52 protein-coding genes, 1 tRNA gene and 1 pseudogene (2 of these 54 cut by a window edge) are annotated in these 56,375 nt (G+C 69.4%); 32 read left to right on the top strand and 22 right to left on the bottom strand.

The window, feature by feature from the left end:
• Positions 1-823, bottom strand: partial view of a LysR family transcriptional regulator gene (locus RSP_RS16435; RefSeq protein ID WP_002723694.1) — the 5' portion only. It extends 74 nt beyond the left edge of the window; the window shows 823 of its 897 coding nt (coding positions 1-823); it begins with the start codon at positions 821-823; the stop codon falls past the left edge of the window.
• A 181-nt stretch (positions 824-1,004) separates the two neighbouring features.
• Here RSP_RS16435 and RSP_RS16430 point away from each other — a divergent pair, with 181 nt between their 5' ends.
• The 13 genes from RSP_RS16430 (at position 1,005) to RSP_RS16370 (ending at position 12,936) form a co-directional block, all read left to right on the top strand.
• Complete coding sequence (locus tag RSP_RS16430) at positions 1,005-2,657, top strand: thiamine pyrophosphate-binding protein (protein ID WP_011339087.1); 1,653 nt, start codon at positions 1,005-1,007, stop codon at positions 2,655-2,657.
• Between the two features lie 50 nt (positions 2,658-2,707).
• Positions 2,708-3,484, top strand: coding sequence for an ABC transporter ATP-binding protein (locus RSP_RS16425; protein ID WP_002723689.1), 777 nt, complete (start codon positions 2,708-2,710; stop codon positions 3,482-3,484).
• Positions 3,477-4,388, top strand: a complete 912-nt coding sequence (locus RSP_RS16420; protein WP_011339085.1) for an ABC transporter permease — start codon at positions 3,477-3,479, stop codon at positions 4,386-4,388. Before RSP_RS16425 ends, RSP_RS16420 begins: the two co-directional genes overlap by 8 nt.
• Before the next feature lie 148 nt (positions 4,389-4,536).
• Positions 4,537-5,544, top strand: coding sequence for an ABC transporter substrate-binding protein (locus tag RSP_RS16415; RefSeq protein ID WP_011339084.1), 1,008 nt, complete (start codon positions 4,537-4,539; stop codon positions 5,542-5,544).
• Complete coding sequence (locus RSP_RS16410; RefSeq protein ID WP_011339083.1) at positions 5,544-6,536, top strand: ABC transporter substrate-binding protein; 993 nt, start codon at positions 5,544-5,546, stop codon at positions 6,534-6,536. The genes RSP_RS16415 and RSP_RS16410 overlap by 1 nt, the downstream gene beginning before the upstream one ends.
• Positions 6,537-6,813: 277 nt before the next feature.
• On the top strand, positions 6,814-7,542 hold the full coding sequence (locus RSP_RS16405; protein WP_002723682.1) for a succinate dehydrogenase/fumarate reductase iron-sulfur subunit: 729 nt from the start codon (positions 6,814-6,816) through the stop codon (positions 7,540-7,542).
• A gap of 3 nt (positions 7,543-7,545) precedes the next feature.
• Positions 7,546-7,881 (top strand): succinate dehydrogenase, encoded by a 336-nt coding sequence (locus RSP_RS16400; RefSeq protein ID WP_002723680.1) that lies wholly within the window; start codon positions 7,546-7,548, stop codon positions 7,879-7,881.
• A complete protein-coding gene (sdhC, locus tag RSP_RS16395) occupies positions 7,878-8,222 on the top strand; it encodes a succinate dehydrogenase, cytochrome b556 subunit (protein WP_011339082.1) in 345 nt (114 codons plus the stop codon). Before RSP_RS16400 ends, sdhC begins: the two co-directional genes overlap by 4 nt.
• A gap of 1 nt (position 8,223) precedes the next feature.
• Entirely contained in the window at positions 8,224-9,987 is a 1,764-nt protein-coding gene (locus RSP_RS16390) for an L-aspartate oxidase (RefSeq protein WP_011339081.1), read from the top strand.
• Positions 9,984-10,946, top strand: coding sequence for a fumarate hydratase (locus RSP_RS16385; RefSeq protein WP_011339080.1), 963 nt, complete (start codon positions 9,984-9,986; stop codon positions 10,944-10,946). The genes RSP_RS16390 and RSP_RS16385 overlap by 4 nt, the downstream gene beginning before the upstream one ends.
• Positions 10,910-11,590 carry a fumarate hydratase C-terminal domain-containing protein gene (locus RSP_RS16380; protein WP_011339079.1) on the top strand — a complete coding sequence of 227 codons (681 nt, stop codon included), beginning with the start codon at positions 10,910-10,912 and terminating at the stop codon, positions 11,588-11,590. Before RSP_RS16385 ends, RSP_RS16380 begins: the two co-directional genes overlap by 37 nt.
• Positions 11,587-12,585 (top strand): YeiH family protein, encoded by a 999-nt coding sequence (locus tag RSP_RS16375; RefSeq protein WP_011339078.1) that lies wholly within the window; start codon positions 11,587-11,589, stop codon positions 12,583-12,585. Before RSP_RS16380 ends, RSP_RS16375 begins: the two co-directional genes overlap by 4 nt.
• A gap of 9 nt (positions 12,586-12,594) precedes the next feature.
• On the top strand, positions 12,595-12,936 hold the full coding sequence (locus RSP_RS16370; RefSeq protein WP_002723669.1) for an NIPSNAP family protein: 342 nt from the start codon (positions 12,595-12,597) through the stop codon (positions 12,934-12,936).
• Between the two features lie 64 nt (positions 12,937-13,000).
• Here RSP_RS16370 and RSP_RS16365 read toward each other — a convergent pair whose 3' ends face one another.
• The 3 genes from RSP_RS16365 to RSP_RS16355 form a co-directional block, all read right to left on the bottom strand.
• On the bottom strand, positions 13,001-14,731 hold the full coding sequence (locus RSP_RS16365; RefSeq protein ID WP_011339077.1) for a cation acetate symporter: 1,731 nt from the start codon (positions 14,729-14,731) through the stop codon (positions 13,001-13,003).
• Positions 14,728-15,036 (bottom strand): DUF485 domain-containing protein, encoded by a 309-nt coding sequence (locus RSP_RS16360; protein ID WP_011339076.1) that lies wholly within the window; start codon positions 15,034-15,036, stop codon positions 14,728-14,730. Before RSP_RS16360 ends, RSP_RS16365 begins: the two co-directional genes overlap by 4 nt.
• 649 nt (positions 15,037-15,685) lie before the next feature.
• A complete protein-coding gene (locus tag RSP_RS16355; protein ID WP_011339075.1) occupies positions 15,686-16,267 on the bottom strand; it encodes a hypothetical protein in 582 nt (193 codons plus the stop codon).
• A 295-nt stretch (positions 16,268-16,562) separates the two neighbouring features.
• Between RSP_RS16355 and RSP_RS22670 the strand changes: the two genes are divergently transcribed.
• A complete protein-coding gene (locus tag RSP_RS22670) occupies positions 16,563-16,811 on the top strand; it encodes a DUF2243 domain-containing protein (RefSeq protein ID WP_235896956.1) in 249 nt (82 codons plus the stop codon).
• 342 nt (positions 16,812-17,153) lie between these two features.
• Here RSP_RS22670 and RSP_RS16345 read toward each other — a convergent pair whose 3' ends face one another.
• The gene (locus RSP_RS16345) at positions 17,154-17,993 is read right to left on the bottom strand and encodes an SMP-30/gluconolactonase/LRE family protein (protein WP_011339073.1); all 840 of its coding nucleotides are present in this window, start codon (positions 17,991-17,993) and stop codon (positions 17,154-17,156) included.
• A gap of 659 nt (positions 17,994-18,652) precedes the next feature.
• Here RSP_RS16345 and RSP_RS16340 point away from each other — a divergent pair.
• Both RSP_RS16340 and RSP_RS16335 read left to right on the top strand, forming a co-directional pair.
• Positions 18,653-20,257 carry an FAD-NAD(P)-binding protein gene (locus RSP_RS16340; protein ID WP_011339072.1) on the top strand — a complete coding sequence of 535 codons (1,605 nt, stop codon included), beginning with the start codon at positions 18,653-18,655 and terminating at the stop codon, positions 20,255-20,257.
• Between the two features lie 625 nt (positions 20,258-20,882).
• Positions 20,883-23,246 (top strand): nucleoside hydrolase-like domain-containing protein, encoded by a 2,364-nt coding sequence (locus RSP_RS16335; RefSeq protein ID WP_011339071.1) that lies wholly within the window; start codon positions 20,883-20,885, stop codon positions 23,244-23,246.
• Positions 23,247-23,677: 431 nt separating this feature from the next.
• Here the strand turns inward: RSP_RS16335 and RSP_RS16330 are convergent, their stop codons facing one another.
• From RSP_RS16330 to RSP_RS16295, 8 genes are read right to left on the bottom strand one after another with little or no spacing between them, the layout of a single operon-like run.
• Positions 23,678-25,567: a vWA domain-containing protein gene (locus RSP_RS16330; protein WP_227590661.1), complete on the bottom strand. Its 1,890-nt coding sequence runs from the start codon at positions 25,565-25,567 to the stop codon at positions 23,678-23,680.
• A gap of 2 nt (positions 25,568-25,569) precedes the next feature.
• Entirely contained in the window at positions 25,570-26,844 is a 1,275-nt protein-coding gene (locus RSP_RS16325) for a serine/threonine-protein kinase (protein WP_023004198.1), read from the bottom strand.
• Between the two features lie 16 nt (positions 26,845-26,860).
• Positions 26,861-27,124 (bottom strand): hypothetical protein, encoded by a 264-nt coding sequence (locus tag RSP_RS16320; protein WP_002723655.1) that lies wholly within the window; start codon positions 27,122-27,124, stop codon positions 26,861-26,863.
• 18 nt (positions 27,125-27,142) lie between these two features.
• Positions 27,143-28,759, bottom strand: a complete 1,617-nt coding sequence (locus RSP_RS16315) for a formylglycine-generating enzyme family protein (protein WP_011339068.1) — start codon at positions 28,757-28,759, stop codon at positions 27,143-27,145.
• The gene (locus RSP_RS16310; protein ID WP_011339067.1) at positions 28,752-29,942 is read right to left on the bottom strand and encodes an ABC transporter permease family protein; all 1,191 of its coding nucleotides are present in this window, start codon (positions 29,940-29,942) and stop codon (positions 28,752-28,754) included. The genes RSP_RS16315 and RSP_RS16310 overlap by 8 nt, the downstream gene beginning before the upstream one ends.
• Positions 29,942-30,661: an ATP-binding cassette domain-containing protein gene (locus RSP_RS16305; RefSeq protein ID WP_011339066.1), complete on the bottom strand. Its 720-nt coding sequence runs from the start codon at positions 30,659-30,661 to the stop codon at positions 29,942-29,944. Before RSP_RS16305 ends, RSP_RS16310 begins: the two co-directional genes overlap by 1 nt.
• The gene (locus RSP_RS16300) at positions 30,658-31,872 is read right to left on the bottom strand and encodes a trypsin-like peptidase domain-containing protein (protein ID WP_011339065.1); all 1,215 of its coding nucleotides are present in this window, start codon (positions 31,870-31,872) and stop codon (positions 30,658-30,660) included. The genes RSP_RS16305 and RSP_RS16300 overlap by 4 nt, the downstream gene beginning before the upstream one ends.
• Positions 31,869-32,990, bottom strand: a complete 1,122-nt coding sequence (locus tag RSP_RS16295) for a serine/threonine-protein kinase (RefSeq protein ID WP_011339064.1) — start codon at positions 32,988-32,990, stop codon at positions 31,869-31,871. Before RSP_RS16295 ends, RSP_RS16300 begins: the two co-directional genes overlap by 4 nt.
• 627 nt (positions 32,991-33,617) lie before the next feature.
• Between RSP_RS16295 and RSP_RS16290 the strand changes: the two genes are divergently transcribed.
• Positions 33,618-34,526, top strand: coding sequence for a hypothetical protein (locus RSP_RS16290; RefSeq protein ID WP_011339063.1), 909 nt, complete (start codon positions 33,618-33,620; stop codon positions 34,524-34,526).
• Between the two features lie 302 nt (positions 34,527-34,828).
• Here the strand turns inward: RSP_RS16290 and RSP_RS16285 are convergent, their stop codons facing one another.
• Genes RSP_RS16285 through RSP_RS16270 form a run of 4 tightly spaced genes read right to left on the bottom strand, consistent with a single transcriptional unit; the run spans position 34,829 to position 37,627 of the window.
• Complete coding sequence (locus tag RSP_RS16285) at positions 34,829-35,260, bottom strand: arsenate reductase family protein (protein ID WP_011339062.1); 432 nt, start codon at positions 35,258-35,260, stop codon at positions 34,829-34,831.
• A complete protein-coding gene (arsB, locus tag RSP_RS16280; protein WP_011339061.1) occupies positions 35,257-36,309 on the bottom strand; it encodes an ACR3 family arsenite efflux transporter in 1,053 nt (350 codons plus the stop codon). Before arsB ends, RSP_RS16285 begins: the two co-directional genes overlap by 4 nt.
• A gap of 35 nt (positions 36,310-36,344) precedes the next feature.
• Complete coding sequence (locus RSP_RS16275; protein WP_011339060.1) at positions 36,345-36,677, bottom strand: ArsR/SmtB family transcription factor; 333 nt, start codon at positions 36,675-36,677, stop codon at positions 36,345-36,347.
• Between the two features lie 53 nt (positions 36,678-36,730).
• Positions 36,731-37,627, bottom strand: a complete 897-nt coding sequence (locus RSP_RS16270) for a LysR family transcriptional regulator (protein WP_011339059.1) — start codon at positions 37,625-37,627, stop codon at positions 36,731-36,733.
• A 267-nt stretch (positions 37,628-37,894) separates the two neighbouring features.
• On the opposite strand from RSP_RS16270, the gene ygiD reads away from it, so the two are divergent.
• From ygiD to RSP_RS16240, 6 genes are all read left to right on the top strand, one after another.
• Complete coding sequence (gene ygiD / locus RSP_RS16265) at positions 37,895-38,725, top strand: 4,5-DOPA-extradiol-dioxygenase (protein WP_017140327.1); 831 nt, start codon at positions 37,895-37,897, stop codon at positions 38,723-38,725.
• A 10-nt stretch (positions 38,726-38,735) separates the two neighbouring features.
• A complete protein-coding gene (locus RSP_RS16260; protein ID WP_011339057.1) occupies positions 38,736-39,710 on the top strand; it encodes a glutathione S-transferase family protein in 975 nt (324 codons plus the stop codon).
• 118 nt (positions 39,711-39,828) lie between these two features.
• On the top strand, positions 39,829-40,134 hold the full coding sequence (locus RSP_RS16255; RefSeq protein WP_011339056.1) for a hypothetical protein: 306 nt from the start codon (positions 39,829-39,831) through the stop codon (positions 40,132-40,134).
• Between the two features lie 82 nt (positions 40,135-40,216).
• Positions 40,217-40,666, top strand: a complete 450-nt coding sequence (locus tag RSP_RS16250) for a DoxX family protein (RefSeq protein ID WP_011339055.1) — start codon at positions 40,217-40,219, stop codon at positions 40,664-40,666.
• Between the two features lie 454 nt (positions 40,667-41,120).
• A complete protein-coding gene (locus RSP_RS16245; RefSeq protein ID WP_017140326.1) occupies positions 41,121-41,708 on the top strand; it encodes an RBBP9/YdeN family alpha/beta hydrolase in 588 nt (195 codons plus the stop codon).
• 27 nt (positions 41,709-41,735) lie between these two features.
• Complete coding sequence (locus RSP_RS16240) at positions 41,736-43,145, top strand: FAD/NAD(P)-binding protein (RefSeq protein ID WP_011339053.1); 1,410 nt, start codon at positions 41,736-41,738, stop codon at positions 43,143-43,145.
• A gap of 72 nt (positions 43,146-43,217) precedes the next feature.
• On the opposite strand, the gene RSP_RS16235 is transcribed toward RSP_RS16240, so the two are convergent.
• Positions 43,218-43,901 (bottom strand): metal-binding protein ZinT, encoded by a 684-nt coding sequence (locus RSP_RS16235; RefSeq protein WP_011339052.1) that lies wholly within the window; start codon positions 43,899-43,901, stop codon positions 43,218-43,220.
• A gap of 524 nt (positions 43,902-44,425) precedes the next feature.
• A tRNA-Gly gene (locus RSP_RS16230) sits at positions 44,426-44,499 on the bottom strand.
• A gap of 180 nt (positions 44,500-44,679) precedes the next feature.
• Between RSP_RS16230 and RSP_RS16225 the strand changes: the two genes are divergently transcribed.
• The 4 genes from RSP_RS16225 (at position 44,680) to RSP_RS16210 (ending at position 49,155) form a co-directional block, all read left to right on the top strand.
• The gene (locus tag RSP_RS16225) at positions 44,680-45,846 is read left to right on the top strand and encodes an AI-2E family transporter (protein ID WP_002723610.1); all 1,167 of its coding nucleotides are present in this window, start codon (positions 44,680-44,682) and stop codon (positions 45,844-45,846) included.
• A gap of 57 nt (positions 45,847-45,903) precedes the next feature.
• Positions 45,904-46,158 carry a GlsB/YeaQ/YmgE family stress response membrane protein gene (locus RSP_RS16220; protein ID WP_009561306.1) on the top strand — a complete coding sequence of 85 codons (255 nt, stop codon included), beginning with the start codon at positions 45,904-45,906 and terminating at the stop codon, positions 46,156-46,158.
• Positions 46,159-46,286: 128 nt separating this feature from the next.
• The gene (locus tag RSP_RS16215) at positions 46,287-47,366 is read left to right on the top strand and encodes a zinc-binding metallopeptidase family protein (RefSeq protein WP_011339051.1); all 1,080 of its coding nucleotides are present in this window, start codon (positions 46,287-46,289) and stop codon (positions 47,364-47,366) included.
• A 238-nt stretch (positions 47,367-47,604) separates the two neighbouring features.
• The gene (locus RSP_RS16210; RefSeq protein ID WP_371863455.1) at positions 47,605-49,155 is read left to right on the top strand and encodes a D-amino acid dehydrogenase; all 1,551 of its coding nucleotides are present in this window, start codon (positions 47,605-47,607) and stop codon (positions 49,153-49,155) included.
• A gap of 128 nt (positions 49,156-49,283) precedes the next feature.
• Here the strand turns inward: RSP_RS16210 and RSP_RS16205 are convergent, their stop codons facing one another.
• The 3 genes from RSP_RS16205 to RSP_RS16195 are packed head-to-tail and all read right to left on the bottom strand — an operon-like array spanning position 49,284 to position 51,157.
• The gene (locus RSP_RS16205) at positions 49,284-49,760 is read right to left on the bottom strand and encodes a VOC family protein (RefSeq protein WP_011339049.1); all 477 of its coding nucleotides are present in this window, start codon (positions 49,758-49,760) and stop codon (positions 49,284-49,286) included.
• Between the two features lie 10 nt (positions 49,761-49,770).
• Positions 49,771-50,469: a glutathione S-transferase family protein gene (locus tag RSP_RS16200; protein WP_011339048.1), complete on the bottom strand. Its 699-nt coding sequence runs from the start codon at positions 50,467-50,469 to the stop codon at positions 49,771-49,773.
• 31 nt (positions 50,470-50,500) lie between these two features.
• Complete coding sequence (locus RSP_RS16195; RefSeq protein ID WP_011339047.1) at positions 50,501-51,157, bottom strand: glutathione S-transferase family protein; 657 nt, start codon at positions 51,155-51,157, stop codon at positions 50,501-50,503.
• Between the two features lie 86 nt (positions 51,158-51,243).
• On the opposite strand from RSP_RS16195, the gene RSP_RS16190 reads away from it, so the two are divergent.
• The 5 genes and pseudogenes from RSP_RS16190 to RSP_RS16170 form a co-directional block, all read left to right on the top strand.
• A complete protein-coding gene (locus tag RSP_RS16190) occupies positions 51,244-51,708 on the top strand; it encodes a MarR family winged helix-turn-helix transcriptional regulator (protein ID WP_011339046.1) in 465 nt (154 codons plus the stop codon).
• Positions 51,709-51,860: 152 nt separating this feature from the next.
• The gene (locus RSP_RS16185) at positions 51,861-53,549 is read left to right on the top strand and encodes a methyl-accepting chemotaxis protein (protein WP_011339045.1); all 1,689 of its coding nucleotides are present in this window, start codon (positions 51,861-51,863) and stop codon (positions 53,547-53,549) included.
• Positions 53,550-54,001: 452 nt separating this feature from the next.
• Complete coding sequence (locus RSP_RS16180; RefSeq protein ID WP_002723596.1) at positions 54,002-54,274, top strand: metal/formaldehyde-sensitive transcriptional repressor; 273 nt, start codon at positions 54,002-54,004, stop codon at positions 54,272-54,274.
• Between the two features lie 7 nt (positions 54,275-54,281).
• A pseudogene (gene dmeF / locus RSP_RS16175) lies at positions 54,282-55,233 on the top strand (CDF family Co(II)/Ni(II) efflux transporter DmeF).
• Between the two features lie 152 nt (positions 55,234-55,385).
• Positions 55,386-56,375, top strand: the 5' portion of a protein-coding gene (locus RSP_RS16170) for a PAS domain-containing protein (RefSeq protein WP_011339043.1). Its footprint extends 1,197 nt past the window's final position; 990 of the gene's 2,187 nt are visible here — the first part of the coding sequence; it begins with the start codon at positions 55,386-55,388; the stop codon falls past the right edge of the window.

The raw sequence follows: 56,375 nt of genomic DNA, 5'->3' as shown, positions 1-56,375 counted from the left end.
GCGGGCGCGCATTGTCGGCCCGGCTGCTGAGGCCGAGCTGGCGTCGGAGCCCGCCCGCGTCGAGCGGGATGTGCTTGAGCGGCAGAGGGTTGATGTGATCGACACAGGGACGCGGCGCGATGGAGACGCCGAGGTTCGCCAGCACCATGCTCGAGATCGTCTCGAGGCTCTCGAGCTCCATGCTCTCGCGCACCTCGATCCGGCGCTGCTGGAGCCAGGCCTCGATCAGCCCGCCCACCACCGCTTGCCGCGAGAAGCGGATGAAGGGCTGCGTGGCCAGCAGTTCCAGCGGGTCGTCGCTCGCCGTGTCGTGCGAGGCCAGAAGCTCGAGCGGCTCGTCGGCCACATGGTTCCAGACCATCCGCCGCGGCACCACATGGGGCCGCGTGAGCACCGCCGCATCGAGCGAGCCGCGCTCGACCTGCTGGAGGAGGTTCGTGGTCAGCCCCGGCACGATGGTCACGCTGAGCGCCGGAAAGTCGCGCTTGAGCAGCGTCACCGCGACCGGGATGAGCCCGATCAGCGTGGTGGGCACGGCGCCGAGCCGGATCGTGCCCTCGACGCTGCCCTCTCCCGTCACCGCGAGCGCGAGCCCGTCGTAGGCCGCCACCACGTCGCGCGCGCGGCTGACGAAGGCCTGCCCCAGAGGCGTCAGTTCGGGGCTGCGCCGCGAGCGGTCGAAGAGGCGGATGCCGAAATCCTCTTCCAGCTTCTGCATCTGCTGGCTGACCGCGGCATGGGTCAGGAACACCGACTCCGCCGCCGCGCTGAAGGTCCCGTGCTCGCTGACCGCGATCAGCGTGCGGAGCATCCGGATCGACATCCGCCCCTCTCTTTCGTCAGATTTTCTTACATCACATGTCAGCTTTTATTTGTTTTTATTAGATTAGCTTTCGATTAGCCTGTCAATGGGAACAGGTGGAGCCTCGCCGAACCGCTCCGCCCCCTTCGTTCGAGACCAGATCGCGGCCGATGGCCGTGCACCAGCCGGAGGCATGATCCCGATGAACGACCGCCGCCCCTTCCTGCTTCGCGGAGCGGATCTTCTCGTCTCCACGCTGGTCGATTGCGGGGTGACCCGGATCTTCAGCCTGTCGGGCAACCAGATCATGCCGCTCTACGACGCCTGTCTGGGCTCCGGGATCGAGATCGTCCATGTGCGTCACGAGGCGGCCGCCGTTTTCATGGCCGAGGGCTGGGCGCAGCTTACGGGCGAAGTGGGCGTGGCGCTGGTCACGGCGGGCCCGGGGGCTGCCAATGCGGTGGGGCCGCTGATGAGCGCGCGCCAGTCCGAGACGCCGCTGCTGCTCCTTAGCGGGGACTCGCCCCGGGCGCAGGACGGGATGGGGGCGTTCCAGACCCTCGATCAGGTGGCCGCGACCGCGCCCTTCACCAAACATTCCGCGCGCGTGGGCTCGGTGCCGACGCTGGCGCACGAGCTCAGGGCGGCGCTGACGCTGGCCCGGGCGGGGCGGCCGGGGCCGGTGCATCTGGCGCTGCCGCAGGATCTTCTGACCCAGCGCGCCGAGGGTGTGCCGAGCAGCAGCCGGACCGCAGCCGCCACGGTGCCGGCCAGCGAGCGCGAGACCGCGAGGCTCGCGGCCGAGATCGCGGAAGCGCGCCGCCCGCTGATCGTGACGAGCGGCCTCTTCAGCCCGACCCGCGGCGGCGATCTGGCCCGCAGGCTCGGTCAGAGGCTCGCCGTTCCGGTCGTGGCGCTGGAGAGCCCGCGCGGCCTGCGCGATCCGGCCCAGCCCGGCCTGCGGCAGCGGATGGCCGAGGCGGATCTCGTGATCTCGCTCGGCAAGTCCGTCGATTACATGCTCGACTTCGGTCGGGCCACCTCCGCGGACTGCGGCTGGATCGTGGTCGAGCCCGAGGACGGGGCGGGCGAAGAGGCCGTCCGCAACCTCGGCCCGAAGCTGCGCCGCCTGATCGCGGCTGATCCGCGGGCGCTGGCGCAGGGGCTGGCGGACCTGCCCGAGGCCGGCTGCGACGCGGCGCGCCGCGACTGGTGCGCCCGCTTCGGACGGCGGCCCGCGCCGCCCGCACCGGATGAGACGCCGGGGCCGATCGATTCCGGGCTGCTCTGCGCCACCCTGTCCGACGTTCTGGGCGCGGACGGGGGCGAGACGATCCTCGTCTCGGACGGCGGCGAGTTCGGCCAGTGGGCGCAGGCCCTCGTGCAGGCCGACCGACGGCTCATCAACGGGCCCGCAGGCGGGATCGGCGGGGCGCTCGGGCATGCGGTGGCGGCAAGCCTCGCCTGCCCCGAGGCCCGTATCGCGGTCGCCAGCGGGGATGGCAGCATCGGCTTTCATCTGGCAGAACTCGAGACGGCGGTGCGCGCGGGCGCGGCCTTCGTGGTGGTGATCGGCAACGACCGCCGCTGGAATGCCGAGCATCTGCTGCAGCTTCGCGAATTCGGCCCCGACCGCGTCCATGGATGCGAGCTTTCGGGCGCCCGTTACGATCTGGTCGCCGCGGCCCTCGGGGGCACGGGCGCCCATGTGACATGCCGGTCCGAGCTTCGGGGCGCCCTGCGGCGCGCCTTCGCCGCCGGCGGAGTGGTTCTGGTGAATGTGGAGATCGAGGGCCGCGCAGCCCCTTCCGGAGAGGAGCCGGAAGCGGCGGAGACGGCGCAGCCCGACGGATGATGGCCAGGGGTGCGCGCTTCGGCGCGCCGGCCGAGCAAACGGGAGGAAACATGACACACAGCGAGCCCTTGCTGTCGGTCCGGGGGGTCACGATCCAGTACAAGACCCCTCAGCATCTGATCACGGCCACCTATCGGGTCGATTTCGACGTGCATCAGGGGGATCGCTTCATCCTTCTCGGGCCGTCGGGCTGCGGCAAGTCCACGCTGCAGAAGGCGGTGGGCGGCTATATCACGCCCTGCGAGGGCGAGATCCGGCTGAAGGGCCAGAAGGTCAAGGAGCCCGGCCCCGACCGGATGATGGTGTTTCAGGAGTTCGACCAGCTTCTGCCGTGGAAGACGGTGAAGCAGAACGTGGCCTTCGCGCTTCAGACCGCGAAACGGCTCTCGCGTGCCGAGGCCGAAGAGCGGGCGATGCATTACGTCTGCAAGGTCGGCCTCGAGAAATTCGCCAACAGCCATCCCCACATGCTGTCGGGCGGCATGAAGCAGCGCGTGGCCATCGCGCGCGGCATGGCGATGGAGCCCGACATCCTGCTGATGGACGAGCCCTTCGCCGCCCTCGATGCGCTCACACGGCGGCGGATGCAGGACGAGCTGCTGGCCCTCTGGGAGGAGACGCATTTCACCGTCCTCTTCGTCACCCACTCGATCGCCGAGGCGATCAAGATCGGCAACCGCATCCTGCTGCTCTCGCCCCACCCCGGCCGGGTGAAGGCCGAGATCAACAGCACCACCGACCCCATCGAGGCGGCGCGGCTGGAGAAGCGCATCCACGAGATGCTGTTCGTGAACGAGCCGGACGAGGAGGAGGCCGAGCATGCTTAATATGACCGCGACCATGCCGCGCGACGCGGGCCCCGCCACGCCCGTCCGGGCCGAGATCTACCACGACGACCGCGCCCCCACCTCGGAGGACGAGATCAGCGTCATTCAGGCGCGGCTGACCTGGGCCGAGGCGCTCTACAACGTGCCGGTGCTGCGCAAGGGGCTGATCCTCGTCGTCCTCGCCCTCGCCTGGGAGATCTACGGGCGCACGCTGAACAACGACCTGCTGTTCCCCTCCTTCTCGCAGACCATCGCGGCGCTCTGGGACAGCGTGCTGAACGGCGGACTGCTGATGCGGGCGCTCGCCTCGCTCAAGGTGCTGGTGACGGGCTATGCGGTGGGGATCCTGCTGGCCGCGGTGCTGACGGCGCTGGCCATCGCCTCGCGGATCGGGCGGGACTTCCTCGAGATCATGACCTCGATGTTCAACCCCCTGCCCGCCATCGCCCTTCTGCCGCTGGCGCTGATCTGGTTCGGGCTGGGCAACATGAGCCTCGTCTTCGTGCTGGTCCATTCGGTGACCTGGGCCATCGCGCTCAACACCCATTCGGGCTTCCTCGGCGTGAGCCGGACCCTGAAGATGGTGGGGCGCAACTACGGGCTGAAGGGATGGGGCTTCATCACCAAGATCCTGATCCCGGCGGCCTTCCCGAGCATCCTGACCGGCCTCAAGATCGGCTGGGCCTTCGCCTGGCGGACGCTGATCGCGGCCGAGCTCGTCTTCGGCGTGAGTTCGGGCTCGGGCGGTCTCGGCTGGTTCATCTTCGAGAACAAGAACCTGCTCGAGATCTCGAACGTCTTCGCCGGCCTTCTCACGGTCATCATCATCGGCCTCGTGGTCGAGAACCTGATCTTCGCCACTATCGAGAAGCGCACGATCCAGCGCTGGGGGGTGCAGCACTGACAGGGCGCCGGGGCGGGGAGGCCCCGGCACCCGTCCCTGCCACGGCCGCATCCGCAGGCCCGCAGGGACGGCGCGCGCGCAAGGGACCGGCCGCAGGGCCGGGCCCGGCCAGCAAAGCCGCGAAACGGCGGCACAGGGAGGACCATCCATGAAGATCCACAAGACACTGACGCCTTGGGCGGCGGCGCTTCTGCTCGCCTCGACGGCCTGGCCCGCGCTGGCCGAGGTCTCGACGGTGCGCTTGGCCAAGCAGTTCGGCATCGGTTACCTGCCGCTCACGCTGGTCGAGGAGCTGGACCTGCTCGAGAAGCACGCGGCCGCCTCGGGCCACGAGATCACGACCGAATGGCTGCGCTTCACCGGCGGCTCGGGGATGAACGAGGCGCTGCTGTCGGGCAACCTCGATCTGGCGGCGGGCGGCACGGGGCCGCTCTTCACCATCTGGGCCCGCACGCGCGAGAACCTGAAGATCAAGGGCGTGGCGGCGCTGGCCTCGATGCCGCTGCATCTGATGACCTCGAACCCCGAGGTGAAGTCGCTGGCCGACTTCAGCCAGGGCGACAAGATCGCCCTGCCCGCCGTCAAGACCTCGATCCAGGCCGTGACGCTGCAGATGGCCTCCAAACAGGCCTTCGGACCGGACAAGGCCACCGCGATGGATGCCTTCACCGTTTCGATGGGCCATCCCGACGCGCAGCTCGCGCTGACCGGCGGGCAGTCCGAAGTGACGGCGCATTTCGGCTCGCCGCCGTTCCAGAACCTCGAGGCCAAGGTCGAGGGCATCCACAAGGTGCTCGACAGCTACGACGTGCTCGGCGGCTCACACACCTTCACCGTCGTCTGGGCGGCCGACAAGTTCATCTCCGAGAACCCCGAGATCACCAAGGCCTTCATGGCGGCGCTCGAGGAGAGCATGGAGCTGATCAGCACCAACCCCGAGAAGGCGGCCGAGATCTGGATGGCGGCCGAGCGCAGCCCTCTGAGCCGGGAAGAGGTCGTGGCGCTGATCCGGGACGAGCAGACCGTCTGGACCACCACGCCGGAGCGGACCCTGCCCTACGTCGAGTTCCTGAGCGAGTCCGGCCTCATCAAGACCTCGGCCGAGGACTGGAGCGAGATCTTCTTCGACACGATGTCGGGCAAGGAGGGAAGCTGATGACCATGGATCTGCGCACCGGACTGGCCGCCCTCGCGCTCGCGGCGGGGCTTGCCCTGCCGGCCGCCCCGGCCCTCGCCGAAATGTCCGAGATCACCATCGCGCGCCAGCCGAGCATCGGGCACCTGCCGCTGATGATCATGCAGGAGCGGCGGCTGATCGAGACGATGGCCGAGGCCGAGGGGCTGGGCGAGGTGAAGGTGAATTACGCCACCTTCGCCGGCGGCTCGAACATGAACGACGCGCTTCTGTCGAACACGATCCAGTTCGCCGCGGGCGGCGTGCCGCCGCTGATCCTGCTCTGGTCGAAGACGGCCGGAACCTCGAACGAGGTGAAGGGCGTGGCGGCGATGAACTCGATGCCGCTCCTGATGAACGTCAACCGCGAGGACATCCGCTCGATCGAGGATTTCAAGCCGGGCGACAAGATCGCCCTGCCCTCGGTCAAGGTGTCGGTGCAGGCGATGGTGCTGCAGATGGCGGCGGCGAAGATCTGGGGCGACGAGAATTACGGCAAGCTCGACCCGCTGACCGTCTCGATGTCCCATCCCGACGGGCTCGCGGCGCTCCTCGCCAGGCAGGAGGTGACGGCCCATTTCACCGCGTCGCCCGCGCAGGACATGGCGCTGCGCGAGCCGGGCGTCCATACGGTGCTGAACTCGTTCGACGTGATGGGCGGGCCCGTGACCTTCAACGTCGTCTGGACGACCAAGGCCTTCCATGACGACAATCCGAAGCTCTTCGACATCTTCCGCCGCGCGCTGGCTCAGGCGGTCGAGGTGGTGAACGAGGATCCGGCCGAGGCGGTGCAGGTCTACCTCCGTCAGGCGGGCAATGCGACGGACCCCGAGCTTCTGGCCTCGATCCTCGCGGATCCTCAGGTCGACTATACCGTCGAGCCTTCGGGCATCGACAAGTATCTCGACTTCATGCGCCGGATCGGGACGGTGAAGGACAACGGCCAGCCGTGGGAGGCGATGTTCTTCGAATAGGCTCGCCCTGCCCGTCAAACCTGACGCGGCACCCGCCCGAAAGAGATCGCCCACCCGAAGAACACGGCCTTCCAGCCCCTTCCTGCGGTCAGGAGCGCTCCCTCCGGCTCGGGGCACCTTCATCCGCCATCGGCCCCCGTTCGGGGGCCGATGTGCGTTTCAAAGCACCCCCTCGGATCTTCTGTAAGTCTGACTTTCTATAACCGTCAGAATTTCTCGTTTTTTCTTCAGTTTGTCTTTCAATAAGCTGGGGAAGACGAAAGCGCGGAGGAAAGCGATGCTTGACGGCCCTCAGACCCTGTCCGTCTCGATCTGGCGCGGGACCGGCACGACCGGGGCGTTCCAAGGCTTCGAGGTGCCGCGGCAGGGCAGCCAGACCGTGCTCGACGTGGTGTCCTGGATCCAGCAGAACCTCGATCCGACGCTGACCTACCGCTATGCCTGCCGGGTCGGCATGTGCGGCTCCTGCGCCATGATGGTGAACGGGGTGCCGCGCTGGACCTGCCGGACCCATGTGAACAAGGTCGATCAGGGCGGTGCGCTCACCATCGGGCCGCTGCGCAACCTGCCGGTCATCAAGGATCTCGCGGCCGACATGGACCCGTTCTTCGAGAAATGGGTCAAGGCCGAAGGGCTCTTCCACCCCGCCCGCACGCGCCACGAGGAAGTGGCGCGGGTCGATCCCGCTTCCGAGGCGCGGCGCACCGCCGACCGGGCCATCGAATGCATCAACTGCTCGGTCTGCTATGCCGCCTGCGACACCGTGGCGGGCAACCCGGATTATCTCGGGCCCGCCGCCCTCAACCGCGCCTGGAGCGTGGTGAACGACGAGCGCGACGCGGGCCGGGCCGAGGTGCTGGCGGCCGTCTCGGTCTCGGGCGGCTGCCACAACTGCCACAGCCAGGGAAGCTGCACGCGCCACTGCCCGAACGAGCTTTCGCCGCTCGATTCCATCGCGGGCCTCAAGCGCGAGACGGCCCGCAGTTTCTGGCGCAAAGGACGCTGACCCATGCTCGATCTGCGACTCTACATGCTGCAACGGCTCTCGGCGCTGGTGATGGCGCCCCTCGTGCTGGGCCATCTGGCGCTGATGATCTACGCGGTGCAGGGCGGGATCAGCGCGGGCGAGATCCTTGCGCGGACGCAGGGCAGCCTCGGCTGGGCGCTCTATTACGGCCTTTTCCTCGTGGCGGCGGCGATCCATGCGGCCATCGGGCTGCGGGTGATCCTCGCCGAGACGCTGACGCTCCGCAACCGCCCGCTCCTCGACCTCTTCACCCTCGCGGTGGGTGCGGTCTTCCTGATCCTCGGCCTGCGCGCCCTTCATGCGGTGACGCTCGCATGATCTCGCTCGCCCACCGCTCGCACCCTCTGTGGCTCGCCTATCTCGTCCACCGCCTCTCGGGGCTCGGCCTCGCGCTGTTCCTGCCCGTGCATTTCTACATGCTGGCCATGGTGCTGACCGACCCCGAGGGGTTCGACAGCTTCGGACTCTGGACCCAGAACCCCCTGGTGAAGATGGCCGAGTTCGGCCTCGTCTTCCTCCTCGCCGCCCATTTCTTCGGCGGCCTCCGGCTTCTCGCGCTCGAGATGCTGCCCTGGAGCGGGCGGCAGAAGACGCTGGCCGCCGCCACCGTCGCCGGCGCCTTCCTCGTGGCCGCGACCTTCCTTCTGAGGGCGATCTGACATGCAGCACGACCGGCTGGAACGGCAGGAGACCGACATCCTGATCCTGGGCTCGGGCGGCGCGGGGCTCTTTGCCGCCCTCCACGCCCAGCAGAGCGCGCCCACGGGCACCCGGATCACCATTGCGGTGAAGGGGCTTCTCGGGAAATGCGGCTGCACGCGCATGGTGCAGGGCGGCTATAATGTGGCGCTCGGCGCGGGCGACACGGTCGAGCGGCACTTCATGGACACGATCCACGGCGGCAAGTGGCTGCCCGATCAGGACATGGCCTGGCGGCTCTGCCAGGAGGCGGTGACGCGGGTGCGCGAACTGGAGAACGAGGTCGGCTGTTTCTTCGACCGCAACCCGGACGGCACGCTGCACCACAAGGCCTTCGCGGGCCAGACCGCCGACCGGACTGTCCACAAGGGCGATCTGACCGGCATCGAGATCATCAACCGGCTGATGGAGCAGGTGCTCGCGCGTCCGATCGAGCGGCTGCAGGAGCATCGCGCCGTGGGCCTCATCCCGGCCGAGGGCGGCGGGGCGATCTCGGGCGTGCTCTTCATCGACATGCGCACGGGCCGCTTCCGCTTCGTGCGGGCGAAGAAGGTGCTGATGGCCACGGGCGGCGGGCCCACCATGTACAAGTATCACACGCCATCGGGCGACAAGACGATGGACGGGCTGTCGATGGCGCTGCGTCTGGGCCTGCCGCTCCGCGACATGGAGATGGTGCAGTTCCACCCGACCGGGCTACTCGCGGGGCCGGGCACGCGCATGACGGGCACCGTCCTCGAGGAAGGTCTGCGCGGCGCGGGCGGGCATCTGCTGAACGGGCACGGCCACCGCTTCATGTATGACCATGATGCGGCGGGCGAGCGGGCCACGCGCGACGTGGTCAGCCGCGGCATCTATGCCGAGATGCGCAAGAGCAACACCTCCGAGAACGGCGGCGTCTATATCTCGATGGCCCATCTCGGCCCCGACGATGTCCGCCGCCGCTTCAAGGGCATGGTCAAGCGCTGCGCCGACTGCGGCTTCGATCTGGCCGGCGGGCTGGTCGAGGTGGTGCCCACCGCGCATTACTTCATGGGCGGCGTCGTGGTGGATCCCGACACCCGCACCGAGATCGACGGGCTGCATGTCGCGGGCGAGGATGCGGGCGGCGCGCATGGCGCGAACCGGCTGGGCGGCAACGGTGTCGCCAACTCCACCGTCTTCGGCGGCATCGCGGGCGACGTGATGGGCGCCGAGGTGGCCTCGATCCGCCATCTGCGCCCCGCGGACGAGGCAGTGCTCGCGGCCGAGATCGACCGTGCCATGGCGCCGCTCTCGAAGCGGCCGGGCCAGGTGCAAGTGCTGCGCGAGGCGCTGCAGGAGGCCATGTGGGAGGATGTGGGGGTCCTGCGCACCGGCGCGGGCCTCGAGCGCGGCCTCACGCGGGTGGCGGCCATCGGCGCGGAACTGGCCGAGACCGGCGTCGATGGCGCGAACCTCGCCTTCAACCTCACCTGGCACGACTGGCTGAACATGCGCTCGCTCGTGGACATATCCGAGGCCATCGCCACGGCGGGCCTTGCGCGCGAGAATTCGCGCGGGGCGCATTACCGCGAGGATCACCCCGAGGCGGGCGATCTGGACGCCTCCTACTTCACGCAGGTGCGCCGGTCGGGCGACGAGCTGCCCGTCACGCGCGAGCCCGTGCGCTTCACCATCGTGCGGCCCGGCGAGACGATCCTGCCGGCCGATGAACCCACCACACTGGTAAAGGCAGCGGAATGATCTCACTCGATCTGATCCAGCGGACGGCCGAGCGGCTGATGGAAAAGGCCGCCATCGAAATTCCCGAAGATTATCTCGACGGGCTGAAGGCCACGGCGGCGGTCGAGGATGGCGACCTTTCCTCCTTCGTGCTGCAGGCCATGCTCGAGAATTACGAGGCGGCCAAGGAGGACCGCCGCGCGATGTGCGGCGACACGGGCTGTCCGCGCTGGTATGTGAAGATGGGCAACGAGGCGCATATCGAGGGCGGGCCCATCGCGCTCGAGGCGGCGCTGCGCCGTGCCACGGCGCGCGCCACGCATGACATCCCCCTGCGGCCGAACCGGGTCCATCCGCTCTGGCGGACCGACCACGACAACAATGTGGGCATCGGCGCGCCCGAAATCGAATATGGCTTCGAGCCGGGCGGCGACTGGATCGACCTCATCACCGTGCACAAGGGCGGGCTCTTCGGCACCGATTACCGGATGCTCTTCCCCTCGGACGGGATCCAGGGGATCCGGCGCTTCTTCCTCGACAGCCTCGTGGCCTTCGGCAAGCGCGGCCTCGCCTGCCAGCCCGCCATCATCGGCATCGGGCTCGGCGGGTCGAAGGATGCCTGCATGGTGCTGGGCAAGCGCGCGGCCTGCCTGCGCACCGTGGGCAGCCGCAACTCCGATCCGCGCATCGCGGCGCTCGAGGGCGAGCTGAAGGAACTCGGCAACTCGATCGGCATGGGCGCCATGGGCTTCGTGGGCAAGTCCATGGTGGTCGATTGCAACATCGAGGTGGGCTACTGCCACACGGGCGGGATGCAGATGAGCGTCCATGCCTTCTGCCTCTCCTCGCGCCGCGCCGTCGCGCGCCTCTGGGGGGACGGTCGCGTCGAATACCGCACCGACCCCGACTGGTTCACCGATTATCAACGCCGGGAGACAGTGGAATGGACCGTTCCGCAGGACCAAAACGAATTCGCCTGAGCACCACCCCCTCGCGGGAGGATCTGGCCCGGCTGCACATCGGCGATGTCGTGCATCTGGACGGGCTGATCTATACCGCGCGCGAGGGCGTCTACATGCGCGCCTGCGAGCAGGGTGACGCGCTGCCCATGGATCTGCCGCGCGAGAGCGCCGCGAACTTCCACTGCTCGCCCGCGGCAACGGTCGAGCCCGACGGCTCCTTCACCATGGGCGCGGTCACCGCCACCGCCTCGTTCCGCTTCAGCAAGTGGATCGGCGAGTGGTTCCGCCTGTCGGGCGCGAAGCTCATCATCGGCAAGGGCGGCATGACCTCGGCCGACTACCGCGAGCATTTCGTGCCGAACGGCGCGATCTACCTCACCACCGTGGGCTATGGCACGGGCGCGCTGCTCGGACGCGGCATCAAGCGGGTGAAGGCGCTCCACTGGCGCGAGGATCTGGGGCTCGCGCAGGCCATGTGGGTGCTCGAGGCCGAGAACATGGGCCCCTTCATCGTCGAGAGCGACCTCGAGGGCAACAGCCTCTTCGAGCGCGAGAACGAGCGCGTCTCGCAGAACCTCGCCCGCGTCTACGAGGGTACGAAGCCCGCCGTGCTGCGCCGCTTCGGCGAGACCGACGACCGCAGCGATGAATTGATCGGATGACGGTTCTCGCCCTCGCCTCGCCCGTGACGCTCCTCGTGCCGGGCCTTCTGTGCGCCGTCACGGTCGCGCTCGCCGCGACCTTCCTGTCGGAGCATTACGGCATCCCGGTGATGCTGATGGCGCTTCTGCTCGGGATGGCGCTGAACTTCCTGAGCGAGCCGGGCAGCCGCTGCCTTCCCGGCATCGAATTCGCCTCGAAGAAGCTCCTGCGCTTCGGGGTGGCGCTCCTCGGCCTCGGCATCACCGTGCAGCAGGTCATGGCTTCCGGCCCAGAGGTGCTCGCCATCGCCGTCTCGGGTGTGGCGGTGACGATCGGCTCGGGCCTGCTGCTCGCGCGCCTTCTGGGCCTGCCCCTGCAGATGGGCATCCTTGCCGGCGGCGCGGTGGGCATCTGCGGCGCCTCGGCGGCGCTCGCGATCTCCTCCGTCCTGCCCCGCCGCGAGGGGACGGAGCGCGCGACCGTCTTCACCGTGATCGGCGTGACGGCCCTGAGCACGGTCGCGATGATCCTCTATCCGATCCTGACCGAGCGGCTGGGGCTGGGCGACGTCGCGACAGGCGTCTTCTTCGGCGCCACGATCCACGATGTGGCGCAGGTGGTGGGCGCGGGCTATTCCGTCTCGCAGGAGGCGGGCGACACCGCCGTCTTCGTCAAGCTCTTGCGGGTGGCCCTGCTGATCCCGATCGTGACCGGCCTCTCGCTCGTCATGGGCACGGGCCGCGGCGGCGAGGGCGGCGCGCTTCCCATTCCGTTCTTCGTGCTGGGCTTCGCGGCGCTCGTCGTGCTGGGCTCGGCCGGTCTCGTGCCCGAAGAGGTGAAGGTCGCGCTCCTCTCCTTCTCGCGCTGGTGCCTCGTGGTGGCCATTGCCGCGCTCGGCACCAAGACCTCGCTCGGACGCCTCGCGGCGGTGGGCGGGCGGCCGATCCTGCTCATCTGCACGCTCACGCTTCTGCTCGCGCTCTATGCGCTCGGGCTCATCGGCCTTCTGTTCTGAGGAGACATCATGTTCGTCGACGAAAGAATCTACACCCTCCATGCCGGGCAGGTGCCGGTCTTCCTGAAGCTCTACGAAGAGGAGGGAATGGAGTGTCAGGTCCGCATCCTCGGGCGGATGGTGGGTTATTATTACACCGACTTCGGGCCGTTGAACCAGATCGTGCACATGTGGGGCTATGAGAGCCTCGACGAGCGGCACGAGCGCAGGAAGGCGCTGCAGGCCTCGCCCGAGTGGCAGTCCTACGCGCGCCAGATGCGCCCCCTGGTGGTGCGGGTCGAGAACAAGCTCCTGCTGCCCGCGCCCTTCCTCGAGGCGCAGCGCTGGCGCGAGCCTCAGGCCGCGGCCTGATCCGTCCCGCCGGCACGAAAAAGCCTGCCGCCCCGAAGGGCGGCAGGCTCGTTTTCTGAAGGCTTCAGTGCGCGGAGGCGGCCGCGGCCCCGATGCCCGTCTCGGAGCGGACCTGCTGCGCCACGAAGCCCGCCCGGTCCTGCCGTCCGCGCAGGCTGCGGTCGAGCGTCGAGAAGAGCCAGATCCCCACGAACCCCGCGGTCATCGAGAATAGCGCGGGCGAGGTATAGGGGAAGGGCGCCGAGCCCTTGTCATAGCCCAGCGTCGCCTCCCAGACCGAGGGCGAGAGCACGGTCAGCACCACCGACACGACGAGGCCGATGAAGCCGCCGATCACCACGCCCCGCGTCGTGCAGCCCTTCCACAGCACCGACAGAAACAGCACCGGGAAGTTGGCCGAAGCCGCGATGGCGAAGGCGAGCGAGACCATGAAGGCGATGTTCTGCTTCTCGAACACGATGCCCAGAGCCACCGCCAGCACGCCGAGCGCCAGCACCGTATAACGCGAGACCTTGAGTTCCGCGGCGCTGCCCGCCTTGTTCTTCTTGATGACCGTCGCATAGATGTCGTGCGACACGGCCGAAGCGCCGGCGAGCGTCAGGCCCGCCACCACCGCGAGGATCGTGGCGAAGGCCACCGCAGAGATGAAGCCGAGGAAGAGGTTGCCGCCCACGGCCTTGGCGAGATGGATCGCCGCCATGTTGCTGCCGCCCACCAGCGCGCCCGTCTCGTCGAGGAAGCCCGGGCTCGTCAGCACGAAGGTGATCGCGCCGAAGCCGATGATGAAGGTCAAGAGGTAGAAGTAGCCGATCCAGGTGGTCGCCCACATCACCGACTTCCGCGCCTCCTTGGCGTCCGGCACGGTGAAGAAGCGCATCAGGATGTGCGGCAGGCCCGCGGTCCCGAACATCAGCGCCATGCCGAAGGAGATGGCCGAGATCGGGTCGGTGATGAACTTGCCCGGCCCCATGATCGATTGTCCGGCCGCCGCCGCATCCTCGGGCGTGGTGCCCGGGGTCTGGGCCGCGATCTGCGCCTTCACCTCGACCGCTGCCGCGAAGAACCGCTCGAGGCTGAAGCCATACTGCATCATCACCATGACGGCCATGAAGGTGGCGCCGCCCAGAAGGAGGCAGGCCTTGATGATCTGCACCCAGGTCGTAGCCGTCATTCCGCCGAAGAGGACGTAGATCATCATGAGCCCGCCCACGATGACGACCGCCACCCAATATTCGAGCCCGAAGAGAAGCTTGATGAGCTGCCCCGCCCCCACCATCTGCGCGATGAGGTAAAAGGCCACCACGACGAGGGTCGAGGAAGCCGCGAACACGCGCACCGGCGTCTGGGCGAAGCGGAAGGCCGCCACGTCCGCGAAGGTGAACTGCCCGAGGTTCCGCAGCCGCTCGGCCATGAGGAAGGTCAGGATCGGCCAGCCCACGAGGAAACCGATGGAATAGATCAGCCCGTCGAAGCCCGAGGCCATCACGGCTGCCGAAATCCCGAGGAAGGAGGCCGCCGACATGTAGTCGCCCGCGATGGCGAGCCCGTTCTGAAAGCCGGTGATGCCGCCGCCCGCGGTGTAGAAGTCGGCGGCGGACTTGGTCTTGGCCGCGGCCCATTTGGTGATGAAGAGCGTGAAGACCACGAAGGCCGCGAACATGCCGATGGCGGTGAAGTTCGTGGCCTGCTTCTGGACCTCGCCCAGATCCGGGCCCGCGGCCAGCGCCAGCGTCGGCAGCAGGATCAGCGCGGCCATGGCCACTGCAAGGCGGCGCGAAGACGTGAGACGGCTCATTGGATCGCCCCCCGCCGGACCTTCTCGGTCAGATCGTCGAATTCGCGGTTGGCCCGCATCACATAGAAGGCGGTGATGACGACCGTGAAGACGATCACGCCGAAGCCCACCGGGATGCCCCAGGTGATGACGCCCGCGCCGATCCGCGTGGCCAGCACCTGCTTCTCGAAGGCGATCAGCAGGATGAAGCCGTAATAGACGAGCATCAGCGCCGCCGTCAGCCACCAGCCGAGGCGCGACCGGCGCGCCTTCAGCAGCCTGTAATTCGGATCGGCCAGGACCCGATCCACCAAGTTCGTTTTCATCCGTGACCCCTCTCGCTCCACCCGGTGCGCCACCATTTCTCATCGGGAAACGACCGGTCGGAGATCCCGCCCGGACGCTCCCCAGGGATCTCTCCGGACGAGCGTCCTCGGTCGCGGGCGCAATGCTGCTCCGCGGCGAAACGGCCCTGTCCGTTCTCCATCCCCCTTCACGCGGGCGCCGCAGGACCGGCACTTGGCCGAACGTCTGGGGCGCCCGTTCCCGGATCTGATAATTTGAAAAATGTTTACATACAATGATTTAGTTTGTGAATTTCTTTACAGGCAAGGATCCGCAAGCCTGAGCCGCTGGACCGCCGCGCGCAACGCCGCGCTGCGGCATTCCTGCATCCGCGAGAAGGATGACGGTGCGGAAGCCATTTCTCAGACGGCAGGCCCACTTAGAGACTGACGGCCTCAGGACACGAGGCCGCCACCGCAGAACCGCCGCCCGGTCGCGAGGACGGACTCCTCCGGCGTCCGCGGCGCGGGAAGCGTCCGGGAGAGCGCCACCAGACGCCTTGGAACGCGATATCGGAGAAGACGACTGCGCCCGTCCGGCCGCAGGATTCGCAGGGCGCGCTCCGACAGGGCGGTGTCCGGCCTGAAGCCTCGTCTGGGACGCCCGCTTTCCGTCTCTGCGGACGTCCGGCTAGAGCTTGCGCAGCCGGTCCGAAAGCCGCACCACCCCGCTCTGCTCGATCGAACAGAGCACCCCGCGCAGCCGCAGCGGCGGATGGCCCTCGGCCACGATCCAGTCCTTCGCCGCCCGCCCGTAGCGGACCTTCCACTTCACGCAGCCGTCGTTGAAGACATCCGAGACCCTGAGCACGGCAGTGCCCGCCTGCAGAAGACTGCCCGTGGGCAGGTTGGCCTCGCTCATGTCGAGATCGGCCACGATCGTGTCGCCGGGATGCGGCGTGCCGGTGCGGTCGCGCCAGACGAGGTCGCAGACCCGGGTGGGCAGGATCGAGACCTGAATGCGCGGATCCGGCGAGCCGTCCGGGAGGGTGAGCCACGGATGCTTGCGCCACCGCTCGCCCGGCACGCCGCAGCCGCGGGTCAGGAGGAGCCGGTCGGGGAAGCTCCGGGCATTGAAGCGGGCCCGCCAGCAGAGGCTCGCGATCGGCGCGTCGGTCTTCGGCGCCGCCAGAACATGCGGAAAGGCCGCGGCAAGCTCCTCGGCGGTGACCGGGGCGGCGGCAGGCGAAGCGGCGGGGGCGGCAGAGGTCAAGTCTGGCTCCGATCCTGAGGCAGGCGAGAGGGTGCGGTCACGTCCAGCGATAGAGGCACGGGCCCTCCCGCGCCAGAGCCGATGCGCAGGCCCCGGCGCGCCTGCGCGGCGGGTCGCTCCGGCAGGGCGGCACGCGCCTTTGGGAACGGGACGGCGCGCCTCCGGTTCCTTCGGGACGCATCCCCGGGAGTGGCCATCGACCGACCACGCTTCCCCCCCCGGCGCCGGCATCCTCCCCGGCCTCGGCGGCTTCTTCGACGGCATCGTGCCGCACCGGATCCTGCAATGGCATCACATGGCGACGAGTGCCGGCTATCCGCCGCACAGCGTCGAGAACCTCCAGCTCAACACGCAGCTCGACAGGCTTTTCCACACGGCCACCTATCTCTGCCTGCTGGGAGGGCTCGTCCTTCTCTGGCGGGCAGCCCGACGGCCGCACGCGCTCTGGCCCGCGCCTTCCCCGGCACGGTCGTCATGGGGTTCGGCCTCTTCAGCCTCCGCGAAAGGGGTCGCGAGCCACCAGGTCCTCGGGATCACCGTGTGACCGAGACGGTCCCGCGGAGCCAGTGGACCCAGCGGGACATGGCCTTCCCGATCCCGGCCACGGCGATGCGCGTCGGCGGCCGGAGGCTCTGGCGCAAACGGAGAGCAAGGAGCCCATGACATCGCAACCAGGTCCCCCACGATCCGGCGCCGGCAGACGCGAGATCCGGGAACGAAGCGTCGCCCGAGCTTCGCTCAACCACAGGGGCCTTGCCTGAGGCAGGAGGGACTGCTGGCACCTCGAGCACGGCGCGATAGCCGCGGAACCTCTCCCTTTCTCCGCGTCCGACAGGAACTCACATCGACAGGAGGCGCTCCCGGCATCAGAGTGACCCCGGCCGCGTCAGAGCGTCACCCGCGGCTCGGCCAGCCCGCGGAGACCCGGCCGCAGGAGGTAGGGCAGGCCCTCGCCCGGGCCCGGATCCTCCATCCCTTCCGTCGCCGTCGTCACGAGGAGCCGGTCGAACTCCGGCCCGCCGAAGGCCGGGCAGGAGGGTTGCCGCCCGCCGACGGCAAGCCGGTGCGTCTGCCGCCCCCGCGCATCGAACCGCAGCACCGCCCCCGCCCCCCAGGCGGCGCAGCAGAAGCCGCCTTCGGCGTCGATCACCGCCCCATCGGGATTGAGCCCCTCGTCCGCGAGATCGAGGAAGAGCTCCCGCTCGCCCACGGGCCAGCCCTCGGCATCGAGCCGCTGGGTCCAGACCAGCTGCCGGTCCGTGTCGGAGTAATAGGCCGTCCGGCCGTCGGGCGAGAAGCAGATCGCGTTGGGGATGGTGAGGCCCTCCACCAGCCGCTCAATGCGTCCACGGTGGTAGCGGTAGAGGCTGCCCGCCCCGGACTGGGCTTCCTTGCCCATCGTGCCGAACCAGAACCCGCCCTGCCGGTCGGCGCGCCCGTCGTTCGAGCGCGTCTCGGGCCGATCCGCCTCGACCGCCAGCAGCGGGTCGAGCGTGCGCCTCTGCAGATCGAGGACCGCGAGCCCCGTCTCCGTGGCGACGAGCAGCCGGTCGCGGTCGATCCAGCCCGCCGCCGTGACCGCCCGGTCGAAGGTCCAGGCCGCACCTCCCTCACCCAGCAGGCGCCGTCCGAGGATGTCGAACCAGAGGAACTGCTGCCGCTCGGGATGCCAGAGCGGCCCCTCGCCCAGGCCGCAGACGCGGGGATCGAACACTTCCCAGCTCATGCCGCACCTGTGGCAGGCAGCACCCGGGACGGGACCTCGCACGTCCCTCTCATCGCGATGGCTGGATAAAGCGGCATGTCGGTCGGCATGTGGTCCTCCGGGATGTCGAGGGGCAACCGGACCATATAGGCCGGCGCGCTCGCAGGGACACGGCTCGGAGCCCCTGCCTGCACGCGCGTCCCTCGGGCCGAACCTCCGCACCAACGCGTCGAGAAATCTGGACGGTTCGGTCATTCGACACGGCCGGCCAGATCAAGACTCCCGAATTGCGGCTGGTCTTTGCGCGGACCGCGATGGCCGGGAAGACCCTTCGTGCGGTAGTCCTGAGGTCGGCCTCGAGAACCTGAACGTTCGCCGTCTCGCCTTGCCGGGGCAGCCCAGTTTGCCCGCCTTCCCGCGCCAGCCGCATGCGGTCCGGTCCGCGATCATGGATGACGCGCCGACCGTGGCTCGGGAGAAATCCCGGATCACGCGCCCCTGCCTCCCGCACATCGACGAGACGTCGCTTCGGCCGCCGGCGACCTGTCCCGTGCAGCGGGGGGCTAGACCGAACCACACTGATCGCGATGCGACAGGGAGGCTGCGGACAGGAGACTGCCGGCCGGGGAACCGCCGCGCCGCGCGGCGGGTTCTCCGACCACCAATCTCAGGGGAGTCGCATGGCGCGTGTCGCGATCGTCGGAACCGGGCCCACGGGCATCTACACCTTCTTCAACCTCATCCAGACCGACCCCTCGCATCACATCACCCTGTTCGAACGGGGCGAGAAGGCGGGCATCGGCCTGCCCTACTCACCCGAGGCGGCCAGCAAATCCATGCTGGCCAATATCGCAAGCATCGAGATCCCGCCCATCGAGGCCACCTATCTGGATTGGTTGAAGGGTCAGCCGGACGCGAAGCTCCGCGCCTACGGCCTTGACCGGGCCGAGCTGGATGACCGCCAGTTCACGCCGCGTCTGCTGCTGGGAGAGTATTTCCGCGATCAGCTGCTGTCTCTGCTGGATCGTCACCGCGCCCGCACCGAGGTGCTCGAGACTACCGAGGTTACGGACGTCATCGCGCGCAACGATGCCCTGTTCCTGCGCGCGGCCGAGCGCGAGTTCGGCCCGTTCGACCGTGTGATCCTCGCCACCGGACATGTGTTTCCCGACGCGGATGAAGCGACCCGCAGCTATTTCCCCAGCCCGTGGTCCGGCCTGATCCAGGCGGAGGTTCCGCCGGTGTCCGTGGGCATCATGGGCACCTCGCTCAGTTCCATCGACGCGGCGATGGCGGTGGCAAACCAGCACGGCCGGTTTCGCCGGCACGGTGAGGAGCTGACCTTCGAACCAGCGACCGAGGGCCTGCATCTGACCCTGATGTCCTGGTCCGGCGTGCTGCCCGAGGCCGATTTCTGGTGCCCGATCCCCTACGAACCCCTGCAGGTGATGACCGACGACGCGGTGGCACAGTGCGCCGCGCAGGCGGACCCGCTGGATCGGGTCTTCGCGCTGTTGCAGGAGGAGATCGCGCAAGCCGACCCTGCCTATGCCGACCGGATCGGGCTGGCCACGCTGACCGCCGACACCTTCGGCGATGCCTATTTCGCGGCGCGCGAGGCGCAGGATCCCTTCCGCTGGGCCCGCAGGAATCTGGAGGAGGTCGAACACAACAAGGCGCACCAGATCACCGTCCCCTGGCGATATGCCCTGCTGCGGATGCACGAGAAGGTGGAAACGCTGGTGCCGCATCTGGGCGATGCGGATCGCAAGCGGTTCGATGGCGGGCTGAAGAAGGTCTTCGTCGACAATTACGCCGCCGTGCCCTCCGAATCCATCCGACGCCTTCTGGCGCTCCGGGATGCCGGGCTGTTGTCGGTTCTGGCGCTCGGCGAAGATTACGAGCTGAAGCGCGAGCCCGACCGCACGGTGATCCACGCCAAGGGAAAGACGCATGTGTTTCCGGTATTCATCGACGCACGAGGCCAGAAGCCGATGGAAAGCAGGGATATGCCCTTCCCGAGCCTGCGGCGGGCGCTGATGGGATCGAAACAGGACATCCCCGAGCTGGACGCCGACTTCGCCCTCGTCGGCGTTCCCGACTATGACCGTCACGCGCACCTGGCCGCGATCCCCTACCTGATGCACGATCGGCCCTTCGTCCAAGGCATCACCGCCAGCGCCGAAATCGGCGCCACGATTGCCCGCGGGATCTCTCAGGCCGTGGGCGACCGTGCTGCCCAGGGCGGTCGGAGATCTTCCGCTCCTGTCGTGGCGACCGGCTGAAGATGGTCTGGGACGGCAGACACAGGCTCAGCCGCTTGCGGTGGAGACTGCAGATCTGAGGATCCGCAGGGCCGGGCGCGAGGAGCATTGCGCCAGAACCTTGCTCCTGAAGGATCCACACTGCGAGGCCGTCTCGTCAGGGCGCTCATGTCTCACGGTGCATCCCGGGAGGGGGCTCCGAGACGTCGGTCCCCCGGGTTCAGTCAGACTGCTGAATATCGCCCGGGGTCGCTTCGGCCGGATCCTGCATGCGGCACCCTTCGCGCGCCATGCGGCGGCGCAGTCGCCCTCCCCTCATCCTCGGAAGGATACTCCCGCCGGATCGCCTCCGCCCCGTGCCTAGGCGCCCCTCGGCGCAATTGCCCGCGGGATGTAAGCGGTTTGCCGCCGCTGCCGCATCCGGGGCGGGTCGCGCCCATGGGCTGATGCCGCGCTCCTACTGCCTTCTCTCAAAAGGATAAATCCCCCCGAAAGCCGCACAATCATGACGCGAGTTGTGGTCGCCGGCACATCCCACGGTAATCTTTTGGCTTGAAGTTCAGGCGATCATCGAAGAGGCACGCGCCGCCGCCGCCGCAAAACCCTCAATCCGATCTAGGCAACGACAACGGAGACCCCACCCGCCATGCCACTGCCCAGAGTATTCATATCGACCGACCTCAGGCTCGCCGCCGAGGAGAAGGACGACTCCCAGTCGCTCATCCATGCGCTGCTCTACCAGGACAAGATGAACATCGTCGGCATCGCCGCCACCCCGTCCAAGTGGAACGCCCAGGACGGCCTCGTGGGCGACATCGACCGCATCATCGACGTCTATGGCCTCGACCACGCCAAGCTCGCCGCGCGCAGCGGCGACTTCAAGACCGCCGAGCAGTTGAAGGCCATCAGCTGGCAAGGCGCTCTCGACACCGCGCCGAGCCAGGGCTGGTCGAACCCCACCGACTCCTCCCGCGCCATCATCGCCGAGGCAAAGAAGGCCGAGGCCGCGGGGGAGGTGCTCAACGTGCTGACCTGGGGTGGCGAGACCGACCTCGCGCAGGCCCTCCACGACGACCCCTCCATCGCGCCGCACATCCGCTTCTTCAGCATCGACGATCAGGACGAGGCCGCCTACGCCTACATCAAGGCGAACTTCAAGGGCGCCTTCGACATGTGGGTGGACAACCTGTCGACCTTCAGGGGCACCTACGCCAGCCCGGCCGGGGGCGAATGGACGCAGGACATCATCAAGGGCTGGCACGAGGTGAACGCGCGCGGCCACGGAGCGCTCGGGGACTTCTTCGCGGAACTGTCGGGCGACATCTTCAACGTCTCGGGCGTGAAGATGGGCGACAGCCCCACGGTGTTCCGCTTCCTCAGCGGCGATCAGAACGACCCTACGAAGGAAAGCTGGGGCGGCGAGTTCGTGCAGCAGCCGTCGGGCGGCCCGGGGCGCTACTACACCGACAACCCTGACGACGCGCTCGATTTCGACCGGCCCGACACCGACGGCGCCATGACGATCTACGAGGACCGCTCGGCCTGGCTGGCGGACTTCGCCGCGCGCCTCGACTGGCTGAAGGGCGACGCGCCCCAGCCCACGCCGACCCCCAAGCCGACGCCCGCACCCACGCCGACGCCCCCACCGACGGCAGGCGGCAACCTCCTGAAGGACGCATCCTTCGAGGGGCCTTCGGTCGCGACCGGGCAATGGGCCGAGCTCGGCTCGACCGCCGGCTGGACGGCCATCGCGGGCGGGCGCATCGAGGTGTGGGACGCCCACAATAGGGTGACGGCCACGGACGGCTCTCAGTTCGTCGAACTCGACTTCGATGGCGCGCGGGACGGCTTCTTTCAGGACGTCAATGCCGCCACCGGCGAGACCTACACGCTGAGCTTCGACCTGCGCGCGCGTCCCGGCGCACCCGTCTCGAGCCAGGGCGTAGAGGTGGTGTGGAACGACCGCGTCGTGGCCACCGCCACGCCGGGAACGGACTGGGGCACCTTCACGACCACCGTCACGGGCACGTCCGGCACGGACCGATTGACCATCCGCGAGGTGGCCTCGCAGGGCGGCGACGGTCTGGGCGCCCTTCTGGACGACTTCGTGCTCGTCCGGTCGAAAGCCCCGACGGGCGGCACAACCCCCGACGTGGGCGAGGCGCCCGCGCCCATGCCCACGCCCTCCCTGCCGGCTGCCGGCAACCTCCTGAGGGACGGGTCCTTCGAGAGTCCTTCCGTCGCGACCGGGCAGTGGGCCGAGCTCGGCTCGACCGCCGGCTGGAAAGCCATTCCGGGCGGGCGCATCGAGGTGTGGGACACCCACAATGGCGTGACCGCCACGGACGGCTCGCAGTTCGTCGAGCTCGACTTCCATGGCGCGCGGGACGGCTTCTTTCAGGACGTCGACGCTGCCGCCGGCGAGGCCTATACGCTGAGCTTCGACCTGCGCGCCCGTCCCGGCGCGCCTGTTTCGAGCCAGGGCGTCGAAGTGGTGTGGAACGACCGCGTCGTGGCCACCGCCACGCCGGGGGCGGACTGGGGCACCTTCACGACCACCCTCACCGGCACGGCCGGCACGGACCGGCTGACCATCCGCGAGGTGGCCTCGCAGGGCGGCGACGGTCTGGGCGCTCTCCTCGACGACTTCGTGCTCGTCCGGTCCGATGCCCCGACGGGCGGCACGGGCCCCGACACCGTGTCGGTCCGGGTCAGCGGCGATGCATGGGAGGGCGACCCCGCCTTTGCGCTCCTCGTCAACGGCGTGGTGGTGACCCCGTCCGCCATCGTCACGGCGGACCGCGCGGCGGGGGACTGGCAGACGCTCACCTTCACGGGCGACTGGGACCTCGACGGAAGCGATCAGGTCGGCATCAGGTTCCTTGAGGACAGTTATGCCGGGCCCGGCCGCGACCGCAACCTGTATGTCGACGAGGTCAGGCTGAACGGCGAGGTCAACGGTGCGGACAGGACGTTCCTTCAGGCCGGGACCGAGACCTGGGATTTCTGACGGGCCGGGCACGGACGACAGTCCGGCGTCGGCGGCCCGGTGCAGGTCCTCTCCCTGGCCGGTTCAGGCAGTGTCAGAAACCGTCGCACGGGGGTCCGCATCCGGCGGACCCTCCTCATCCGGTCGGTGCGCCCGTCAGGCCCGCCGGGCCGCTTCGTGGGCTGCGACGATCGCTCAGCGGATGCCCCGCGCAGCCAGAGATCCCCTCTCCTGCCCGCGAGGGGGAATCGCGTCCAGCATCCCCGGTGCATCCGCAGCCGGGGTCCTGCTTCGACCCGGGGCGCAAGTGCGGCGATCTTGACGCAGCCGTCAGACCCGGACCGGCCGCGCCGGGTGCGCGGCCCGAGGTGAGACCGTCAGCAGCGAAGCAATAAGCCCGCCTCCGATCCGCCGGCGACGCGGGAGCGTCCGACCGGAGGCGACCCCGCCTCCTAGGGCAGATCGTCCAGCAGCATGGGATAAAGCAGGCCATCCGCACCCGGCTGGCCCAAGTAGTTCACCCAGAGGTCCGAGGAGGCATTGTACCGCCGGTAGCGCTCCAGCTTGTCGTAGAGGTCATTCACCAGAGCCTGCTGCTCCGAGATCGACATCCTCACCCAGTCGTCGGAGGTGATCGTCATGATCCGCGAGCGATAGGGCAGCCCTTCGAGCAGTTCCGACACCGCGACCGCGCCGGCGAGCGTCTCGTCCTGCCGTCGCGACACCCGTTCCGGGCGACGGCTCATGTCGGCGGCAGCGCCCAGCACCTGCTCGAAGAAGCGGTCGGGATCGAGCACATTCGTCTCGGCCTTCTCGACGATGATCTGCAGCGCCTCGGCCAGATCCGACAGCTGCGCCTTGGACAGCAGGAGCCGGATCGACACGGGCCGCAGCGCGGGCCGGGCGAAATCGCGGTCGGCGATCACCGCCTCGAAGACGTCCGGCGCCTCGGCCCCCTCCTGCCGCCCCAGCCAGGCCAGATGCAGCGTCTGCATCGCCTGCCCCATGGCCTCGGCGATCCCGTCGCCTTCGGCCGGCGGTGCGGTCCCTGCCGACATCTGGCTCACCACGACCTGCCCGAGCCGCCGCGCCGCCGCCTCATAGGCCGAGGCTTGCCCCTGGGCTACCGGGAAGTAGAGCGGCGGAAGGTTCGGAAAGCTCGTCAGCTCGCTGTAGAGCCGCTGCGCCCGGTCATGGTCGCCCACCTCGCCGCCCTTCGGCGTCAGCAGGTGCATTACGGCGATGTAGCCGCCGAGATCCTCATGCACCAGCCGGTTCAGCGCCTGTCCGCTGAGGCCGGTGCCGCTCAGGTCGTCCGTGGCCTCGCGGGGTCCGGCGTCGGTCACCAGCACGAGGAAGCGCACGTCGTATCCCGACCAGTCGAGCGAGGTCACCGCATGGTCGATCCCGGTATAGCTGTCCTCCCGGAAGTTCCGGCTCGAGGCTGTCGCCTCGGACATCTGCGCGATCCCGGCGAGGAAGCCCTCGGCCGTCCGCCCCTCCTCGAGGGTGACGAAGGTGCGCGCAGCATAGTCCAGTGCCGGCTGGCCCTTCAGGCTGTCGCGATAGCCCACCAGACCGAAGGACACCCGGTCGCTCAGACCCGCGGCCGCCACCTCGCCATAGACCTCGCGCAGCGCATCGCGGGTGGCGCTGATGTACGGCGCCATGGAATGCGTGGTGTCGACGACGAAGACGATGCCCGCGCGCATCGGCTGGCCGATGGGTTGCGCGGCCTCCGACGGCGCCTGCGCGCGCGCCACCGCCACCTTCAGCAGGTTCACGAAGGCGCCGCTTTCGAACAGCGCCTCCTCGGCCGAGAGGATCGGCAGGACGTGCAGCCGCTGCCGCTGGTCGATCGCCTCGCGCGGCCCCAGCGCAACGATGCGGTCGGAGGGCGCCCCGCTCTGCTCGGCCGCCTCGGCCTCGGCGCGCAGCGCGGCCGCGTCGCGGCCCGGGTCCTCGGCCTCGACCACCTCATAGGCGGCATCAAAGTCGGAAAAGAACAGCGTGCGTTCCAGCCCCGCCGTCACCTCCAGCGTGGCCACGATGTTCTGGTTCCAGTCGGCCACCTCTTGGGCCGGCAGCCAGCCCAGATCGCTCCCATCCTGCCCCGGCCCGACCTTCACCCAGCCGTCCTGACGCGCATAGACGTAGAACTGCTGCAGCGGCACGACCGGCCCCAGAGACCGGCCGCCGGGCGTCTCCAGACGCTCGCCCGCCTCGCGCACCAGAACGCGCTGCGGCAGGGCGGACTTGCCCTCCATGACCAGCGGACGGACATCCCCGGCCCAAAGGGCGGTGGCGGCGAGGCTCAGAACCAGGACCAGCAGGCGCAGCATCGTCATTCTCTCAGCAGGACAAGGGCTTGCCGCGCCTCGGCCGAGCCGAGGTCCGCAGCCGCCTGATAGTTCCGCCGCGCGGCCGAGGCATTGGGCGCCTTGAACGGGCTGCGGCTGGCGTTGAAACTGGCCGGATCGTACATCCGCCCCAGCGCAAAATAGGCTTGCCTCCGGGTCTCGGGCGGGCCGGCCTGATCGTTCGCCAGCGCCATCAGGCTTGCGAAGGCCGTCTCGACATCGCCCGCGGCGAAGCGGCTTTCGATTTCAGCAAGCGGATCATGGGCGGCCACAACCGCGCGGGCATCGGTGACCACGCGGCTGCCCGGGGGCGTGTCGAGATACGGCAGGGCGAACCACAGGCCCGCCCCCGCGGCGGCCAGAACGCCCGCACCGGCCGCAAGCGCCAGACCCGATCGGCGGGGCGTGCGGGCCGGCGCCGCCCGTTCCAGCCCCGGCGCCGCCTCGGCGAACAGCTTCTGCAGATCGGCGGGGCGTTCGTCGGGCCGGGTGCGCAGCATCGCTTCGAGCAGCCGCGCCAGCGCCGGAGGCAGGCCCGCATCCCGCGGGATCGTCACGTTCTCCCGCCGCACCTCGACCGCGGCCATGCCCATCCCCTCGCCCGGCACCTTCAGCCCGCAGACCTTCATCAGCACAAGGCCCAGCGAGTAGATGTCGGAGGCCGGCCCCACCCGCGCCCCGTGCAGCCCGAACTGCTCGGGCGAGGAATAGGAGTACTTCCCGGCATAGCTCGCCCCGATGATCGAGGCCTCGGTCCCCGAGGTGTTCGAGGCGAGCCCGAAGTCGATCAGCTTGCAATGGCCGATGTCGCCGTCGGGCAGCATGATGTTGTCGGGCGCCACGTCGCGGTGCACGATGCCGAGCGCGTGGATCGCCGCCAGCGCCCCCGCCATCCGCCGCCCCAGCCGCAGCACGTCGCCGGGCGCGAGCCGCGCCCCGCGCTCGAGGTAATGCGACAGCGGCTGGCCGTCGACGAACTCCATGATCAGGTACAGCCGTCCCTCGCGGTCCTGAAGCGTGGTCTCGTAGCGGATCACCGCGTCGCTCTGGACCTTGCGCAAGAGCTGCGCCTCGCGGCGGAACAGCTCGACCGCCTTGGGCACCAGCGCGATCTCGGGCGTCATCACCTTGATCGCCACCACGTCCTGCGTCGTGAGGTTCACGCCGCGCCAGGTCGTGCCCATGCCGCCCTGCCCCAGCCGCGCCTCGACGCGGTAGGTGTCCTGGATCACGTCGCCGGGCTGGAGTTCGCTCGCCATCGCCGTCACCCCGCCGTCACACTCGGCGCTGGTTCAGCGCGACATGCTTGGTGAAGGTGCGGATGTCCATGATCTGGAAGCAGATGCCTGCGAAGACCAGAGACAGCGTCACCCCGAAAAGGATGAACAGGAAGCCGTAGAGGATCACCGTGCTGTCACCCATCAGCTGCATCGGCGAATAGCGGATGATCATCGCGCCGGTGTAGCAGGACAGGGCGACGTTGAAGCCGGTGGCGATCCAGATCAGGACGGCGAGCGACTTGTTCAGAAAATCCCGCATGGGGGGTGCTCCTTCAGGTTAGCGGGCCTGCGCGGCCGCGATCTGTTGCATGTCGGACCGGATGGCGGCGAGGTCGTTCATCCCGCTCCGGGCCCGCCGGTCGAGATGGGCCTGCACCGCGCCGAGGCAGGCGCCGCGCCGAGGGCCGCGGCTCTCGTGCTCGTCCCGCACGGCCGCGATCTGCGCCGCCAGCAGCTCCTGCGAGAATTCGGCCGAAAGGCCCTCGATCAGGTTGGCATAGTCGACGCTTTCGCGGCCGACCGCTTCCTCCATCTCGCGCAGCTTCGTCTCGGCCTCGGCCCGGGCCTCGGCCACCTCCTGCGCCAGTGCGGTGTCGCCGCTCGCCTCGGCCTCGGCGGCCAGCCCGTCGTAGCTCGGCACCAGCGCCGCGATGGCAAGCGCGTTCAGGTAGCGCTGCACGATCTGGTCGCAGGTCAGCACCGACGAGCCGAGGATCATCCGGATGGTCCGGTCGCGCTGCGCATTCGTCTCGGCGCGGGCCTCGCGGATCGTCCGGGCGATGGTGGCAAAGCGGCTGCGGTCGGCGGCATCGCCGGCCTCGCGCTGAAGCCGGTCGAGCAGCGCCAGAACCTCGGCCTCCGAGGCCGCCGAGTCGAGCGCAGGGTCGGCCCGCGACAGGGTCTCGAGCGCCGCCGCGACCGCCTTCGCCTGCTCGGCCGAGGTGATCGAAAGCGCGGACAGCACGAGCCGCCCCCCGGTGAAAGCCTCGCGCGTCACATCCTTCGAATGCGCGTCGAAGGGAGGCACCTCGAACCGGGTTGCGCTGGTGATCTGCTCGAGCGGCGTGCGCGCATCGCCGCCGCGCTTGACGTAGCCGCCGGCCTGACCGTGCAGCCGCCCGTGGCGCACCATCGCGAAGGGGGTGAGCACATATTCCGAGACGTTGCCCAGCATGTCGTGCAGCCCGAGCGGGTTCGGCGCCAGCGTTCCGATCGCCTGCACCTTGCCGCCCGCGCTGTCGTTGCCGCCATGCGCGATGTATTCCGATGCCGCGTGACCGGGCGGGATCGGCGGCAGCGCGCCGCGGAACAGCGCCGGATCGACGGCAAGACCGCCCCGGGCGGCGAACTCCCACTCCTCCTCGGTCGGAAGCCGCAGATGGGCCGGCGCCGCACCGGCGAGGGCGACGCTTTCCGGCGCGTTCCGCATCAGCCAGACCGTCAAGGCCTGCGCGAAGGCGTCAAGCTCGGTCTTCGTCACGCCCGTTACCGGCAGGAAGTCGCGCCGGCGCGGCTCCTTCTGCGGGCAGCCTTCCGTCACCGCACGGTACTGCGCCTCGGCGATCTCGTATTTCGCCATGTAAAACATGGCTTTGGCTTCCGCCTCGCCCGTCCCCGGAAACCCTCCCGAGACATAGGAGCGCCGCGTGCCGTCCAGATAGGGCTGGTCCTCGTCCTCGCGACCGAGGATGACCGGAACGTCGCCCACCGCACCGTCGGCATTGGGTGTCGCCACCGGGCGGAATGCCATCGCGCCGCCGCAGGGCATCGGCAGCACGAGGTCGCCCTCGGCCGGCTGCGGGTTCCAGTATGTCTCGTCCACCGTGATCCCGCCCGCCGCGGCGGGCGGCGCGGCCAAGAGGATCGCCAGCGCAAGACCCCATGCCCTAGCCATGACGCAACACCTCCTCGCTCGGGATCCGCAGCACCGCCGCCATCGCCCAGAGCGCCGCGGTCAGCGCCGTCACGCAGGCAAGCGCAGCCGCCCCCCCCAACTGGTCCGGCCTGAGGCGCGCGAGCGCCGCCCCTTCGGTCACGGAGGGAAAGCTCGCGTTGATCAGCGCCAGCGCCGGCAGAACGAGGGCAAGCGAGAGCCCGAGCCCGGTCCCGATCAGCACGAGGCTCTGGATCAGCGGAACCGTCGCGCGCTGGACGGGCGTCAGGCCCAGCATCCGCAGCAGGCTGAAGGCCAGCCTCCGCCGCTCCACCATGCCGCGGAGATTGGCGCTCATCGCGGCCCAGAATCCGGCGGCGGCCAATGCGGCGACCGCAAGATACAGACGATCCGCGCCCCGCCGCAGCTGCAGCAACAGCGCCGCATTCTCGGCGCGGGGGCGCACCGCAACACCGCGCCCCTCCAGCGCCGCCGAGAGCGGCCCGAGATCCGCGAGAGTCCGCGCATAGAGGCGGAAGCTGGCAAAGGCCGCAGGCGGCGCGGCAATCTCCAGCCAGCTTTCGGGCGTGACGGCGGGATCGTCGCGGAACCGCTCGATCGCCAGCATGTCCGGCAGCGAGAGGAACAGCGCCGAGCGACCGTAGCGCTCGGCCGGAACGATCCCCGCCACCTTCAGCGGTCGCCGCGCCGTCTGCTCGAGGCCGTCGATGCGCCGTCCGATCACCATCGTCAGCACCGCGTCGGGCGCCACCCCCAGCGACTTCGCAAGCTGCGCGCTCAGCCAGACCCGGCCCGGCCCTACCTCCCCCGCCAGCAGCGGATCGCCCGCGGCCGAAACCACCAGCGGCACCTCCCGCACCATCTCGCGGCGGGGAGCGGAGGCCACGACCGCATCCGCAAGGGCGTTGATGCTGCGCGTGGCGGGGACGACGAACCCCGCCTCGGGCCGCGCCTCCAGCCAGCGGAAGAAGCCCTCGTCATACGCGCCGGCCCCCACCGCCAGCAGTTCGCGGTTCGCCGGATCGTCGACCAGCCGCTCGACCATCGTGTCGAGCGCACCCGTCTTCAGCGCGAGCAGGATCAGCATGGGCGCCAGCACGCCCACCAGCGCCGCCACGAAGCAGAGCGCCGAGATCCAGTCGTGCCGCAGCTCGCGCAGCGCCAGAACGAGGGGCAGCGGCATCAGACCGCCTCCGACCGGAAGACCGAGCGCGTCACTGCGCCCGCAACCTCCACCCGATGTCGCACGCGGCGGCAGGCGGCAAAGGCGCTTCCCGCGATCTGGTGGCCCGCGAGCAGCACGGCCGAGCCCGCCTCCCCGGCAAGGCGCAGGATCAGCTCCTCCACTGCGCGGACATTGGCGGGGTCGAGGGCCGAGACCGGCTCGTCCAGCAGCAGCAGCCGCGGCCGCGCGAGCATCGCGCGCGCCACGGCCGCGCGCTGGCGCTGGCCCACCGATAGCTGCGCCGGAAAGCGGTCCATCAGATCGACAAGGCCGAGCGAGACCACCACCTCTCGTGCCCAGTCCGGCGCCACCCGCAGCCGCGCGATGCGCGACGGCAGACCGATGTTGTCGCCCATGGTCAGATAGGGCACCAGCGCATGTGTCTGGAGCACGAAGCCCACCGCCGCCGGCCCCGGCGGGCGCGACGCCACGGCCAGATCGTGCCCCGCCACCCGATGCCGCACCGGCCGCGCCTGAGGCGCAACCGCCCCCGCGACCAGCCCGAGCACCGTGCTCTTGCCGCTGCCGCTGGGCGCATCCAGCACCAGAACCTCGCCGGGGGCGACCGAGAGCCGCTCGATCGTCACCTCGAACCGCTCTCCCAGCCGGACCGAAAGATCGCGGATGTCGGCGACCGCGTCCGATGCCGCCAGATCGGGGGGCGCCAGATCCTTCATGACCCCGCCCTCAGCCGGATCTCGACCTCGCCGCCCAGCACCAGAACCGTGGCCTCGCCCACCTGCCGCGGCTGGTTCGGCGGCAGCGGCCTGCCGTCGACCATCGTCCCGTTGGTCGAACCGAGGTCCGTCGCCATCAGCCGCCGCCCCTCGAGCGTCAGCCGCAGATGCTCGCGGCTGACGCGCGGGCTGTCGATCGCCACCTCGGCCGCGCCGCCGCGTCCGAGGATGACGCCGCGTTGCAGGCTCGCCCGTCCGATGCCGCACCGCTGGCGCGATCCGCCCGTGGCGATGGTCAGCGTCAGCGCGACCCGGGGCGCCGCGGGCTCGCCACCCCGGCCGCCGGCCGCAACCGCCATCGCGGCCATGACCAAAGCCAGCGCGGCGCCGGTTCCGCCGAGGATCATCCAGATCGGCACCCGGCCGTCCGTCACCGTGGCAGCCGGTGGCGCCGCAGCCGGAGAGGCCGGCTCTCCGCCGCAACTGCCGCCGGCCGTCTGCATCGGAAGCCCGGCCTCGGCCAGAAAGTCCGCGATGGTGCCGGCCGAGGCGGCGAGGTAGATCCCGGCCGCGTCCGTCGCAATCATCGTGTTCACCCCGATCACCCGCCCGCACCGGTCGAGCAGCGGTCCGCCGGAATTGCCGGGGCTGAGCGGCGCGGTGTGCTGGACGATCTCAAGCTCGGCCGAGGCCCCGCGCCAGGAGCCGTTCAGCACGCGGCTGACGCTGCCGCCGGTCAGCGTGGTCTCGAAGGCGGCGATGTTCATGTCGCGCCCCATGGTGGCGTCGGCCGCGGCGGGATAGCCGATGGCCACCACGGCCTCGCCTTTCGCGAGCCGTCGCGTGTCGATGGCGAGAGGCGGGGGCGAGGGCGTGCCGATCTCCTCGGGGTCGAGGCTCAGCGCCGCCAGGTCCTTCTCCTGCGAGACGGCAAGGACCGTGCCGCTGTAGATCGAGATCGCATCGCCGTTCTTGAAGAAGACGGCAATGTCGCCGCCGTTCTGAACAACATGGAAATTGGTCAGGTACAGCAGCCTGCCCCCGGCGCCCTGGCCGAAGACCATGCCGGCGCCGGTCCTCATTCCGCGAGGAAGGTCCACGAAGATCCGGCCCACCGAGGCGTCGGTCAGCCGGGCGACGGCGCTGAAATCCTGTGCCGCGGCGGCCGCGGCCCAGAGCAATCCGACAAGCGCGCAGAGAAGTCTCATCATCGGTAGGCCACCCAGTCGGGCTGGCGCGAGACGACGCCATAGGACACCGCCGCCCCCGCGATCAGCAGCATCAGGAGCACCATGGCGATGGACTGGCGGTTCACGGGGCGTCGCTGGCTGCGCGGAACCGACGAGGAGGGCGAGGGAGCGGCCCCGGTGACGGTTCGGCGCGGCGTCGGCGGCGGAGCGGACCCCATCTCGACGCCGGCCATGTAGGCGAACTGGCGTACCGTCCGCGGCCGCGCCTCGGGCCAGAGCGCGCAGCCGGCATCGACCGCCGAGGCGAAGGCGGGCGAGTAGCTGCCGCGCAGCCGCCGCTGCGCAAGAAGCGCCGTCAGCGGGACGTAAGGGTCGGGCGCCCCCGCGGCGACCGCCGCCGCCCGGTCGGGCGCGCTGGGGGGCAGCTGCCGCGTCGCCATCTCGTAGAGCATGACGGACAGCGAATAGATGTCGCTCCACGGCCCCTCCTCCAAGGGCTGCGCCGAACGCACCTGCGCGCGGGGGAACAGCTCGACCGGGGCGTAGCTGCGGGTGAACATCGCGAGCGACCCGCGCTGCCCCGAGGGGCGCGCGGCGCCGAAGTCGATCAGGATCGGCTGCTGGTCGCGGCGCGAGATCATGATGTTGGCGGGCTTCACATCGCGGTGGACGAGGTTCGTCGAATGAACCGTCTCGAGCGCGAGGCAGATCGGGGCGAGGAAGCTGCGCAGCAGATCCTCGGCGATGAAGCCGGTGCGCTGGAGCGTGGCCTGCGCGAGACGGCTGAGCGGCTCGCCCTCGATGAAATCCATCGCGCAATAGGCGGTGCCGAACTTCTCGAAGGCGCCGCGCACCCGCACCAGACCGGCCTGCTGCGGCAGCGCCTTCAGGATGTTCGCCTCGGTGATGAAGGCCCGCAGACCCTCCTCGTACATCCGCTCGGCCCTGGGCAGCGGGCGGACGAAGCCCTGCGCATCGCGATGGGCCATGTCGCAGGGGAAGTATTCCTTCAGCGCGACGGTGGCGCCGGTCTCGAGCACGTTCGCCCGGTAGGTGATCCCGAACCCGCCCCGGCCGATCTGGTCCGTGATGACATGGCCGGCGATGCGCGTGCCGTTGGGAAGGCGCGGCTCGGTCATCAGATCTCGTCCGCTCTGGCCGGAGCGTTGTCCCTGGACGGATGCCCCTCGCGGGCTGCGGGTCGTCGTGCAGGTGCCGGGCTGGCCTCCGGTGCAGCAGCCTTCCGGGGCTGCGCCTCCGGCTCTGCGTGGCCTCCCTCGGAGGGTTGAGGATCGGCACCCTCCGGCTTCGCGGCGGGCGCCTCCTCGGCAGGGGCCGGAATGGCACGCATCTCGGCGGCACCGGGCGGCGGCTCGGACGTCTGCGGGGCCGGCGGGTCGGAGAAGCCGCCCATCCCGGCATAGACCGCCAGTCCCGCCAGCGCGAGCACGGCCCCCGCCCCTGCGGCCACCGCCATCCTGCGCGGCGGCGTCAGCGTAGCGTTCGCGCCCTGCCCCGCATGGCGGCCGGCTTACGCTGAACTCCGCCAGCCTCGAGGCGGGCATCCGAAGCTGCGCCAACGCAGCCGCGGCGGCCGGCGTCGCGCCGCACCTCGTGCTGACCTGCGCACGCAAGGGCGGCCTTTCGCGATCGGCGGGACAGGCGCGGATCGACTGCCGCTGGAGCGCCGACGCGCGGACGGCCATGCTCGATCTGGTGATCGGGAAATGAGACGCCCTGGCATGAGATCGCTGGCCGCTTGTCTGTTGACGCTTCTCCTTGTGACCCCGGAGGCGCAGGCGGAGGATCGGCCCTTCGACCCCGCCCGCCTCTCGCACGCCGAGATCCGCTTTCTCCAAGCCGCGCTGTCGTTTGCGGACGTCTATGACGGCATGCTCGACGGAGAGTGGGGCGGGATGAGCCGACGCGCGCTCGAACAGGCGCTCGGCTGTGCCCCGCCCTGCCGCCTCACCGCCTCCGACGTCGAGAGCTTCCTGTCCGACGCAGGCCAACGGCTCGCGGCCTCGGGCTGGCAAGTCGCCTATCTTCCGGCGCTGGACGGCTCGCTGCTCGTGCCTGGAGATTCCGCCACCGGCGAAGCGATCGGGCCAAACTTCACGCAGACCCACGCCTCCCCCGAGGTGGCGATCTATGCCGCGCGCGGGCCGGTGGTAGCGGCCGAGGCGGTCGGAGACACCATCCGGCGCAACGCCCTGCCGAACAGGAACAGCTACTTCCCCGCGCCGAAGTCCCGCCTGCGGGTCTGGTCGGCCTACGCGCCCTTCCACGCCATCTTCGGGGACGGAGATTTTCGGCTGGGCGTGTTCTACCTGCGCTCGGATCTCCGCGACGGAGCGTGGTCGAGCGTGCTGGTCGCCGCACCGGCCGACCGGATCAACGTGCTGAGGACGGTGGCCAACAGCATCTCGGCCGGCCGGGGAGAGCCGCTTCTCTACCCCGTGCCGCCAGCCGTCGCGAGCGTGCGGCCGCCCCTGTTCCCCGAGACCGCAGGCGCCGACGATCCCCGCCTGAGTGATGCAGAGAGGGGCAATACCGACGATCATACCCGTGTCGTGCCCTCCGACGTCCCGGATCCCGAGCCCGCTTCGGCCGGCGCGTCCCTGCTCGCCGAGTTCGAGCGCATCCTCACGCCCCTCTCCCTGCGCGGCCCCTGAAGGCCCGGGCCCATCATCCTTCCGCCCTTGGGCATGGCCATCGACAGCGTGACATGTCCGCCATGGGTCCGAGGACAAGGGCGAGCGCCCGCTGGGCGCGCCATGCGGCCCGTCGGCATCGGGTGGAAGACCTCGCTCCTTTCCGGCAGTGACGCCGGGGCGAAACTCTCGCCCGCGCCATGACGCTGACCGAGCGCGCAAACCCGAGCGGCCTCGACCTGCAGGCCTGCCTCGCCGACGTGCCGGTGCGCATCACCATGAGGGCGAGGCGCTCCGATCGATGCTCGCAGGTCGGTCGGGGTTCAGGTGGGCAGGTCGCTGACGATCTCGCCCCTCTCGTTCAGGATCATCTGCCCGTCCTCCTTGTAGAGCGGCCCAACCGGCAGGCGGTCCAGAAGCGACAGCACGGTCTCGGACGGGCGACAGAGCCGCACGCCCCTGGGCGAGGCCACGATGGGCCGGTTGACCAGCACCGGATGGGCGAGCATTGCATCGAGGATCTGCCCGTCGGTGACGCCAGCCTCCAACAGGCCCAGTTCGGCGGCGGGCGACTTCGACGTCCGCAGCGCCTGACGCGGCGTCAGATCGGCCGCGGCCAGCAGAGCCAGCAGCTGCGGACGTGTCCAGCCTTCGGCCAGATAGTCGATGATGACCGGCTCGGCGCCGGACGCGCGGATGATCTCCAGCACGTTGCGCGACGTGCCGCAGGCAGGGTTGTGGTGGATGACGATCATGCGCGGATCTCCGGGAAACGGGCGCGGGTGCGGTTGGCGAAGGCCACGAGGGACAGCATCACCGGCACCTCGACCAGAACGCCCACGACCGTTGCCAGCGCCGCGCCCGAATTGAGGCCGAAGAGACTGATGGCGACGGCGACGGCCAGTTCGAAGAAGTTCGAGGTGCCGATCATGGCGCACGGCGCCGCGATCCGGTGCGGCACCCTCATCAGCCAGGCCGCGCCGTAACCCACGGCAAAGATCAGATAGCTCTGGATCAGGATCGGCACGGCGATCAGCGCAATGATCGCGGGCCGGTCGAGGATCGTCTGCCCCTGCAGCCCGAAGAGGATCGCGACCGTCGCGATCAGGCCGATCATCGACCAGGGCTTCACGCGGGCCGAGAACGCCTCGATCCGGGCGGGGGTGCCAAGACTGCGGCGCGTCAGCATCCCTGCCGCCAGCGGCAGGACGACATAGAGGATCGTCGCCAGGACCAGCGTCTGCCAGGGCACGACGATCTCGGTCACGCCGAGAAGCAGGGCCACGATGGGGGCGAAGGCCACGACCATCACCATGTCGTTTACCGACACCTGCACCAGCGTGTAGGTCGCATCACCGCGCACCAGTTGGGACCAGACGAAGACCATCGCGGTGCAGGGCGCGGCGCCCAGCAGGATCAGACCGGCGATATACTGCTGCGCATCCTCGGGGGCGATCCAGGGAGCGAAGACAAGGTCGAAGAACAGGACCGCCAGCAGAGCCATGGTGAAGGGCTTGACCAGCCAGTTGACGACTAGCGTGATGAGCAGTCCTGTCGGCTGCCGCACAGCCCCCCCGACGGCGGCGAAATCCACGTTGACCATCATCGGATAGACCATCGCCCAGATCAGCACGGCGACGACGAGGTTGATCGAGGCGATCTCGGCCGTGGCGATGACCTGCACCAGACCCGGAGCCAGCACGCCCAGGGAGAGGCCCGCCACCATGGCCAGCCCGACCCAGAGGGTCAGCCAGCGCTCGAACGGGCCCAGGGGATTGATCTGGGTCTGCGGCAGGTCGGTCATCTTGGTTCAGCCTCTGGGCAGGGTTATGCGTGCACTCAGCAGTCGCAGGCGATCCGGTCGAGAACCGGCTGACAGAGCTCGGGACGGCCGCCGCAGCAATCCTCCATGAGAAAGGCCAGCAGCCCCCGCATCGTCTCCATCCGCGCGAAATAGCGGATCGAGCGGCCTTCGCGCTCGGAGCGCACAAGGCCCGCTCCCGTCAGGATGGTGAGGTTGTTCGACAGCGTGTTGGCTCGGATGTCGAGGCCCGCCGCAATCTCTCCGGCCGCCATGCCCGCAGGACCGGCGCGCACGAGGAGGCGGAACACGTCCAGCCGGATGTCGTGGGCAAGGGCAGACAGGACACCCAGAGCGTGAGTCTTTTCCATTATTCATGCATAGTCGAACTGTTGCGCCTGTGCAAGCCGAAGCTCGCCAGTCCTCACAGCACGCCGGACTGCCGGATGTCCTCGAGCGCGAAGTCGATCAGCGCTCGGACCTTCTGCGGCAGGCTGCGGCCTTCGAGATAGACCGCGCTGACCGGCACGACCGCGCCGCCGAACGCCTCGAGCACCGGGACGAGCCGGCCGGACCGAAGCGCCTCGGCCAGAGCGAACCGCGGGGCATAGCAGATGCCCAGCCCCGCCATTGCGAGATCGGCCGCGGCACGGGCGGAATTGACCTGAAACCGCCCCCGGATCTCGACGCTGCGCTCGGTCCCGTCCTCGAGGAACGTCCAGCGGCGCGGCACCCGGCGGTTGGTGTCGAGGATGCAGTCATGCCGGACGAGGTCCTCGGGCCGGTCGGGGGCGCCACGGGTCGCGATATAGCCGGGGCTGGCGGCCGGAACGGTGCGCACCTCGCCCAGCTTCCGGGTCTTCAGCGACAGCGTCTCGGATCGCCCGACCCGGAAGGCCACATCGATCCCCTCGCTCGCGAGGTCGGCGAAGCTGTCGTTCAGCCTCAGGTCGACCACCAGCCCCGGGTGCAGCGCGGCGAAGCGGCCGAGCATCCCTCCGACATAGTCCTCGCCGAACGTCACGGGGGCCGAGACGCGGATCGTGCCGGTGAAGCCGCGCGAGCCGTGCGAGACCTCGACCAGCAGGTCGTCGAGTTCGTCCAGCAGCGCCGGAGCCCGGGCCAGCAGGGTCTCGCCTGAGGGAGTGAGCCCGACCTTGCGGGTGGTGCGCTGGAGCAGCCTGACGCCGAGCCGCTTCTCCAGCTCGGCCACATATTTTGAGGTCAGCCGGTTCGACACCCCGAGTTGGTCCGCCGCCGCCGTGAAGGAGCCGGTCTTGGCCGTGGCCACGAAGGCCCGGAGTTCATCGGTCAGATCCATGGATTATTCAGAACGCTTAGTGGATAGTCATACAACAACATCTCCATATTGTTGAACTGCAGCAAGGCCTATCTTGGCTGCAACGAACCGAAGCGCCGCAGGTGCGGCAACGAGGGGCCAGACCATGAAGCTCGCGATCGTCGGAAACGGCTTCGGCACCGGCCTCGCGCCGAAATGGCAGATCGCCTGACCCGAACCCGCGCGCCTGTCCGGCGCCCCTCCGCTCCGGCACCGCCTTGCGCCGGCTCTCCCCGAAAGGACAGTCCCGTGTCTGTCATGCACAAGCTCGACACTCTGAAGGAGCGCCTCGCGCCCTCCGACCGGATGCCTGTGGTCTTCCTTGGCCACGGTAGCCCGATGAACGCCATCGAGGACACGGCCTACAGCCGCGCCTGGACAAGGCTCGGCGAGAGCCTGCCGCGGCCTCGCGCCATCCTCGTCGTATCGGCGCACTGGATGACCCGGGGCACGACGCTGGTCGATGTCTCGGCCATGCCGCGGACGATCCACGATTTCTACAACTTCCCCGAGGCGCTTCATGCGCAACGCTATCCCGCGCGGGGCGCGCCGCAGCTGGCGCGCGAAGTGACCTCGCTGCTGGCCAGCCACCACGCCGCCGAGGATGACAGCTGGGGCCTCGACCACGGCGCCTGGACGGTGCTGAAGTTCCTCTATCCCGAGGCCGACGTGCCGGTCTTCCAGGTCTCGATCGACATGACCCGCGACCTCGACCACCAGCTCGAGATCGGGCGGACACTGTCCGAGCTGCGCGACCGCGGCGTGCTGATCCTCGGGTCCGGCAATGTGGTGCACAACCTGCGCGCGGTGAACTGGAGCGCGGGCAGCAAGCCACATGGGTTCGCGCTGGAATTCGACGCCCTCTTCGCCGACCGGCTGACCGAGCGCGACTTCCGCACGCTCGCCGACCGCAAGGGGCTGGGATCGCTGCTGACGATGGCGCATCCGTCGGTCGATCACTACATGCCGGCGCTCACCATCGCCGGCGCCTCGGACGAGCGCGACGAACTGACCTTCATGACGGACGCCATCGAGCTCGCCTCGGTCTCGATGCGCTCCTTCGTCTTCCACGCCCGATAGGAGAAGCCCCATGCTCGTGAACGGGAAATGGACCGCCGACTGGCAGCCGGTGCAGAAGGCCGATGACCATGGACGCTTCGTGCGCCAGGTGTCGAGCTTCCGCAACTGGATCACCCCCGACGGCAGCGCCGGGCCGACCGGCACCGGCGGCTTCGCGGCCGAGGCCGGGCGCTACCGGCTCTATGTCGCGCTGATCTGCCCCTGGGCCTCGCGCACCCTGATGGCGCGCAGGCTGAAGGGCCTCGACGGGCTGATCCCGGTGACGGTGGTGAACCCGGTGATGGGCACTCAAGGATGGGAGTTCGGCGGCCATGACGATGCGGAGGAGGATCCGCTGTTCGGCGCCCGGCACCTGCACGAGATCTACACAAGGGCCGAGCCGCAGTTCACCGGCCGGGCCACGGTCCCGGTCCTGTGGGACATGAAGCGGGATGCGATGGTGAACAACGAAAGCGCCGACATCCTGCGCATGTTCGACACCGCCTTCGAGGGGCTGGCCCCCTCCGACCTGCGGCTTTACCCCGCGGCGCTGGCGGGCGAGATCGACGCGCTGAACGCCCAAGTTTACGACCGCCTCAACAACGGCGTCTACAAGGCCGGCTTCGCGAGCACTCAGGAGGCCTATGACGAGGCCGTGGCGGGCGTGTTCGAGATGCTCGACCACCTCGAGTACCGGCTGACCGGCGACTACATCTTCGGCGGCGCGCTGACCGAGACCGACATCCGCATCTTCGTCACCCTGATCCGGTTCGACGCGGCCTATCACGGGCTCTTCAAGACCAACCGCCGCCAGATCGCCGATTACCCGCGCCTCTGGGCCTACATGCGGCGCATCCTCGCCCGGCCCGGCGTGCGCGAGACCGTGAACATGGACCACATCACCCGCGGATATTATTCGATCAAGGCGCTCAACCCCTCCCGCATCCGGCCCGTCGGGCCGGCGCATATCGAAGCGGCGCTCCGCGAGACCGCGGCCGGGATCTGAACGCGTTCGGCCGCGGCGGCTGGGGGCCTCACATCTGCGTCAGTCCCGGCGCGGGGCGCTTGAGGTTCCGGCCCTGAGACGACTAACGAAGCACAAGCAAAGAGATTTCCGGGTCCGCATGCTGAAGTATCTCTCGATCTGCCTCACCGTCGCGATGCTGCTCTTTTCGATGCAGCCGTCGGTGCAGGTCGGCAAGCCCTCGGGTTGCCCCAGCACGCAGGCCGTGGACGATGTCTGCACCGCGCCCGGACCCGCGATCCCGACGCGGGCGCCCGCCGAAAAGCCCTGCATGACCTGCGTCCTGCCGACAGGCTTGACGCTTGCCCTGCCGACCCGCCCCGAGCTGCCGCTGCGGCTTGCGGCGGGCGAGGCGAGCGCCGCAGGCAGGGTGGTCCCCCCGGACCGACGACCACCGCGCGCCTGATCGCCTTTCACCGCAATCGGCACCCACCGTGCCCTCGATACCCTGCGACGCGCGCGCGATCGCACCCATGGAGACATGTAAAATGAGCACCACCTCGAACGAACGCCCGGCGCTGCTGCTGCCGGCCCTCGCCCCGGTCTATGCCGCAGCGGCTCCCCTCACCGACGCCTGGCTGCGCGTGGTCTGCGGCGCGGCGCTGATGATCCACGGCTGGCCGAAGATCCAGAACCCGACCGGCGCCGCCGACATGGTGTCGGGCTTGGGCTTCGCGCCCGGCTGGTTCTGGTCGATCCTGCTGTCGGTGACCGAATTCACCGGCGGCCTGCTGCTGGTGCTCGGCCTGCTCACCCGGCTCGCCGCTACGGGCACCACGATCATCCTGCTGGTGGCGACCTACTTCCACTGGGTCGTCCTGGGCCAGGGCTACAGCGGTGCGGAACTCGCCTGGCTCTGGGCCGCCGTCACGCTGTCCTTCGTCGCCAAGGGCGGCGGGCGCTACTCGGTCGACCACATGCTGAAGAAGGAGCTCTGATCCACCTCCGCGACAGGCTCGAGGAGGCGGGCCCTGCGGCGCCCGCCTCCACCCTTCTGCTCCCGGCGCGTGCCCCCGCCTGCCTCGCGCCCCCGCACCGGTATCGCGTCAGGCTGCAAACCCGGGAAGCCGCGACCCTCGGGCAGTCTGCCTGCACGAGATCCGCCGCGACGGCACGACCATCCGGCCGGGGGCCGGGACCCGCCGCCTCCGGCACGAACCGTGTTCAGCGGCCTGTCCGGCGCCAGTTCACCAGAGACAGGACAGGCCACACCGCATTCCCGCAGCCCTCGCAGCGCCACGACCCGCGGGGCAACCGGCTGCGGGCGCAAGACTGCTTTACGTTGGGAACGGGATCTGACGGCGCCTGCGGAGAAGGACTTCCCAAACTTCCCCCCATCTTTGGAAAGACAATCACGACAAACACTGTAGTGTATTTCGAGATTGAACGAAGATGGAGACGACCATGCCCAAGACGCTCCTGATTCCCGGCCTCGACGGCTCGCCCGCGGCCCACTGGCAGCAGTGGTGGGCGCTCCGCGATCCGGATGCGCTCCTGCTCGACCTGTCCGATGTCTCCCGCCCGGTGCCCGCCGTCTGGGAGATCGAGGTGGCCGGAGCGATCCTGCAGCACCCCGGAGCGATCCTCGTGGGGCACAGCCTCGGCGCGATCCTGATCGCGCGGCTTCTGGCCAAATGGCCGCATCTGAAGGTTGGCGGCGCGATTCTCGTGGCCCCAGCAGAGCCGCGGCACAGCGACCGAACCGAGAGCTTCGGCCCGATCTTCGAGGAAAGCCTCGGCGTGCCCGCCTATGTGGTTTCCAGCCGGAACGATCCCTGGATGAGCTTCACCCAGGCGGAACGGCTCGCCCGCGCCTGGCGCGCGGACGTGGTCGACCTCGGCTTCGCCGGTCACATCAATGTCGACAGCGGCTTCGGGCCCTGGCCCGGCGGCGTCGTCCTGCGCGACGAGCTCGCCCGCCGGCCGGTCCCGCTCATGCCCCCGGAACAGGCTCTGGAGCGCGCATTCTACCGCGCCTGACCGACAACGGCACGAAAGGAGACTGCGATGAGGCCTCACCTTCCCGACCCGATCCGGCGGCACGTCCCGCGCCGCCTGCATGTCCTGATCGTCGGCGGCGGCGCGAGCGGGGCGCTGATGGCGGCGCATCTGCTCACCCGCGGCCACGGTCTCTTCCGCATCACGCTGGTGGAGCGCGACGGGCCGGTCGGCGCCGGCATCGCCTATGCCACGCGCGAGGCGGAGCATCTGCTCAACACGCGCGTCCACAACATGAGCGCCTTTCCGGATCGGCCGGACCACTTCCGGCAGTGGCTCGCGGCAGAGCCCGAAGGCCGCTTTTCCACCGGAGACAGTTTCGTCCCTCGCGGTCTTTATCGGCGCTACCTCGAAGAGATCCTCGCGCCCTGGCGCGCGGGCGCACAGCTCACCTGCGTGGGCGGCGAATGCCTTCGGATCGAGGAGGTCGGCCGCGGCGTGATCGCCCATTTCAGCGACGGCTCGGTCCGGCTCGCGGATGTGGCGATCCTCGCCACCGGCCACCCGCGCCCGGATCCGGCAGAGGACCGGCTGCTTCAGGATCCGTGGCGGGCGGCCGACGTGCCGCCGGACGCGCGGGTGGTTCTCCTCGGCTCGGGCCTCACCATGATCGACAAGGTGCTGACGCTTCTCGCCAATGGCCATCGGGGCGAGATCGTGGCCTTGTCGCGGCGGGGGCTTCTGCCGCGCAGCCATGCGCCGACGCGCCCCCTGCCCCTCGGCCTGCCCGACGTGCCGCTCGGGGCGCCGATGAGCGCGCTCACGGCCTGGGTGCGGCGTCTCGCCCGCGAGGCGGAGGCGCGCGGCGGGACATGGCGCGATGCGGTGGACGGCATCCGGCCTTTCGTCCGCCGCATCTGGCGCGGCCTGCCGGAGCGGGAGCGGGCGCGCTTCCTGCGCCACGGCGCGGGCTGGTGGGACGTGCACCGGCACCGGGCCCCGCCCGCCTCGGACGCGCGGATCGCGGCGGCGTTGGCCGATGGGCGGATGCGGCTGCTGCGGGCGGGCTACGAGGGCGCGGAGCGCCTGCCGGACGGCCGGATTGCTTTGCGGATCCGCCCGCGCGGCACCAAAACGCATGTCCGGCTCGAGGCCGACGTTGTGTTCGACTGCCGCGGCATCCGCCGGGATCCGAAGAACAGCGCCTCGCCGCTGGTGGCGAGCCTGCTCGCCTCGGGCCTCGCGCGGATCGACCCGCTGCGCATCGGCTTCGAGGTGGCGCAGGACTGCCGGCTGATCGACGCGCGCGGACAGGGCTCGCGGCACATCTTCGCCATCGGCCCGGTCTCGCGCGCCGCCTTCTGGGAGATCACCGCGATCCCCGACATCCGCGACCAGACGGCCCGGCTGGCCGAGGATCTCGTCGCCGCACATGCGGCCGCGCCGGAGCAGGAGCTCGGCCGGCAAGCGCGGCCCTGAGGGATCCTGCCTCGGGACGGTTGCCCCCGAGGCAGGACCCCGAGGGGCAGGCGCCGGACCTGCCCCTCGGGATCAGTGCGCGAGCATCTCCTGAACGATCTCCTCGGCGCTCAGCTCGGCGGGGTAATAGGTCGGCCAGTGCGTCACCTCCTGAAGGAGCGCCGCGCGGTCGTTGCCCCAGTAGAGGTGGTAATGGTCCGACGTCGACGGCGCGATCCGGTGGTCGCTGAACTGGATGAACTTCGGCGCGGCCTCGTCTCCGCTCACCTTCTCGAAGATGAAGCGGACGCCCCGATTGCCGGCCTTGTAGGTCAGCACTTCGTGACCGTCCTCCTCATACTGCCCCGAGACCGGCCCGCCCGCGCCGTGGAAGGTCACCCGGTCGCCGTCGATCTCGATGCGGTTCACGTCGGTCTCGTAGCCCGTCCGGTAGTAGGCGAGATATTCCTCGGCCGTCTTGTCGCCATGCTCGGCCTTGTGCGCCATCACCGGCGCCAGCGTGCCGTCCTCCAGCAGCGGATAGACCGACTGCCAGTCGCCCTGCCAGTCCGAGAGCGGGCGGTCGGCGACCTGCTCATCCTTGAAGACGCCCTTGGCGATCTCGTCCGAAGCGTGGCTGTGGGCCTCGTCATGGCCATGGCCGTGCGCATGATCGTGCCCGTGGTCGTGCGGCTTCTCGGCAAGCGCGGGGGCGGCCACTGCGAGCGCCACACTGGCGGCGAGGATGCTCAGGGGGCGTGAAAGGACGGTCTGCATGCGGGAGGTCTCCATGTTCCGGGGTGTTCGGATGATGCGTATATGATATGTTATTACATATCTGCTCCGCTTTAGGATCTCGCGAGCCCCTTGGCAACCGGCAAACCTGCCCGGCGGCGGCGATCCTCACGGCTGAAGGGCCGGCCGCAGAGGCTACGCCCTCAGAGACGAGGCGCAGGTCGGCGCGCGGCGAGGGGGCAACGACCGGCGCCGCAAGAGCGGCAAGGCAGGTTCCGCCGTTGGTCGGGCCCGCCAGCTCCTCACGTTCGCTGGTTCATGACGAAGCGCTCGATCTGGTCCGGCATCCGAATGCGATCTCCAGCAGCCCGACACGCCGCACGAACCCTCCGGACCTTCATCCCTCGACTCGATCTTTCGAGCCGCAGAATGCTGCGCACCGGCCCTCTCGGAATCCCAGCCGTGCCCCTCCGCGAGGGCCTTCCAGGGCGAAGGCGTCCCACGGTTTCCCGCATGGGGACATCTGCCCGCACGCGACCGATATACCGAAACTTTCAGGGATTTTCTGGAGCGGGTAGCGGGAATCGAACCCGCGCCAAGAGCTTGGAAGGCTCGTGTGATACCATTTCACCATACCCGCGCGAGAGCCCTGTTAGCATGGAGCGTCCTGCGCCTCAAGGGACGTTGCACCCCTTCCCCGCGCGGCATGGCCCCTCAACCTTTTCGGCAAGTCGCCGGCGCGGAACATGAGGGGCGGCATCACGTTGTGCACCCGATCGGCCCAGCGGCCGCGCTGCCGGTGCACGGCGATGGGGGGATAATGCAGAACGAGCGGATCGGCGAGGCCGGAACCCTTCTGGAGCCGGAAGCGCCCGACGTGCCCTCCGAGAACGAGATCAGCCGTCTCAACCACCTGATCGCGATCCGCAGGCTGCTGGGGATCATCCTTCTGGTCCTCGTGGTCATGGGCTTCTATTTCGCCCGCGACGTGGTCCTGCCGCTGATGATCGGCCTTCTGCTGGCGCTGACCTTCAGCCCGGTCGTGCGGGCCCTGCAGCGGATCGGCATCGCACCGCCCATCACCGCGACCGCCCTCATCACCGCCCTCGCCGCCGTCATCGCGGTCAGCGCCTTCCTTCTGAGCGGCCCTGTCTCGGACTGGATCAATCAGGCGCCGCGGCTGGGCGATCAGCTGCGCGAGCGGGCCCAGACCATCCTCGACTCGTTCGAGGCGGTGCGGAACGCATCGGAGCAGGTCTCGGAAATCACCGACAGCGAGGATCCGACGGTGCAGCGCGTGGCCGTGCAGACGCCGGGGATCCTGTCGTCCGCGGTCGGCAGCGTGGCCTCGATCCTCACCACGATCATCGTGACGCTGGTGCTGGCGCTTTTTCTGCTCGCCTCGGGTGACCTGTTCTACATCAAGCTGATCGAGGGCTTCCCCCGCTTCGGCGACAAGAAGCGCGCCCTGCGCATCGTCTACGGGATCGAGCGGCGCGTCTCGCGCTACCTCCTGTCGGTGACCATCATCAATGCGGGGCTGGGGGTGGTGATCGGCCTTCTGATGTGGGGCACGGGAATGCCGAGCCCGCTCGTCTGGGCCATGGCGGCCTTCCTTCTGAACTTCCTGCCCTACATCGGCGCCATTGCCGGCGTTGCGCTGTCCGCGGCCGTGGCCATCGTGCATTACGATCACCTGACGCAGGCGCTGCTGGTGCCCGCGCTCTACCTCACGGCCACCGCCATCGAGGGGCAGCTCGTCACCCCCATCGTCCTCGGCCGCAGGCTCGAGCTGAACACGGTCTCGGTCTTCGTCACGGTGATCTTCTGGGGATGGCTCTGGGGCATTCCGGGAGCGCTCGTGGCGGTGCCCTTCCTCGTCTGCATCAAGGTGGTCTGCGACAATGTCGAATCCCTGCATGCGGTCGGCAATTTTCTGGGCGCTCGCGCGCCGTTGCCCGATCTCGAGCAGGATACGCCGGAGTAAGGGAACCGGGCGCGCGGATCGTCGTTCCCTCGCCAGACCTTCAGCGGAGGATCCTCCTTGACCATCATCTGGACCATCATCATCGGCTTCATCGCCGGCGTGATTGCGAAGTTTCTCCACCCGGGAGACAACGAGCCCTCGGGCTTCATCCTGACCACGATCCTCGGGATCGTGGGTGCCCTCGTCGCCACCTGGCTGGGGCAGGCCGTGGGCTGGTACGGCCCCGGCGAAGGCGCGGGCTTCATCGGAGCCATCGTCGGCGCCATCGTCCTTCTGGTGATCTGGGGCGCCGTGACCAGAAAGCGCGGCTGATCCAGACTCTGTCCGGCGGCCGGCGTCCCAATCGAGGGCCGGCCGCCGACGCAGAGGCGGCGGCGCGGGCCGGCCTCTTCCCGCGCCGCCGCCTCTGCGCATCCGGTTCCGACTGCGGCGGGAACCGGATGCTGCCGCCCGCCGTTGGGCGCGGTCCTTTCCCAACTCCGGTCGGTCCCGTGCAACGCTATCGCTGCCCCTCCTGTCATCAGGAAATCTTCTTCCGCAACACGGCCTGCCTGGCCTGCGGCATCCAGCTGCTCTTCGACCCGGACAGGGGCTTCTCGGACATGGCGGAAACCGGCCATCCCTGCGCCAACCGCGGTCAGATCAACTGCAACTGGTCGGCCGACGAGCCGGGTGCCCTGTGCCTGTCCTGCCAGCATACGACGGTGGTGCCGGACCTGTCGGTTCCCGCCAACATCGACCGGTGGGAGAGGATCGAGACCGTGAAGCGGCCCCTGATCCTGATGCTGCACCGGCTGGGCCTGCCGCTCTTCGATGAGGCGGGCATGCCCGTCCCCCGGTTCGAACTGAAGGGCGAAACCGGAGACGCCACGGCACCGCGGGTGCTCACCGGCCATGCAGAGGGCACGATCACCCTCAATATCGCCGAGGCGGACGATGCCGAGCGCGAGCGCATCCGGGCGGAGATGAACGAGCCCTACCGCACCCTGACGGGGCATCTGCGACACGAGGTGGCCCACCACTACTGGGATGTCCTGACCGAAGCACGGCAGGACCGGCTCGAGACCCTGCGTGCGATCTTCGGCGACGACCGGCAGGATTACGGTGCGGCCCTTCAGGCGCATTATGCCGAAGGCGCCCCGCCCGACTGGGCCGAGAGCTACATCTCGGCCTATGCGACGGCCCATCCCTGGGAAGATTTCGCCGAGACCTGGGCGCATGTCTTCCATCTGCTCGACGGGCTGGAGACGGCGCAGGCCTTCGGGCTGAAGGCACCGCAGGCTATGCCGGAGGGGCTGGAGCGCCTTGTGCGCGAACCGATGCCGCACCTCGCACAGGCCTGGGTCGAGCTGACGATCGCCCTGAATGCCGTGAACGAGGCCATGGGCCATGAGACCTTCTACCCGTTCGTTCTGGCCCCGCCGGTGGTCGCCAAGCAGGAGGCCATCCGCAGCCTGATCGTCGAGGCAAACTCCGGCGACGCTGCGGTGGCGCCATCCGGCAACGCCTTGCCACGGTAAGGCCGCGACGGAGCGGGAGGACCGGCACGAGGTCTGCCTGACCACCGCTCGCAGGTCCACGAGAGCAGGCTGCCGCTCGTCTTGTCGGACAATGAACAGTCACGGTTGACCGGACACCGGAGAAGCCGGACGGCAGGCTGCGGAAGGTGGAGGTCCAGCCGCTCCCTGCTGGCGGACGGGGCGTGGATCTGGGTGCGCAATAGAGCTGAGGGATTTCCAGAGCCGACAGGCGGTCGGTATGCCGGCCTCGGGTGCTGCCGTTGCCTGCACCTGCCTCGCCCTCGCAGGGCGAAAGCGAAACGGCCCTGCCGCCATGGTGGATCCTTCCGGCGGTGACCGATCTGACAGAATGTCCTGCGGCAAGATGGCGCATATCCGGGAGCATCGTGCTCCCCGCCCCGATCTACCGGGCATATTCACCAGAACATTCTCATCGGGATCGCCTAGGTTCTCGCAAGGTTCCAGCAGGAGGGCGGGCATGAGGATCGTGGTTCTGGGCGCGGGCGTCGTCGGTGTCACGTCGGCTTACGAGCTGGCGCGGGCGGGGCACGAGGTGACGGTGGTGGATCGCCAGCCCGCGGCGGCGCTCGAGACCTCCTTCGCCAATGCGGGCGAGATCAGCCCGGGCTATGCCTCGCCCTGGGCCGCGCCCGGCATCCCCGCCAAGGCGCTGCGCTGGATGTTCATGAAGCACGCGCCGCTGGTCATCCGGCCGCGGCTCGACGCGGCGCAGGTCCGCTTCCTTCTGGCGATCCTGCGCAACTGCACGCCTGCGGCCTATGCGCAGAACAAGGGCCGCATGGTGCGGCTTGCGGAATATTCGCGCGACTGCCTCACCGATCTTCGCGCCACGACCGGCCTCGCCTTCGACGAGCGCCAGCAGGGCACGCTTCAGCTCTTCCGTTCGCAGAAGCAGCTCGACGCCGCCGCGCGCGACATCGAGGTGCTGCGCGCAGGCGGGGTGCCGTTCGAGCTTCTGGATGCCGACGGCTGTCTCGCCGCCGAGCCGGGTCTGCGGGCCGCGCGCGACAGGATCGCGGGCGGGCTGCGCCTGACGGGCGACGAGACGGGCGACTGTTTCAAGTTCACGCAAGGGCTCGCGGGTCTGGCCGAGGAAGGCGGCGTGCGCTTCCGCTACGGAACCGGCGTCGAGCGTCTGAGGGTCGAGGGCGGCCGCGTCACGGGCGTCGAGACCACCAAGGGCACGTTCCTCGCCGATGCCGTCGTCGTGGCGCTCGGCTCCCATTCGCCCGCGCTGGTCGCGCCGCTCGGGCTGCGGCTGCCCGTCTATCCGGTGAAGGGCTATTCGATCACGGTGCCCATCGTCGATGCCGATCGGGCGCCGGTCTCGACCGTGATGGACGAGACCTACAAGATCGCGATCACGCGGCTCGGCACCCGGATCCGTGTGGGCGGCATGGCCGAGGTGGCGGGCTTCAGCGCCACCCTGCCCCCGGCACGGCGCGAGACGCTTGCCATGTCGGTGAACGACCTCTTCGGCGGCGCGGGCGATCTGTCGCGCGCGAGCTTCTGGACCGGCCTCCGGCCGATGACGCCGGACGGCACGCCCGTGGTGGGCCGCACGCCGGTGGCGGGCCTCTGGCTCAACACGGGGCACGGGACGCTCGGCTGGACGATGGCCGCAGGCTCGGCGCGGGTGCTGTCGGATCTCATCGACGGGCGCGCGCCCGAGATCGAGAGTGCCGATCTCGGCATCGAGCGCTATGCCGCCCCAGGCCGCCGCGCGCGGCCCGCGGTCAGGCTCAACCCGGCCCGGCAGGCGGGCTGAAGGCGGACGGGCGCGCGGGGCCCCTCCCACGGCTCGGGCTTCACGCCCGGGCTTCGGAGCGCGCGCCCGCTTCTCCGGGTCGGGCGGATGCGGGATCGGCGGCCCCCCGCATCCACCTGCACCCAAGGTCAGGCCGCTGCCGCCTCGAGCGCGGCGATGTCGATCTTCTTCATCTCCATCATCGCGCGCATCACCCGTCCGGCCTTCGCCCGGTCGGGGTCCGAGAGCAGCCGCGGCAGCACCAGCGGCACGATCTGCCACGACAGGCCCCAGCGGTCCTTCACCCAGCCGCAGGCCTCGGCTTCCGGCCGGGCCGACAGCGCCTGCCAGTAACGGTCCACCTCCTCCTGCGTCCGGCACGGGATCATGAGCGAGACGGCCTCGGTGAACTGCGTGTAGGCCCCGCCGTTCAGCGCAAGAAAGGGCCGCCCCATCAGCGTGAAGGAGACGTCGAGCACGTCGCCCGTGCGCCCGGCCGGATAGTCGGTGGGCGCGTGCAGCACCTCGGTGATCTCCGAGCGCGGAAGGAGACCGCAGTAGAAGCGCGCGGCCTCTTCGGCCTGCCCGTCGAACCAGAGGCAGGTGGTCAGCGTGTCGGTATCCATGGCACCCTCCTCAGGCCGCTCGATATTTTCCGGCATTCTCGGCAAAGGCCGCTATCTGGTCGGCCTGCGCCTTCCGGAAGGCCGGCCGGGCCGAGTGGCGGTCGTAATAGGCCTTCACCTCGGGATGGGCCTCGAGCAGATCCATCTGCGCCGCCGGAAGCAGCACGCACGTCAGCATCAGGTCCGCCACGGTGAAACCGTCGCCCACGATCGTCTCGCGGCCCGCCAGCGCCCGGCCGAACTGCGCAAGCCGCTTGTCCAGCATGCCCCGCGCGGGTCCGCGAACCTTGCCCGGCGCCTCGCGGTCCTCGAGCCCGAACGTGTCGGGCCAGCGCTCGAAGAACCACAGCATCCCCATCATCATGATCGGCGGCTCGAGCGTGTTGAGCGCGGCGATCACCCAGCTCAGGCAGGCGTCGCGCAGGCCCGGGTCGCGCGGCAGGAGCCTCTCGCTCCGCTCGGCGATCCGCCAGACGCAGGCGCCGCTCTCGAACATGCTGCGCCCGTCGAGGGTCAGCACCGGCACCTGCCCGAAAGGCTGGCGCGCCAGATGCTCGGGCGTTTCCTGAGCCCCCTGCGGCAGAAGCTCCACCTCGTAGGGCAGTTCGGCCTCCTCGAGCGCCCACCGCGGGCGCAGGTCGCGCACCTGCCCCTGCGCGAAGCCGGGCACCCAGTCGAAGGCGGTCACGGTCAGTCCGGGTCGGTCCATGGGTCTCCTCCCTGAAGCCATGCGAAGGTCGTCAATCGCGGTCGGGCGCGCCCAGCGGAAAGTAGGGCCGCCAGGGCCGCGCCGCCTCGATGCAGCGGGCCATCGAGGGCCGGGCGTTCAGCCGCGCCCGGTAGGCCGCGACCAGCGGAAAGCCCTCGCCGATCGGATGGGTCCAGTCGGCATAGAAGAGCTGCGGCGCCGCCGAACAATCGGCGAGGCTGAAGCTCTCGCCCACGACCCAGGTCCGCCCCGGCAGATGCCGTTCGAGCAGGCCGTAGGCGGTCTCGAGCATCGCCCGCGCCTCGGCCACGCCCGCAGGATCGCGCGCCTCCTCGGGGCGCATCGCATCGAACACGATCTTCTGCTGCGGGGTGGCGACGTAATTGTCGAAAAACCGGTCCCAGAAGCGCACCTCGAGCGCCGCCACCGGATCCTCCGGGATCAGCCGCGGCCCGCGCGCATGATGAAGCGTCAGATGCTCGACGATGATCGAGGCCTCGCTGACCGGGCGCCCGTCGTCGAGCAGGAGCGGCATCTTGCGGAAGGGCCAGAAGCCCGCCAGCAGCTCGATGTTCTCTGGCTCCTCGGGCGAGAGCATCCGGTGCCGGGCCTCGAGGCCATATTCGTGCAGCGCGATCCAGACCTTCTGGCAGTAGGACGAGAAGGGATGGGCGAAGAGTTCGAGCATGTCGGCGACCTTTCCATGGGGCATCCTGCCGAACGGGCTCACGGGTCACGCCAGAGTCGCTTGCTTGTTATGTTGATACCAACATAATGCACCTCATGTCAAAGGAACCCGCCGCCCCCTTCAGCATGACGCCGCTCATCCGCGACCGCTGTCTGTGCCTCGGCGCGCAGCGCGCGGCCCGCACCCTCGCGCGGCACTTCGACGAGGCCTTCCGTCCCTTCGGGCTGAGGAGCGGGCAGTTCTCGCTTCTCGTAGCGTTGAACCGCCCCGAACCGCCTGCGATGGCGGAGGTGGCGGAGGTTCTGGCGGTCGACCGGACGACGCTGACGGCGGCGCTGAAGCCACTGGAGCGGCGGGGCCTCCTGCAGGTTCGCCCCGATGCCGGCGACCGGCGCCTGCGGCGACTTGCCCTGACCGAGGCGGGACGCGGGCTCCTCGGCCGGGCGATCCCGGTCTGGGAAGAGACCATGGCCGCGCTGGAGCGCGGGATCGGCCGCGATCCCTCCGATCTTGCGGCAGGCCTCGAGGCCCTGCGCCGCGCCGCGGTCTGAGGCTGCTCAGCCTTTCTTCACGACTCTGCCTCATACCCGTCTTCCGGGGGCGATCGGAGATCGCCTCGGCCGCCGCTTGCGGCTGCCCCCGTGAAATCGGGCTCGCCATCTGCGTGGGCCACTCGATGTCTGTTGAAGGAACTGCGATTGCCATGTCCATCAAGTTGAAGCTTGCCGCCGCCTTCCTCTTCGTCTTTCTCCTCTTCACTGCAGCCACCGCTCTGACGCTGATGCGGCTGGGCACGATGGATCGCGAGGTCGAGCGCATGGTCCGGGTCGAGCAGCCGGCCGCCCAGCTGGGTGTGCAGCTCGTTAACCAACAACAGCGCGAATCCCTCGCGCTCCGCGACCACATCATCGCCACCGAGGATGAACAACGTCGCAGTGCCGAGGAGACGCTTCTCGCCGCCCGGCAGCAGCGCAACGAGATATACGAGCGTCTCAAGCCGCTGTTGACGGACGCGGACGACGCGGCCCTGCTCAAGCGGCTGGGCGAAGTGATGGCGACCGGGACCGAGCGTATCGACCGTGCGCTCGCCAGCTCGAAGGCCGGCGACACGAGCGGCGCCGCCCGGATCCTTGCGGATCCCTCCTCGAAGACCAGCCGTGCGGAGCGGACGAAGCTGCTCTCCGACCTGCAGGACCGGCGCGCCCGGAACATTGCCGAGGCGGCCGCCAAGGCCGATGCGAGCTTCTCGAAGGCGCAGCGCGATCTCATCCTGTCGCTGGCGATTGCCGTCGTGCTGGGAGGCGTTGCCGTCACCCTGATCGTGCGCTCCATTTCCCGCGGGCTCGATCAGGCGCTGGTGCTTGCCGAACGGGTGGCCGAAGGGGATCTCACCCTCACGACCCGAACCCATGCGCGCGACGAGATCGGACGGCTTCTCGACGCGAACAACCGCATGGTGATGAAGTTGCGCGAAATGGTGGGCACGATCACCGGCGCGGTGAACCGGGTGAGCAGCGGCAGCTCCTCCATGGCCTCCACCTCCGAAGAACTGTCGCAGGGCGCTCAGGAGCAGGCCTCGGCCACCGCCGAGGCCTCCGCCTCGGTGGAGCAGATGGCCGCGAACATCCGCCAGACCGCCGACAATGCAGGCAATACCGAAACCGTGGCCCGCACCTCGGCGGACCGGGCTCAGGCCTCGGGGTCGGCGGTGAACGAGGCGGTCGACGCCATGCAGGCCATTGCCGAGCGTATCCTGGTCGTGCAGGAAATCGCGCGCCAGACCGATCTTCTGGCGCTGAACGCAGCGGTCGAGGCCGCCCGGGCGGGCGAGCACGGGCGCGGCTTCGCGGTCGTCGCGGCCGAAGTGCGCAAGCTCGCCGAACGCAGCCGCGGCGCTGCCGAGGAGATCTCCGCCCTCTCGGCCCGCACCCTGCGTACGGCGAGTGCCGCCGGCGAGATGCTGGGCCAGCTCCTGCCGGACATCGAGCGCACCTCGACGCTGGTCAGCGGCATCTCGGTCGCCTCCCGAGAACTGGCGCTCGGAGCGCAGCAGGTGGCGGCGGCGATCCAGCAGCTCGACAGCGTGACCCAGCAGACGAGTTCTGCCGCGACGGGTCTCGCCGCGGGGGCAGAGGCGCTCTCGACGCAGGCGAACGACCTCCGCCGGACGATGGGCCAGTTCCGTCTGGGCTCCGGCAACGGCTCCGTGGCCGAGGCTGCGCCGTCCCTGCCGGAAGAAGCAGAGGCGCCGGCCCGCAAACCCGTTCGGGCATCCATCGGTTCGACGGGGCGCGCGCGGACGGTGACGGCAGGCGGCTTCGACTTCGACATGGGCGAGAGCGCGGGCGGTGATCCGGTCGACAGGGAGTTCCGGCGTCATGATGCAGCCTGACCCAGCGGAGGCTGCGCATCCCCCCATGCCGCAGCGCCCTCTCCCCGGCCCGGGCTGTGACCGGAACCTTAGCCACGTCTCGCCCCGGGCGCCCGCCTCCTTCTGCGGGCTCGGCACCTCCGTCATCGCCCCCAGCACCTTCCCGATCATCCTCTCCGCGGAGGTTCGGCAGACGACGGACACCGCTCTCTCGCTGCCGCTCAGGCCGACCGGACGAACCGTGGGTGCGGCCGACGGCAACCGCGTAGCGCCGCGAGGCCTCATGACCGGCTGCGCAAGCCCGGCGGAGCGGAGGGCGGGATGCCGCCTCGCCCGGGCCCGCAGGCTCTGGGTCGGGAGGGCTCGGGTGCAGGCCGATCCTCCGGCCGCGACCGGTTGACAGCTGTCAACGGGCATTGACGCTTCGCGCAGCGCGGGATACCCATACCCCCTATAGGTATAAGGGGGCTTGAGTGGCGCATCTGACGAAAGACAAATCGAAGACCCTCGCGCGGGTGCGGCGACTGAAGGGCCAGATCGAGGCGGTGGAGCGGGCCATCGAGGCCGAGGCGGATTGTGCCGCCCTTCTGCAGCTCGTGGCGGCCGTGCGCGGCGCGGCCGGCGGGCTCACGGCGGACCTGCTGGAGGAGCATCTCGAGCATCATGTGGCGGGCGTCGAGGATGCCGCGGCCCGCAGGCGCGGCGCCGAGGAGATGATCGCCGCCTTCCGCACCTACATGAAGTGAGGCCACCATGTCCGATCATGCCCCCCGTTCGCACGACCAGGTTCATGGTCACGACCATGACCATGTCTTCCTCGGCGCCCGCCATGCGCGCAACGAGCGCCGCACCTGGGCCGTGATCGCCCTTCACCTCGGCCATGATGGTGATCGAGATCGCGGCGGGCACGCTCTACGGCTCGATGGCGCTCGTGGCCGACGGATGGCACATGTCCACCCATGCCGCCGCCCTGCTCATTACGGCGCTGGCCTATCTGCTGGCCCGCCGCCATGCGCGCGACCGGCGCTTCACCTTCGGGACCGGCAAGTTCGGCGACCTCGCAGGGTTTGCCAGCGCGGTGGTGCTGGCAGTCGTGGCGCTCCTCATCGGCTGGGAGAGCGCGATGCGCCTCCTCGATCCTGTGCCGATCGACTTCGGGCAGGCCACGGTGGTCGCGGTGATCGGGCTTCTGGTGAACCTCGGCTCGGCGGCTCTGCTGCACGAGGGGCACGATCATGGGCACGGGCTCGATCATGGGCATGGACACGGACACGGACACCATGCGCAGGACAACAACCTGCGCGCGGCCTATCTGCATGTGCTGGCAGACGCGCTGACCTCGGTCCTCGCCATCGCGGCGCTCATCGGGGGGCGTATCGGCGGCTGGGTCTGGCTCGACCCGCTGATCGGCCTTCTCGGCGCTCTGGTGATCGCACGGTGGTCGCTGGGCCTGCTGCGCAGCGCGGGCGGCGTGCTGGTCGACTTCATCCCCGAGGAGGAGGAGCTGCCCGCCGAGATCCGCGCGGCGCTCGAGACCGGCTGCGACCGGATCACCGATCTCCACGTCTGGCAGCTCGGGCCCGGCCATCATGGCGCCATCGTGGCGCTGCGGTCCGGGGATCCCCGGCCTCCCGACCATTATCGCGGCAAGCTCAGCCATCTGCACGAGATCTCGCACCTGACGCTCGAGGTGCGGCCCGCCTGATGGCGCCGATGGGCGCAGGCCTGGCGGGCCGGCCTTCCCCGACAGGGGCCCGACAGCAAAGTTGGAGTTGCGAAATCGGAGCCGGGGATCATATTGGTAGTTCGAGCGCCGGGGCAGTCGAGCCTCCGCGCGGTCTGACGAGAATGGAGACGATGGCCCAAGGCACCGTTGAAGCTCGTCACGGAGCTCTGGACGAAGCTGCGCTGGGGATCGGACGCTGGCGCTGGGACCTCCGGTCTCAGGAGCTGGTCTGGTCCGAGGAGGAGCGGGCGATCTTCGGCCTTGCGCCGGGCGCGCCGGTTCCGGGTTTTGCCGCCTTCAGCGCCATGATCCACCCGGACGACCGCGCCCGCGTGGTGGCCGCGGTCAGCGAGACGCTGGCGCAACGCCGCCTCCGCCACAGCATCGGCTTCCGCATCCTGCGCCCCGACGGGACGATGCGCCAGATCCTCAGCCACGGGCGGCTCGTGATGGGGCTGGACGGCAAGCCGATCAGTCTCGAGGGGGTGGATCTCGACCTCACCGATACGCAGGCCGACCCGGCGCTCGAACGGCCGCAGCGCGCGCCCTGCCCGGACAAGAGCCCGCACATTGCGGCGCTCCGCCCCGGGGAGGAGCAGGATGCGCTGCTGCGGGTGGCGCTGGAGGCCGGCCGGATGACCGTCTGGCAGCTCGACCTGCAGAAGCGGCTGGTGCAGGTCGACGGCGACGTGGCGCGCCTGATCGGCCTGAGCCATGTGCCGCCGGAACTGCCGGTCGCCGTTTTCGAGAATTACGTCGATCCCGAGGATCTGCCGCTCCTGCGCGCGGCCGAGGCTGCGGCTCTGCGCGGCGAGCCCATGCAGGTGGAGCTGCGGCTCGTGCTGGAGAGCGGCGGGCGGCGCTGGCTGCGGCTGATGGGCGAGCCGCGGCCCGATGCCATGGGCCGTCCGCAGCGCCTCGTGGGCGTGGCCTACGACATCTCCGCGCGCAAGGAGGCCGAGGAGAAGCTCCGGGAAAGCGAAGCGCATTACCGCGCCGTGTTCGCCGCCATCGACGAGGGCTTCTGCACCTGCGAGATGATCGTGGACGAGACGGGCGCCCCGGTCGACTATCGCTTCCTCGAGGCGAACCCGCTGTTCGAAAGCATGACCGGTCTCGTC

Origin of the sequence: Cereibacter sphaeroides 2.4.1 (assembly GCF_000012905.2) — a bacterium.
Classification (GTDB): Bacteria; Pseudomonadota; Alphaproteobacteria; order Rhodobacterales; family Rhodobacteraceae; genus Cereibacter_A; species Cereibacter_A sphaeroides.
The sequence above is the reverse complement of the archived record's forward strand: the minus strand, read 5'-3'. Positions and strand labels throughout refer to the sequence as shown.

Coding starts and splice junctions, on each gene's coding strand:
- RSP_RS16430 (WP_011339087.1), top strand. CDS start 1,005: ATGAACGACCGCCGCCCCTTCCTGCTTCGCGGAGCGGATCTTCTCGTC.
- RSP_RS16425 (WP_002723689.1), top strand. CDS start 2,708: ATGACACACAGCGAGCCCTTGCTGTCGGTCCGGGGGGTCACGATCCAG.
- RSP_RS16420 (WP_011339085.1), top strand. CDS start 3,477: ATGCTTAATATGACCGCGACCATGCCGCGCGACGCGGGCCCCGCCACG.
- RSP_RS16415 (WP_011339084.1), top strand. CDS start 4,537: ATGAAGATCCACAAGACACTGACGCCTTGGGCGGCGGCGCTTCTGCTC.
- RSP_RS16410 (WP_011339083.1), top strand. CDS start 5,544: ATGACCATGGATCTGCGCACCGGACTGGCCGCCCTCGCGCTCGCGGCG.
- RSP_RS16405 (WP_002723682.1), top strand. CDS start 6,814: ATGCTTGACGGCCCTCAGACCCTGTCCGTCTCGATCTGGCGCGGGACC.
- RSP_RS16400 (WP_002723680.1), top strand. CDS start 7,546: ATGCTCGATCTGCGACTCTACATGCTGCAACGGCTCTCGGCGCTGGTG.
- sdhC (WP_011339082.1), top strand. CDS start 7,878: ATGATCTCGCTCGCCCACCGCTCGCACCCTCTGTGGCTCGCCTATCTC.
- RSP_RS16390 (WP_011339081.1), top strand. CDS start 8,224: ATGCAGCACGACCGGCTGGAACGGCAGGAGACCGACATCCTGATCCTG.
- RSP_RS16385 (WP_011339080.1), top strand. CDS start 9,984: ATGATCTCACTCGATCTGATCCAGCGGACGGCCGAGCGGCTGATGGAA.
- RSP_RS16380 (WP_011339079.1), top strand. CDS start 10,910: ATGGACCGTTCCGCAGGACCAAAACGAATTCGCCTGAGCACCACCCCC.
- RSP_RS16375 (WP_011339078.1), top strand. CDS start 11,587: ATGACGGTTCTCGCCCTCGCCTCGCCCGTGACGCTCCTCGTGCCGGGC.
- RSP_RS16370 (WP_002723669.1), top strand. CDS start 12,595: ATGTTCGTCGACGAAAGAATCTACACCCTCCATGCCGGGCAGGTGCCG.
- RSP_RS16365 (WP_011339077.1), bottom strand. CDS start 14,731: ATGAGCCGTCTCACGTCTTCGCGCCGCCTTGCAGTGGCCATGGCCGCG.
- RSP_RS16360 (WP_011339076.1), bottom strand. CDS start 15,036: ATGAAAACGAACTTGGTGGATCGGGTCCTGGCCGATCCGAATTACAGG.
- RSP_RS22670 (WP_235896956.1), top strand. CDS start 16,563: ATGGCGACGAGTGCCGGCTATCCGCCGCACAGCGTCGAGAACCTCCAG.
- RSP_RS16345 (WP_011339073.1), bottom strand. CDS start 17,993: ATGAGCTGGGAAGTGTTCGATCCCCGCGTCTGCGGCCTGGGCGAGGGG.
- RSP_RS16340 (WP_011339072.1), top strand. CDS start 18,653: ATGGCGCGTGTCGCGATCGTCGGAACCGGGCCCACGGGCATCTACACC.
- RSP_RS16335 (WP_011339071.1), top strand. CDS start 20,883: ATGCCACTGCCCAGAGTATTCATATCGACCGACCTCAGGCTCGCCGCC.
- RSP_RS16330 (WP_227590661.1), bottom strand. CDS start 25,567: ATGCTGCGCCTGCTGGTCCTGGTTCTGAGCCTCGCCGCCACCGCCCTT.
- RSP_RS16325 (WP_023004198.1), bottom strand. CDS start 26,844: ATGGCGAGCGAACTCCAGCCCGGCGACGTGATCCAGGACACCTACCGC.
- RSP_RS16320 (WP_002723655.1), bottom strand. CDS start 27,124: ATGCGGGATTTTCTGAACAAGTCGCTCGCCGTCCTGATCTGGATCGCC.
- RSP_RS16315 (WP_011339068.1), bottom strand. CDS start 28,759: ATGGCTAGGGCATGGGGTCTTGCGCTGGCGATCCTCTTGGCCGCGCCG.
- RSP_RS16310 (WP_011339067.1), bottom strand. CDS start 29,942: ATGCCGCTGCCCCTCGTTCTGGCGCTGCGCGAGCTGCGGCACGACTGG.
- RSP_RS16305 (WP_011339066.1), bottom strand. CDS start 30,661: ATGAAGGATCTGGCGCCCCCCGATCTGGCGGCATCGGACGCGGTCGCC.
- RSP_RS16300 (WP_011339065.1), bottom strand. CDS start 31,872: ATGATGAGACTTCTCTGCGCGCTTGTCGGATTGCTCTGGGCCGCGGCC.
- RSP_RS16295 (WP_011339064.1), bottom strand. CDS start 32,990: ATGACCGAGCCGCGCCTTCCCAACGGCACGCGCATCGCCGGCCATGTC.
- RSP_RS16285 (WP_011339062.1), bottom strand. CDS start 35,260: ATGATCGTCATCCACCACAACCCTGCCTGCGGCACGTCGCGCAACGTG.
- arsB (WP_011339061.1), bottom strand. CDS start 36,309: ATGACCGACCTGCCGCAGACCCAGATCAATCCCCTGGGCCCGTTCGAG.
- RSP_RS16275 (WP_011339060.1), bottom strand. CDS start 36,677: ATGGAAAAGACTCACGCTCTGGGTGTCCTGTCTGCCCTTGCCCACGAC.
- RSP_RS16270 (WP_011339059.1), bottom strand. CDS start 37,627: ATGGATCTGACCGATGAACTCCGGGCCTTCGTGGCCACGGCCAAGACC.
- RSP_RS16260 (WP_011339057.1), top strand. CDS start 38,736: ATGCTCGTGAACGGGAAATGGACCGCCGACTGGCAGCCGGTGCAGAAG.
- RSP_RS16255 (WP_011339056.1), top strand. CDS start 39,829: ATGCTGAAGTATCTCTCGATCTGCCTCACCGTCGCGATGCTGCTCTTT.
- RSP_RS16250 (WP_011339055.1), top strand. CDS start 40,217: ATGAGCACCACCTCGAACGAACGCCCGGCGCTGCTGCTGCCGGCCCTC.
- RSP_RS16245 (WP_017140326.1), top strand. CDS start 41,121: ATGGAGACGACCATGCCCAAGACGCTCCTGATTCCCGGCCTCGACGGC.
- RSP_RS16240 (WP_011339053.1), top strand. CDS start 41,736: ATGAGGCCTCACCTTCCCGACCCGATCCGGCGGCACGTCCCGCGCCGC.
- RSP_RS16235 (WP_011339052.1), bottom strand. CDS start 43,901: ATGCAGACCGTCCTTTCACGCCCCCTGAGCATCCTCGCCGCCAGTGTG.
- RSP_RS16225 (WP_002723610.1), top strand. CDS start 44,680: ATGCAGAACGAGCGGATCGGCGAGGCCGGAACCCTTCTGGAGCCGGAA.
- RSP_RS16215 (WP_011339051.1), top strand. CDS start 46,287: ATGCTGCCGCCCGCCGTTGGGCGCGGTCCTTTCCCAACTCCGGTCGGT.
- RSP_RS16210 (WP_371863455.1), top strand. CDS start 47,605: ATGCCGGCCTCGGGTGCTGCCGTTGCCTGCACCTGCCTCGCCCTCGCA.
- RSP_RS16205 (WP_011339049.1), bottom strand. CDS start 49,760: ATGGATACCGACACGCTGACCACCTGCCTCTGGTTCGACGGGCAGGCC.
- RSP_RS16200 (WP_011339048.1), bottom strand. CDS start 50,469: ATGGACCGACCCGGACTGACCGTGACCGCCTTCGACTGGGTGCCCGGC.
- RSP_RS16195 (WP_011339047.1), bottom strand. CDS start 51,157: ATGCTCGAACTCTTCGCCCATCCCTTCTCGTCCTACTGCCAGAAGGTC.
- RSP_RS16190 (WP_011339046.1), top strand. CDS start 51,244: ATGCACCTCATGTCAAAGGAACCCGCCGCCCCCTTCAGCATGACGCCG.
- RSP_RS16185 (WP_011339045.1), top strand. CDS start 51,861: ATGTCCATCAAGTTGAAGCTTGCCGCCGCCTTCCTCTTCGTCTTTCTC.